The following is a 56,678-nucleotide window of genomic DNA, read 5'->3' as shown; positions in this document are numbered from 1 at the left end:
GAACTGACAATCTGATGTCATCGGAACTTTAATGACTTTAGCCCCCGTTTGCTCTGCCACGATTTGCCAGGGCACGATGTTGGCGTGGTGCTCCATCTCGCTAATCAAGATCTCATCACCTGGTTGTAACGTGCTACGGGCGTAGGTTTGAGCAATTAAGTTCAGTGCTTCGGTTGCGCCCCGTGTCCAAATGATCTCTTTAGAGCTGTTTGCACCAATAAAGCTTGCCACTCGTTCTCGTGCCGCTTCAAATTGGCTGGTGGCATTAGCCGTTAAACTGTGGCTGCCACGGTGAACATTGGCATTTTGCGCACTGTAGTAATGACTGATGACATCAATCACACATTGCGGTTTTTGCGTTGTCGCTGCGCTATCTAGATACACTAAGGGCGTATCGTTGACGGATTGATTTAGAGCGGGAAATTGCTCACGTACAGCATTTACGTCAAACATTATTCTTCACCAAGCTTGTGGTAGTGCAGAGTAGGCAGAGGGATCATTGGTTCAGCAACTGACCATGCGTGTTTTTTACCTGAGAGTTGAATGATTACTTCCATCGCGAACTCTAAAGCTGTACCCGGACCTTGACTAGTGATCAGGTTGTGGTTGATATCAAAGGTCACGCGTTTGCTGCGCCACTTCTCTTCCGGGATATGTGACTGAAAGCTCGGGTGACAGGTCATCAGTGATTGTGGGAAAAGATTATGGTGTTGCAATACCAACGCCGGTGATGCGCAGATAGCAGCAACCAATTTTCCCTCGTAGATGTGCTGCTTAAGGATTTCTATCATCACCGTACTATCACGGAAAATTTCTGCACCACCAACACCACCAGAAAGCGCTATGGCATCAAACTCATCATCAGCGATATCGACCAGCTTACAATCTGCCGTTAATGTGACTCCGCGAGAAGCTTTCATCGTCAATGAGCCATCAAAAGCAGCACTCGCTACTGTAACGTCATAACCCGCGCGAACCATCATGTCGATGACGGTGACGGCTTCCATTTCTTCGGTGCCTGGAGCGATTGGTACTAAGATTTTCTTACTCATTGTTCTGTCCAGCTTTGTTCTATTTGTTTGATGCGTTGGTAAAGTTTTAAATTCTCAGGCGTATTGATGCGATGTTTCTTGGCAGCCTTTAACAAGTATCCGGTTATAAAATCAATTTCCGTTCGACGCTGATGGAATACGTCTTGTCTCATTGAAGAATAGTTCTCAGCTGTGGCGTTCACCACTTGCATTACCGTATCGAAAAGAGAGCGAGACTCGATAGCAATACCTTCTTTACTCATTACTTCAACCAGTTCTTGAGTGATGCTTTCGAGTTGTATCTTAAACTCGGGCTTCGCAAGTTCACCATTCTTACACTGGAGAATCGCAGTCAGTGGGTTAATCGCGCAGTTGATCGCTAACTTAGTCCATAACGCAGATTGGATGTGTGGATTCCAAATGGCCTCTGGAAGGGCATTATGCATAACATCTTTCAGAAAAGTGCACTGCATTCCTTTGTCATTATAACCACCCGCTTGCGTTGTTCCGTGACCGGTATGCAATACGTGTTGGTTATCTGGTTTGTATGCGCCGTGCGTCGTTGTTGCGAGCACTATCGGATTGTTTGGCACAACCTTCTCCAAGGCAGAGGCAGTACCCATACCATTGTGCATCAGCATGATAATCGTGTCTGTATTGATATGAGGGAGCAAAGGCTGAATGGCGTCTTCCACTTGCCAAGCTTTTACCGTGATCAAAATGAGGTCCGCTTGATTTACGGAGGAAATATCTTGATTACTGAATACGATTGCGGGTGTGTCATCCAACTGAAGTGATTGTTGTCTCTCTGAACTTCTTCCCCACAATGAAACATTGTGCCCGGCAAGCTTAAATTTTGTTGCCCAGAGTGAGCCCACCGCACCTGGACCGAGGATAAGGATATTCACCAAACGCTCTCATTAAAAAGGTTTGCTGCAAGGATAATGAGGGAAAAAAGGAAAGCAAATAAAAATGGCGCCGAAAGGCGCCATTTTTGAGCAAACTTAGTGGTTCAATTAGAACTTGTAAGTTACAGCTAGGTAGTGGCTTACACCAGTCGATTCTAGCTCAACACCTGGAGCAACTTGTAGACCGTCTTTTACGCCATATACTTCTTTGTATGCTTTCAGGCCGTAACCAACCGCGAAGCGATCTGAGTGCCAGTAAATGCCGTTGAACATTGCACCACCGTTTGACGCGGTAGTACCAAATTTGTTACCAGCATCATCATCCATACCGAATTGGTAATCAATGTAACCTTGGTAAGAAATGAATGAACCATTGTCGAAGAAGTAGAATGGTTTGAACCAGTTAGTCGAGATTTGGAAACCGTTCCAACCTTTGTTGTTGCCATCGTAAGTGCTGTACAGGTTTAGGCCGATTTTACCTAACCAAGGAACCATTACATCAGAACCTAAACCGATTTTCTGGTTGTTTACACCACCGTTGTTACCGCCCCATTCCATTAGAGATGCAATGTATAGCTCTTGAACTGGACCGAAAGATAGGTCTTTACCAGTTACGGCATCTAGAGACATACGTGGTGCAAATTTCATGAACATCTTGTCAGGAGCGCCGTTCTCAATTGACTTATCTTGGTTATCTTTAGTCGCTAGGTTAAATACGTCTACGTAACCGTATAGGTCGAAAATACCAGAGCGACCGCCAAATTCCATTTCTAGGTAATCGTGAGCGTTGTCGTCAGCGCCTTTAACTCGTGGCATTTCATCAATTGAGTACATGTAGTTGAACTGCATCCACTTGTAATCGTTTTTGTGGATATCGCCGTCAGAGTAATCTGCCGCCATAACTGGAGCTGAAGTAGCCGCTAGAAGGCTAAGAGCTAAAAGTGATTTACGCATAAGGGGACTCTCTATGTTTGTAATGATTCAGAACACGCAATCTATGCTGCGCTTTCCAATTGGCGGGAATAATAGCGATAAAAATCCCAAATGAAAGTGATAAAGGGTGCAAAACTGAACGTTTTTGGTGAGTTGTGTCACGAAATTATCTTTATTTACGGAACTTTTTGTTTGTTGCATTTGATTGCAATAAATGTGTGATTTGGATCGTTTGCGTAAGCGATTTTATGACTTTTTAAGCCAGTCGATTAACCAACATAAATCGTTAGTGATCGGAGTGATAAGGGATTCGTATGTATCCGTGAATCAAAGAGGACGTTTGAATGAAAGAAGTCATGTTATTCCCACTCACTTCAGTTGTACTCCCTGAGGGTAAAATGAATCTGCGCATTTTTGAGCCACGATATAAGCGAATGGTAAAGGAATGCAGCCTACAAAATGTGGGCTTTGGAGTTTGCCTGGTAGGAAGTGAAGGTGACCCTAAAGACGTGGGTAACGTTTCATCTATCGGAACTTTGGTCAGGATCGTTGATTTTGAAACACTCAGTGATGGCCTTCTTGGTATTACAGTTGCTGGTGAGCAACGCTTTGTTGTCAAACGCGTCCGTGCAGATGCGGATGGCTTACGTCATGCAGAGGTTGAATGGTTAGACAATTGGCAACATCTAGACAACTCACCAGATTTCTTCTTTTTAAGCCAGCAGTTATCCCATGTTTATGAAGAGTTTCCTCAACTTGGAAGCCTCTACCAGCATCGTTTTTACGATGACTCTGCTTGGGTTACTCAGCGTTGGCTTGAGTTACTACCCCTAGACTGCAATCTGTTCGAACAGCTAGTCGGCGCAGAGGACTGTATTCCTGCGTTGCAATTTCTGACAGAAGCCATAGAAGCCCCGACTAACAAAGAGGCAAGGATATGAAAGGATTTAATAAAGCTGCGCTAACTATTGTTGCGACATTAGGACTGGCGGCGTGTGGCTCCGACAGTGACACTATCGAGTATTCCAATTTACAAGCAGTGCACGCTTCTTCTGATGCGCCGCTTGCAAATGTGTGGATCAACGATAAACCATCTTTAACGAATGTTGATTATGGTGTGGGATCTGGCTACGTTAAATTGCGAGAGGGGATGAATTCGATTCAGGTCGATGTACAGCTCCCAAGTAATGAAACCGCGACCGTAGTACCTAAAACAGAACTAGATCTTGATTCCGACCTCAATTATAACGTGTTCGTTGTTGGCGATGCCGATGGTTCGCCAAACCCAGTTGAGCCTTTAGTTGTGACTCGCAGCGCCGATTCAATGGCTGATGCCAATAGTCTAGATGTTCAAGTTGTTCATGCAGCTTCAGGCGTTCCTGCTGTTGATCTTTATGTCACTGAGCCAGGTGTTGCTCTTGCTAGCGCGACTCCAATAACTAACCTTGCTTACAAAGCTTCTACCGACGTATTGAACATCCCAGCTGGTGAGTATCAAGTTCGACTTGCCGTAGGAGACAGCGTTGCTTTTGACTCGGGCAAAGTATCTCTTGCGGCTAACTCCAACTTGACGATTGCCGCTATCGGCACAGGAGATTCGAATAGCACGTCACCTGTCAAACTCTTGGTGTTGGACGGTTCGGGCTCTTCTATAATTGAAGATATGGGCAGCCAAGCTGAAGTAAGAGTCGGACACCTTGTCGATGGAGCGCCAGTCGTCGATGTTAACGTTAACGGGGCGGCCTTCGCTCCTCTTGCCGACTTAGCGTTCAAAGAGATTCGTGGTTATTTGGATCTTGCTGCTGGCGCTTACGATATTGACGTTTACGTGGATGGCACAACAACCAATCCGATCATAGATGTTGACGGGTTAATGGTTGCAGGTGGAATGGATTACAGTGTTTATGCAGTCGGTGTTGTTAGCCCAGCGATTGATATCGAAGCTCTGGTTGTTGAAGATATGAGACGCGCTGTGGCGACTAGCGCGACATTGAATGTGACACACGCGGCGGCTAATCCTATAGCGGAAATGGTGGATATTTACCTCACTACGAGTGCAGGAATAGATGGAAGTGATCCAACTATTGCTAATTTTGCGTATAAAAATAGCGTACAAGGATTATATGTCGCTGAAGGTACATATTATGTAACGGTAACAGTGGCTGGTAACCCAAGTATTGTTGCGGTTGACTCAGCACCAGTCAATGTAATGAACGGTGTTGTGTACCAAGTCGTTGCCATTGATGATGGGAACAACGGTGGTTTCAACTTGTTGGTCGATGACGTGACCGATTAGGACGAATGGGAGGAGGAGACTCCTCCCACAAATTAAGGCCGATTATGATGAGTGATAGCCCGAAAAAACTGGGGCGCAGTGATTGGAACGATTACATGGATAAAGTGAAGGATCGAGACAAAGATGCGTTCGCTTTTGTATTCCGTTTTTACGCACCCAAGCTGAAGCAATTCGCTTACAAACATGTTGGTAATGAGCAAGTTGCTATGGAGATGGTGCAAGAGACCATGGCGACAGTTTGGCAGAAAGCGCACCTCTATGATGGTGAAAAGAGCGCGTTATCGACTTGGATATATACCATAATCCGAAACCTTTGTTTTGATCTGCTGAGAAAACAGAAAGGTAAGGAATTACACATTCATTCTGATGACATTTGGCCGTCAGAGTATTATCCACCTGATCTTGTTGATCACTATTCACCAGAACAAGATATGTTGAAAGAACAGGTGGTTAAGTTTTTAGATATATTACCGAAAAACCAGAGAGATGTTTTACAAGCGGTATATCTTGAAGAGTTACCTCATCAACAGGTCGCGGAATTATTTGATATACCCCTCGGTACCGTAAAATCCAGGCTGAGGCTTGCAGTAGAAAAGCTAAGGCATTCAATGCATACGGAGCAACTATGAACAAACACCCAGATAACAGCTTGTTAGAAGCATACGCTTCGGGAAGCATTGATGCAGTTTCTGGTCTTGTGGTCGCAACCCATTTAGAAACATGCACCAAGTGCCGAGCTTATGTGAACCAAGTCGAAGCAAGTCAAGCGAACATCGTAAGTGACATACCTTCTGAGTATGTTTCTGAATTTGACGACATGTTCAATGACATCATCAACGCGGAGCCAGCGACTGATAACATCGTGATCCGCGACTCTGCTGCTGTTAATGTGGCAGGAAAAAGCTTCGCTCTTCCTAAAACCTTAGCGCGTTTCTCTGACCTCGTAGGGTCATGGAGAAGTTACGGAGGCAAGGTTTTCAGTGCTCAGATTGATCTAGGGGAAGACGCTCGTGTCAGCTTAATGTACATCGGGGAAGATGTGCAAATCCCTCAACATACGCACAAAGGCCTGGAGTCTACATTGATCCTACATGGTGGATTTAGTGACGAGGATGGCCAATATGAAGAGGGCGATTTGATGATTAGAGACGCATCAGTGAAGCACAGCCCTTACACTAAGGCCGGAGAAGACTGCTTGTGTTTAACCGTATTGACTGAGCCGATGATCTTTACTCAAGGCGTGGCACGTATATTTAATATGTTTGGTAAAGGGTTATACCCATAGACCTCTTATCTTATATCTCGCAAAACAAAAACCACCGAATTCGGTGGTTTTTTATATGTTTCGTTAATGCTTGTGACGTGCTTTTTCCAATAGAGCATCAAAGTAATGTCGTAGCGAGTACAACATAATCAAGCTTGGCACGACCATGACAGCGGTAAGCACGAAGAATGTGCTCCAATCATTGAGATAATCCACTAGCTCGCCACTGAAAGAAGCAAGAGTCGTCCGTCCGAAGTTTCCTAGAGAGGCAAGTAACGCATACTGAGTTGCCGAAAATGCTTGCCCGGTTAGAATCGTCAAAAATGAAACAAAAGCGACAGTTGAGAAAGCAGTCGTAAAGTTATCGACAATAATCGTGGCTAAGTACAAGTGCTCGTTTGGGCCTACCGAAGCAATCCAAGCAAACATCAAGTTACTGGCAGACATCGCAATACCGCCGATCATTAATCCACGTACAATACCAAACCTAACGTTGAACATGCTTCCGACAAAAGTAAAGAAGATGGTGGCTCCCCAACCGATCAGTTTGGAGTAATAGCCAATTTGTTCATTGCTAAAACCAATATCTTTATAGAACGCGATCGACATCCTGCCCAAAAACGCTTCGCCAATTTTAAATAGGAAAACGAACAGCAACAGAGTAATCGCGACACGGACGCCATTGCGATTAAAGAAATCAAGGAAAGGTTCTACAACAGTCACGGTAAACCAAGCTACGACTTTTGAACCAACCACTTCTTTGTGGCGTTGTTCTGCGGCAGACTGAAGTTGTTCGCGTTGAGTCTTCGGTTCACCGACTAAAATCGTAAAGACCATTAGAATGCCGACTATCACCGCCATCCCGTAGTACACACCATTCCAACCGACACTGTCAGCATTAACAAACGCTAAATAACCCGGTAGTGAATAACCTGTCCACCAGCCAATGACCGCCATTGCAGAAGCTTGAGGCAGTTTAGACTCTTCTGACTTTGGGAAAGTATCAATACGAAAAGCATCAATTGCGATGTCTTGTGTCGCTGAAGCCGTTGCAATGCACAAGGCGAGTAGTGACGCAAACACCAAGTTTTCCGCTGGATTAACGCCGGCAATAAATAGGGTAGCGACGAGTACGATACTTTGGCAAAAGAAAATCCAGCTACGTCTTTGCCCCAGCAGTCTAAAGAGGACTGGCAGCTTCACGCGGTCAACCAGAGGTGCCCACAGAAAGTTGATCGCATAGACCGCAAAAACGCTACCAAAATAGCCAATTGCGGAGAGGGTCAAGCCGGCATCTTTTAGCCAACCTGACATGTTTGAACCGATAAGAACCCACGGAAAGCCGCTAGAGCAGCCCAGCATGAAAACCCACATGAGTCGTTTATCGAGGTAACTTTTTACCGTTTCCAACCAAGTGATGGAAGGTAATGAAGACATAAATCAATCCAATAAAATGAAGCCGTTGAAAGAGAAAGCCCTTCGATTATTCAAAGGGCTTATCGTTTTGGCTATTTAAGTAGTGTAGCTTTGGTGATGACGATTTGCGTCTCTGGTACATCACGCATTCGGCCTACTGTCGTGGTCGGCTGCTGAGCCATTTTCTGGATAACGTCGAACCCCTCAGTAACCTCACCAAATACAGCATAACCTGGTGGTCGAGCGCCATAGTTGAGAAAGTCATTGTCGACTAAGTTGACGAAAAACTGACGAGTTGCAGAGTTTGGTGCATTGGTTCGTGCCATGGCGATGGTAGCACGGTTATTGTTTAGACCATTATTTCCTTCGTTTTTGATTGGCGCGTATGTTTTCACCATCTGCATATCTTGGTTAAAGCCGCCACCTTGTGCCATGAAGCCTGGGATAATACGATGAAAAATAGTACCTTCGTAGCTCCCATCTTCTACATATTTCAGAAAATTAGCGACAGTGATAGGTGCTTTCTCTTCGTTTAACTCAACCGTAAATGAGCCAAGTGTCGTTTCAAACGCTACTTTTGGTCCAGCCCAAACGCTGCAGCTGAGTAATGCTAAAGACAGAATCGCTTTGCGTAACATTAGAAACGCTCCTGCATGTATTGACGAAGCTCAGGGTCATTGGCAATCTCTTTAAGCGTCAATGTCACCACATCATTCAATGTCTCTTCAATATCGGCATCAGAAGCACTCAATGTGCCAGATCGCTTTGCTGTACCTGTATAAGTTTTGACTAGCTTGCCCTCAGGTGTCTCTGCTGTGATTTCCAGCACAACTTTAGCATCCATCTCATTTTCCATCACCGAATGCTTCACGTTGACCAACGCTTCTTGAACGCTCAATTCAATCGCGTTGTTGCTGTTTAGATCCGCATGGAAACCTTGAGATGAGAATTGCTTCTCTAATGCTTCTTCTAACGCAATACGTAAATTCTGTTTAGCATGAAGAGGAAGAATGTTCGAACGGCCGTTATCCACCAACGCCACGTACTGCGCTGCACGTACATCTTTGCTGGTCAAACTGTAAGTCTTGCCTTGAACAATTGGATTGGTGCTCAATGTGCTTTCTGGCATCAGGTTCAGCTGAGGTTGTTGAGGGGCTGAACACGCAGCAAGCAACGCAACCGAAGCCGCAAGTACCAATTTTCTCATTTTATTATTCCTTTTAACTATTTTGCTAAAGCTTATTTTGCGCTTAATTTAGCAGGATTTTTTGTAGCCTGTAAAATCACAAACTTATTGTTGGAAGCGATAAGTTTCACATTTTTATCGCCAAACAGACGTTTGAGTTTTGCGTCGTACCCGAGGTGACGATTTCCGATAACCAGTAAACGGCCATTTTCACTTAATACTTGTTTAGCATCGCAGAACATTTGCCAAGCAATATGATCGGTGATTGCCTGTTGTTGATGAAACGGTGGATTACACATAACCATAGAGCTGCTGCTGTGTTTAAAACCGTCCAAGCAATTGTTCGCTATGCACTGTATGTCTCTATTTTCACCAAGGTTGTCGCGTAGGTTCTGTTTTGCTGATTCAAGCGCCATAAAACTTTCATCAACACATGTTAGCCGAGCATTTGGATTCAACTGACCAAATTTAACAGACAGAACACCATTGCCGCAGCCAAGATCGATGACATTGTCTATCGAAGGGTCTTGAGGCAGGTGCTGCAGCATAAAGCGTGCACCTAAATCTAAACTTTCTCCTGAATAGACATTTGGCATGTTCTTGAGTTCGATATCTTCGCCATCAACGCGCCAAGTCGTGAAAGGCATTACTTCAATCGGAGGCTCAACTGTTGCTTGAGAAAACACCAATCTGTGCTTTTTCCAGGCCAAAGATGTTTTTGTTTCGCCTAAGTATTTTTCAAACAGTTTTAGCGTCGAAGTATGAATGTCTTTCGCTTTATTGACTGCAATGACGGGGCAGGAAGCCGGTAGCGCCTTTCTTAATTGGCTTAGTATCCACACTAGATGGCGGTTACTTTTGGGCAGTTGCAGCAAGACGAGATCAATATTGGCAGGAACGAGGTCCATCGTGGTGGCAAACGCTACTTTATTGCACTGGTTTTGCTCGAGATTTTGCTGTGCACCTTTATGTGAGATGAATGAATCACTCATTAGCGTTACATGGTGCTTTTCCGAAAACCAGCAGGAGAGGGCACCAAAGCTGTCATTAATCACGAGGATGTTTTGATTGTCTGGCAAAGCAAGCTCTTCAACATGATTAATAAGATACTCATCACCGGCATCCCACGCTTGTAGCGTTTCGTTACTACGTTTTGGGAAACGATGAAGTGTTAAGCTTCGCTCGTGAAGGTTCAGTTCGGTTTTCATAGCTAAATGTAAGTTGATTTAGAAATTAAGTGTTATTGTCGCAAATGATGACGTGTCGAGATACAAAAAGCTGTCAAATTTTACGAGTTCAGTGATGGCTGCTCTCTAGGCATGTTCATGGAGTCGAGCGCCTTGAGACAATATGTCTACAAAGTGCGTCAATAATGAGAGTGACGTTTGAGTGATGCATGTCTGCTTTACTTAGGTATATACTTATGGAATTCGCATCAATGAGGAACGAATATGATCCAAGAAATCATAGAGAAGAAACTACACAGTGAGCTGCAACCCAGCTATCTCAAAGTCATTAATGAGAGCTACATGCATAATGTGCCACCAGGCTCAGAGAGTCATTTCAAAGTGATTGTTGTGAGTGATTCGTTCGCGGGACAGCGTTTGATTGGGCGCCATCGTCAAGTTCATCAAATTTTGGCAGATGAACTGGATAACCACATTCATGCATTAGCTATTCATACATACACTGATGAAGAGTGGAAGCGTGAACAAGATGGCGCCCCTGATAGCCCGATGTGTATGGGTGGCGGTCACTAAAAACGCAAGATATAAAGGTGCAGAGAAAGGTGGCTTAAGGCCATCTTTTTTCGTTTTACATTCTTTAGGGACGTTAACGTGGCACAAATTCTGGTTAAAAAATGTGTTAACAGTGTTTCAACAAATGAATGGAAATTGCAGAATATTTCAGGCGATGAATATCACTTTTCCATAAGATATGTATGGAATATGGCATTTGTGCGATGGGTCAAAGTTATGACTATTCTTTGACCTTTTAGACCTGATTCTACCGAAATAACCCCTCTATTCTAATGATTGATCATGGCATCAAGTTCCTAAAAAATGCTAGACTACGGCACCTGATAAATCTCGCGTATTCCTTGTGACGAGATTTTTAATAGGATGTTGCGATTTTGATGTTTAAAACAACATCAAAACCGGACACTGATGTCGTGTCTAAAAGTTACGCAATCAAAAGAATCTTTTTCCCGATAAAAGTAGTGCAAGTGCGTATGATTACAATAAAGAAGGGCTTGGATCTTCCTATCGCAGGAACTCCATCCCAGGTGATTAATGATGGTAAGACCATCAAAAAAGTCGCCTTGCTTGGCGAAGAGTACGTTGGCATGCGACCTACCATGCATGTCCGCGTTGGTGATGAAGTGAAAAAAGCGCAAGTTCTTTTTGAAGATAAAAAGAACCCAGGCGTGAAATTTACTGCACCAGCAGCCGGTAAAGTGATCGAAGTTAACCGTGGCGCTAAACGTGTCCTTCAATCTGTAGTGATTGAAGTGGCAGGTGAAGAGCAGGTGACATTTGATAAGTTCGAAGCCGCTCAACTTTCAGGTCTAGATCGTGAAGTGATCAAGACTCAGTTGGTTGACTCTGGCTTATGGACCGCTTTACGTACTCGTCCGTTTAGCAAGGTTCCTGCAATCGAGTCTTCTACTAAGGCTATTTTCGTAACTGCAATGGATACTAATCCACTAGCAGCTAAGCCTGAGTTGATCATTAATGAGCAACAAGAAGCATTCATTGCTGGTCTAGACATTCTTTCAGCCCTGACAGAAGGCAAGGTTTACGTATGTAAATCTGGCACTAGCTTGCCACGCTCTTCACAGTCTAACGTAGAAGAACACGTCTTCGATGGCCCTCACCCAGCAGGTCTTGCTGGCACCCACATGCATTTCCTATACCCAGTAAATGCAGAGAATGTGGCATGGAGCATCAACTACCAAGACGTTATCGCGTTCGGTAAGCTGTTCCTAACTGGTGAGCTATGCACAGATCGTGTTGTGTCTCTAGCTGGCCCAGTTGTGAATAACCCTCGTCTAGTTCGTACCGTAATGGGTGCAAGCTTAGATGACCTAACAGATAACGAGCTGATGCCTGGCGAAGTTCGTGTGATCTCTGGTTCAGTACTAACAGGTACACATGCAACTGGTCCACACGCATACCTTGGCCGTTACCATCAACAGGTTTCTGTATTACGTGAAGGCCGTGAAAAAGAACTATTTGGCTGGGCAATGCCTGGTAAGAATAAGTTCTCGGTAACTCGCTCTTTCCTTGGTCACGTATTCAAAGGTCAGTTGTTCAATATGACAACGACGACCAATGGTAGTGATCGTTCAATGGTTCCAATTGGCAACTACGAACGCGTAATGCCTCTAGATATGGAGCCTACTTTGCTGCTTCGTGATCTATGTGCCGGCGACACAGACAGTGCTCAAGCACTGGGTGCGCTTGAACTGGATGAAGAAGATCTAGCATTGTGTACCTTTGTATGTCCAGGTAAGTACGAGTACGGTACGTTACTTCGTGAATGCCTAGATACTATCGAGAAGGAAGGGTAATTTTCATGGCTCTTAAAAAGTTTCTTGAAGACATCGAGCATCATTTTGAGCCTGGTGGCAAACACGAAAAATGGTTTGCCCTGTACGAAGCTGTAGCAACAGTTTTTTACACCCCAGGTATCGTAACAAATAAAAGCTCGCACGTTCGTGATAGCGTTGACCTAAAACGTATCATGATCATGGTTTGGTTTGCGGTATTCCCAGCAATGTTCTGGGGTATGTACAACGCAGGTGGCCAAGCTATTGCAGCACTTAACCACATGTACGCTGGTGACCAACTAGCGACAGTTATCGCAGGTAACTGGCACTACTGGCTAACAGAAATGCTTGGCGGCACTATCGGTGCGGAAGCGGGTGTTGGCAGTAAGATGCTACTAGGTGCGACTTACTTCCTGCCAATCTACGCAACAGTATTTATTGTTGGTGGCTTCTGGGAAGTGTTGTTCTGTATGGTGCGTAAACACGAAGTTAACGAAGGTTTCTTTGTAACTTCTATCTTATTCGCACTTATCGTTCCACCAACGCTACCTCTATGGCAAGCGGCACTAGGTATCACATTTGGTGTTGTTGTAGCAAAAGAGATCTTCGGTGGTACAGGTCGTAACTTCCTTAACCCTGCACTTGCAGGTCGTGCATTTCTATTCTTCGCTTACCCAGCACAAATTTCGGGTGACGTAGTATGGACTGCAGCTGACGGCTTCTCTGGTGCAACTGCTCTTAGCCAATGGGCTCAAGGTGGTAACGGTGCTCTAGTTAACACAGTAACTGGCGCTCCTATCACTTGGATGGACGCGTTCATCGGTAACATCCCTGGCTCTATTGGTGAAGTATCGACTCTAGCTCTAATGATCGGTGCAGCGATGATCGTTTACATGCGAATCGCTTCATGGCGCATCATTGCGGGTGTGATGATCGGTATGATCGCAGTATCGACTCTGTTTAACGTGATCGGTTCTGACACTAATCCAATGTTTAATATGCCATGGCACTGGCACCTAGTTCTAGGTGGTTTTGCATTCGGTATGTTCTTCATGGCAACGGACCCAGTATCAGCGTCATTTACTAGCAAAGGTAAATGGTGGTACGGCATCCTGATTGGTGCAATGTGTGTGATGATCCGTGTAGTTAACCCAGCGTACCCAGAAGGTATGATGCTGGCGATTCTATTCGCGAACCTATTCGCACCTCTGTTCGACCATGTAGTGATTGAGAAGAACATCAAGCGGAGACTAGCACGCTATGGCAAGTAATAACGACAGCATTAAAAAGACGCTGGGTGTTGTTATCGGGTTGAGCCTTGTTTGTTCAATCATCGTATCAACAGCAGCAGTAGGTCTGCGTGATAAGCAAAAAGCTAACGCTGTCCTAGATAAGCAATCAAAGATCGTTGAAGTTGCAGGCATTGACGCAAACGGTAAGAAAGTACCAGAGCTATTTGCTGAGTACATCGAACCTCGTCTAGTAGACCTTGAAACAGGTAACTTTACTGAGGGTAATGCATCTACGTACGATCAACGTGAAGCATCAAAAGATGCAGAACGTTCAATCGCATTGACACCAGAAGAAGACGTAGCTGATATCCGTCGTCGCGCGAATACAGCAGTGGTGTACCTTGTAAAAGATCAAGATGAAGTCCAAAAAGTTATCCTGCCTATGCACGGTAAAGGACTATGGTCGATGATGTATGCCTTTGTAGCCGTTGAAACTGATGGTAACACTGTGTCTGCTATTACTTACTACGAGCAAGGTGAAACTCCTGGACTTGGTGGTGAAGTAGAGAACCCTTCATGGCGCGATCAATTCATTGGCAAGAAATTGTACAATGAAGATCACCAGCCAGCGATTAAGGTCGTGAAAGGCGGCGCACCGCAAGGTTCTGAGCACGGTGTTGATGGCCTATCAGGAGCGACGCTCACTAGTAATGGTGTTCAACACACATTTGACTTCTGGTTAGGTGATATGGGCTTTGGTCCTTTCCTAGCAAAAGTTCGTGACGGAGAACTTAACTAATGTCTAGTGCACAAAACGTTAAAAAGAGCATCCTAGCGCCAGTGTTGGATAACAACCCAATCGCGCTACAAGTTCTTGGTGTATGTTCTGCTCTTGCAGTAACAACTAAACTAGAAACAGCTTTTGTAATGACACTAGCGGTAACATTTGTAACTGCGTTGTCTAACTTCTCTGTTTCATTGATCCGTAACCACATTCCTAACAGTGTGCGTATCATCGTTCAGATGGCAATCATCGCATCGTTAGTAATCGTGGTAGACCAAGTGCTAAAAGCTTACCTATACGATATCTCTAAACAGCTATCTGTATTCGTTGGTCTGATTATCACTAACTGTATCGTAATGGGTCGTGCTGAAGCATTCGCAATGAAGTCTGCGCCAGTACCATCTCTTATTGACGGTATTGGTAACGGTCTAGGTTACGGCTTCGTTCTTATCACTGTAGGTTTCTTCCGTGAGCTATTTGGCTCAGGCAAACTATTTGGTCTAGAAGTTCTACCTCTAGTGAGCAACGGTGGTTGGTACCAGCCTAACGGCCTAATGCTACTAGCACCATCAGCATTCTTCCTAATCGGCTTCCTTATCTGGGTAATCCGTATTCTGAAACCAGAACAAGTAGAAGCGAAGGAGTAAGGACGTCATGGAACATTACATTAGTCTGTTAGTTAAATCGATTTTCATCGAAAACATGGCTCTGTCTTTCTTCCTAGGTATGTGTACTTTCCTTGCCGTATCTAAGAAGGTTAAGACCTCTTTCGGCCTAGGTGTTGCAGTTGTGGTAGTTCTGACTATCGCTGTTCCTGTGAACAACCTGGTATACAACCTAGTTCTGAGAGAGAACGCGTTAGTTGAGGGCGTGGACCTTAGCTTCCTAAACTTCATCACCTTTATCGGTGTAATTGCAGCACTTGTACAGATTCTAGAGATGGTCCTAGACCGTTTCTTCCCACCTTTGTACAACGCGCTAGGCATCTTCCTACCGCTGATCACAGTAAACTGTGCAATCTTCGGTGGTGTATCTTTCATGGTACAACGTGACTACAACTTTGCTGAATCGATCGTTTACGGTTTCGGCTCTGGTGTGGGCTGGATGCTAGCAATCGTTGCTCTTGCAGGTATCCGTGAGAAGATGAAGTACTCTGACGTACCTCCAGGTCTACGTGGTCTTGGTATCACATTTATCACTGTAGGTCTTATGGCGTTAGGCTTTATGTCTTTCTCTGGTGTTCAACTGTAAGTCGGGTAAACCGCAACAATTAAGGAATAGTCAATGGACATTATTCTTGGTGTAGTGATGTTTACTCTGATCGTACTAGCACTAGTACTAGTGATTCTTTTCGCTAAGTCTAAGCTTGTACCAACAGGTGACATTACAATTTCTGTGAACGATGACCCTTCTCTGGCGATCGTTACACAACCAGGTGGTAAGCTACTGAGTGCTCTAGCAGGTGCTGGCGTATTCGTATCTTCTGCTTGTGGTGGCGGTGGCTCATGTGGTCAGTGTCGCGTAAAAGTTAAATCAGGTGGTGGCGACATCCTACCAACCGAGCTTGACCATATTACTAAAGGTGAAGCGCGTGAAGGTGAGCGTCTAGCGTGTCAGGTTGCAATGAAAACTGACATGGATATCGAGCTTCCTGAAGAAATCTTCGGCGTTAAGAAGTGGGAATGTACTGTTATCTCTAACGATAACAAAGCGACATTCATCAAAGAGCTTAAGCTACAAATTCCAGATGGCGAATCAGTACCTTTCCGTGCTGGTGGTTACATCCAGATTGAAGCTCCTGCTCACCACGTGAAATACGCAGACTACGATATTCCTGAGGAATACCGTGAAGACTGGGAGAAGTTCAACCTTTTCCGTTACGAGTCTAAAGTTAATGAAGAGACCATTCGTGCATACTCTATGGCTAACTACCCAGAAGAGCACGGTATCATCATGCTTAACGTTCGTATCGCAACTCCGCCGCCGAACAACCCAGACGTACCACCAGGCATCATGTCTTCGTACATCTGGTCTCTAAAAGAAGGCGACAAGTGTACTATTTCTGGTCCATTTGGTGAGTTCTTTGCGAAAGATACAGATGCAGAAATGGTATTCGTTGGTGGTGGTGCTGGTATGGCTCCAATGCGCTCACACATCTTCGACCAACTTAAGCGTCTGCACTCTAAGCGTAAGATGTCTTTCTGGTACGGCGCACGTTCTAAGCGTGAAATGTTCTACGTAGAAGACTTCGATATGCTACAAGCTGAGAATGACAACTTCGTATGGCACTGTGCACTGTCTGATCCACTTCCAGAAGATAACTGGGATGGTTACACTGGCTTTATTCACAACGTTCTTTACGAGAACTACCTACGTGATCACGAAGCGCCAGAAGACTGTGAATACTACATGTGTGGTCCACCTATGATGAACGCTGCTGTAATCGGCATGCTAAAAGATCTAGGTGTAGAGGATGAAAACATCCTACTAGATGACTTCGGTGGTTAATTCCTCCAAGTGATTGAATCTATGGCTAGCTCTCCAAGAGAGCTAGCCATTATTTTTTATAGACATAAAACTGATACTCAACAGTTGATATAGGTAATCGGATTGAAAGGATTGATCCTATTTCCCATATCAATTCAACAACATTGGGAGTTAACAAGTGAAAAAGTGGCTTGTTGCATTTGCTTCTCTATTGATTTTGGCTGGCTGTGAGCAGCCTGCCGATCAAATTCATTTAAGTGGCCCTACCATGGGGACTTCTTACAACATCAAGTATATCGAGCAAGATGGTATTCCAACGCCAAAAGCGATGCAGACAGAAATTGATCGCTTATTGGAAGAGGTTAATGACCAAATGTCGACCTATCGTGACGACTCAGAGTTAAGTCGTTTTAATCAGCATCAAACGAGCGAGCCATTTACAGTTTCGACACAAACTGCAACGGTAGTGAAAGAAGCAATTCGCCTTAACGGTCTTACTTTAGGTGCATTGGATGTGACGGTCGGCCCTCTAGTTAACCTGTGGGGGTTTGGTCCAGAAGCTCGTCCAGATGTAGTTCCAACCGATGAAGAACTCGCTGCTCGCAAAGCAAATACCGGTATTCACCACCTATCTGTTGATGGTAATACACTGTCCAAAGACCTTCCTAACTTGTACGTCGACCTATCGACGATTGCGAAAGGTTGGGGGGTTGACGTGGTTGCTGACTACCTTCAATCTGAAGGGGTACAGAACTTTATGGTCGAAGTTGGCGGTGAAATGCGTCTCAAAGGTGTCAATCGTGAAGGTGTGCCTTGGCGTATCGCAATTGAAAAACCGACCGTTGATGAACGTTCAATTCAAGAAATTATTGAACCAGGCGACATGGCAATTGCAACAAGTGGTGACTATCGTAATTACTTTGAGAGTAATGGTGTGAGATACTCTCATATTATTAATCCACGAACAGGCAAACCAATTCATCATAAAGTGGTGTCTGTAACGGTATTAGATAAATCGTCGATGACTGCTGATGGTCTTGCAACTGGTCTTATGGTGCTAGGTGAAGACAAAGGCATGGCAATTGCGAACGAAAATAATATTCCTGTTTTCATGATTGTGAAAACGGAAGATGGTTTTAAAGAGTTGGCTTCGGAAGCATACAAGCCATTCATGAAGAAATAACAACAGAAGTGAGCATGTTTTTATGAATACATTTCTAATTACCTTTGCTGTGTTTGTCGTGGTAATCACTGCAATGGCTGTCGGATACATTTTCCAAAAGAAAGTCGTGAAAGGTAGCTGTGGTGGCTTAGGGGCAGTTGGCATCGAAAAAGTGTGTAATTGTCCAGAACCCTGCGATGCGCGTAAAAAACGTGAAGCGCGCGAGGCTGCGCGTGCTGAGAAATTGGCGGCGTGGGAAAAAAATAGAATTGCTTAGTATTGGTTAATCGTACTAAGAAAGTGATAAAGCTCAGCGTTCTGCTGAGCTTTATTTTTAGGCAGCTAACCAAAGCTCAGATGTCCGAGAAAGAGCCCAATACCGTGTTTTGTTGTTTCTTTCTCTCATGTTACAGAGCAAGACCACACTGATAGTCATTAGGACGAAGAAATGATTTGGTTACGTCCGTTCTCTTTGGCCATGTAAAGTCGCTCATCCGCCACTTTTATTTGTTGTTCCAGCTCCCCCTCGATGTTGCTTACACCAATACTCGCGGTCACAAGAATGTTTTTGTCCAAATAAGTTATTGGCGTTTTTTCTATGCGCTGTCTCATTTGTTCTAAGCGTGTTAGAAAGCCGTCATAGTCGCCACTGGCTTGAATACAAAACTCCTCGCCACCAAGCCTAGCGACAATATCATTTGGAAAATAGATTTTTAGAATATTCGCTATCATGACTAACACTGCATCGCCGCCCTCATGTCCGTGTGTATCATTTACTTGCTTAAAGAAATCGATATCAAGCATCGCGATGTTTCTTTGAGCGTTTTCTACATGGGGTTGCTCAAACAGAAAGCGGCGGTTCCATAAGCCCGTTAGCGCATCTTGATTTGCCATTTTAAACAGTTCAGATGTTGCGTCTTTGATATCTAACAGTTGGTGAATACGGCAAAAAAATTCTTCTTGATTAAATGGCTTGTATAAAAAGTCATTGGCCCCTGCTTTTAGAAACCTAGCCGTCATGGTCTTAGAGTTACTACCCGACAAGCCGAGAATGGCTAATTGATTTTTATCCCACTTCCGACGTAATTCACGCACCATAGTAATGCCATCTTTAACGGGCATATCATGGTCGGTTAAAACGAGAGTGATATCTGGATTTTGCTCGACAAGCTCTAGGGCTTTTTGCCCATTGTCAGCTTCCAACGTCTGAATATATTGATGCTCCAAAAGTTGGGCAATGTGTCTTCTTACGGTGTGTGAATCATCAACGACTAAACATTTGTGTTGTTGATTGTTGGTTAGTCGCTTGAGGAGTGGTAATAGATAGGAAACGGACGCCATGCTGTCTTTCAAAATATAGTCGAGGACACCTTTTGCGAGCATCTTTTCGCGAGTGTCTTCTTGAAATCGAGCCGTTAAAACAATGACACGATGACCATGTTCCAAAACGAGGTCAATAATCTCGCCATCTTGAGCATCCGGTAAACAATAGTCTAAAACCGCACAGAAGAGGTCCTGTGCTGAAGATAACAAGTTCTTTGCCTCCGCGTAGCTTTCTGCTGCGATGACCTCATAACCAGCTTGGCTTATTGTTTGGCAAAGAAAGTTTTTAAACGCACGACTATCTTCAACAACCAGAATCTTATTACTCAAGCGCAGTCCCCAAAATTAATTGTTTAAAATCAATGATAACTAAAATTAAACTTATCGCCATAAAAAAACACATGTCAACCAAAAGTAGAACAACTACTCAAATGTTTGACACGCATCCGTTAACATCACATCATTATTCCTGTCTTAGTTATATAATTATCTTTAGCTAACGTAGGGAGAAAGTAGTATGGAAATGCATCAACATGGTATGGCTGAGCTATTTCAACAACTGGGCCTCGGTAGCTCTCCTCAAGAAATGAAAGATTTTATTAATCAACATCGACACAAAAGAGATTCTGCGCCTTTACATGAAGCTAGCTTTTGGACGATGTCACAGGCGAACTTTCTAAAACAAGCCATCGAAGAAGATGCAGATTGGGCCGAATTGGTCGATCAACTGGACGTAATGCTTCGAGATTGACGTTCGCTTAAACACGCCCATTCCTCTTCAGGTAGATTTGATTTATACTGTTTTTTTGAACAGTACTTTGATGGCTATGTCAGATCGAATTAGAAAAATTATTCATGTCGATATGGATTGTTTTTATGCTGCCGTAGAGATGAGAGATAACCCCAGTTACCGTGGCATTGCACTCGCTGTTGGCGGACATGAAAAGCAGCGTGGAGTGATTAGCACCTGTAATTATGATGCGCGTAAATATGGTGTTCGCAGTGCAATGTCAACGGCGCGCGCGCTGCAACTCTGCCCTCATTTGTTGGTTGTGCCCGGTAGAATGCATGTATACAAGCAAGTCTCTCAGCAAATTCGTGCTATTTTTGAGCGTTATACGCCTATCATTGAACCTCTCTCATTGGATGAAGCATACCTCGATGTAACTGACTCGACAGCTTGCCGTGGCTCCGCAACGTTGATCGCAGAGTCAATTCGCCGTGATATCTGGAGTGAACTTGGGTTGACGGCATCGGCGGGCATTGCTCCGATTAAGTTTCTTGCTAAGGTCGCGTCAGACATGAACAAGCCCAACGGTCAGTTTGTGATTCCGCCAGAGAAAGTCCAAGAGGTTATCGATAGTCTTCCGTTAGAGAATATTCCTGGCGTGGGAAAAGTGAGTCTTGAGAAGCTCCACCAAGCCGGTTTTTATCGATGTGAGGACATTAAAAACAGTGACTATCGAGAGTTGTTGAGGCAGTTTGGTCGTCAGGGTGCCTCCTTATGGCAGCGAAGCCATGGAATTGATAATCGAGAAGTCGTTGTTGAGCGCGAGAGAAAGTCCGTCGGTGTGGAAAGGACATTCAGCCAGAACATCGCAACCTATGGTGAATGTTGGCAAGTGATTGAGGAGAAACTTTATCCTGAACTCGAGAAACGTTTAGAGCGTGCAAGCCCAGATAAGTCGATTATTAAACAAGGTATTAAAGTCAAATTTGCCGATTTTCAACTGACAACAATTGAGCACATCCATCCGCAATTAGAGCTTGAGGACTTCAAGATCTTGCTAAGAGATATTCTTAAACGCCAAAATGGACGGGAAATTCGCCTTTTAGGCTTGAACGTGATGCTCAAGCCCGAAGACCAAGCGCGTCAATTGAGCTTTTTTTAGGCCCTTACCGTTTCTACCTGCGTTAATACCTGCTCAAAACTTACGTTTGCCATTGCACCATAACCTGCTAGCTTTGAGGCTTTTAGCTGGCTAATCAAAGGAGTGCTGATTCCGCACAAGAAGCGAGCAACGGCATCATTACTGATGGCCGATGGGGAAAGCTGAATAAACTCCTGCGCCCATATCGATACTTGAGATTGTTCAATATCTTCAGGTTCTGGTGCTGTGAATGTGGCGACGTGACCACGACACACGGAGCAGTGACCACATTGCTTTGGTGCATCGTGATCCGCAAAGTAGTTCGCCAATTGTGAGCTCAAACAGTGCTCGGACTGGAACAAGTGCAGCATGGTGTGGATTCTTTCGATATCTTTGCTTTCTTTGGATTGGAACAGTTCAGACAGTTGTTGGATTAAAACATCCGAGCTCTGTTTGGTTGGCATAACTGAGTACACGTCCGTCAGTTGTTTGCTCTCTAGTTCTATCCAGCCGTTCTGGTGAAAATAGTCGAGCGCTGCGACAACTCGGCTGCGTTCCGATTGATAGTTCATCCATAGCGCTTCTAGATCAACTTGGCACCACACTTTGGCTTTTTGTGAGCAGGAAAAAATAGCCTCCACAAATTGACGTCGCTCGCCTTGAAATTGATTCACAATAAATTGCTGATCGTGCAAAAACTTAAACCGATATTCCGCAAAGTAACTGTACTTTGCTTCAATGACGTTATGTAGCTCCAAATAAACCAACAAGGTTTTGAGTGGCAATTGGCGGATATTACTTTCACGCGACAAACGCAGTGGCACTACCTCCCATTGTGGAGCATGTTCTTTCGCTTGCTCGACCACATAGTTAATTGACGTAAATTCTGGTGTGTCACCATAGACAAAATTCTCCAACACCGTTAAGCCGGACGTATTGCCTAGCAGAATGCACTCAGAGCGTTGCCCGTCCCTGCCTGCACGTCCAATCTCTTGTGCGTAGTTCTCGATTGATTTGGGTAAGTCGAAGTGAATGACGCGTCGAATATCAGATTTATCGACCCCCATACCAAATGCAATCGTTGCAACAATACAGTCAATTTGGCCATCCATGAACTGCTGTTGGATTTGTTCACGAACGTCGCTTTTCATGCCAGCGTGGTATGCGTGAGCGTTAATGCCAATATGGATTAATGACTTTGCTACTCGTTCTGCTGTTTGCTGCTGCGTCACGTATACGATGGTCGGAAGCTTAGGTGAAGAGGCGATGATCTCACTGAGCTGTTCTTGTTTCTTTGTTTCCTCACACGGGATCACCGAGATATCCAGATTAGAGCGGTAGAAGCCTGTAACGGTAATATGTTCACTGGCAATATCGAACTTTTTTTGCATGTCTTCAATAACTGCAGGCGTTGCCGTTGCGGTGAGAAGTAAAGACTGTGGGATGTTCAGTTCACGTTGATATTGCGGTAGTTTGAGATAATCTGGACGAAAGTTATGCCCCCATTCGGAAATACAGTGCGCTTCATCAATGACCATCAAAGAAATCGGTACTTGGCGAATGAATTCACGAAAACGCTCATTTTTTAGTCGCTCAACAGAAATCATCAAGATTTTGATTTGTCCATTCTTCACGCCAGCCATGACCTGTTGTGCTTCTTCTCTACTTTGACTGCTATCGATAGAAGCGGCCGCGATTCCTTTACTTTGTAAAAAGCTCAGTTGATCCTTCATTAACGCCAACAACGGAGAGATCACCAACGTAAGGTTGGGTAATATGGTTGCAGGTAGTTGATAACAGAGTGACTTCCCCGAGCCTGTAGGAAAGATTGCCGCAGCAGAGTAACCATTCATAACGGCTTCAATAACGGGTTGCTGACCTTGGCGTAATGAGTCAAAACCAAATACAGATTGAAGTGTTTGATGCAGCGAGTCACTTTGCATAATAGGGAAACCTTTCTTTGATGGTAAACTTGGCTACATTAACACACCCCGAATACTAAACGCGCGTCCTAAAAGTATGAACAAAGCTGACTTAGTCCAAATTATCATCCAACATCTGGAAGAAAAACTTCAAGTTGCCCATTCATCGGCTCAGCGAGCTATCGATGCCGCCACAGATGAAGAAACTGTTCCCGAGCACAAGTACGATACATTGGCACTTGAAGCCGCGTATCTTGCTCATGGACAAGCCATGCGAATTCAAGATAGTGAAGAGGAGTTGCGTCAATATCGTTCTTTAGTGACTCGTAACTTTAAGAATGCGCCTGTTGGTGTTGGTGCTTACGTTGTTCTCGCAGATGAGAATTTGATCGAAAAGCACTTCTTTGTAGGCCCTTGCTCTGGTGGTTTGACTGTTCAATATCAGACTCTGGAAGTCTTTGTCTTAACAGCCAAATCTCCTCTGGGTCGAGCGTTGTTCGGGAAAGAAGAGGGTGATGAGGTTGACGTGAAAATAGGAGATAAAACAACTTGTTACGAAGTCGTGACGATTTGCTGACATCTCATGTATCACTCAGTGTTATGTTTAACACGAGTAATGTTAAATAAAAGAGAATGACATGAAAAAGCTTTTTACACTCTCATTGCTGATGGTCAGTGCTACTGGTTATGCAGCGCAGTGTCGTGTGGACATCAATAATGAAGTCCGTATGGATGGGCAAAGCTTGGAAATTCGCCAAACGACAGGTGATAAAGCTGTCGTGGATGAGGATAACAACCTCTTCATCAAAGGTGAGCTAATTGAACTCAATGCCGACCAAAAAGCGGCAATTGAAGACTATCGCGAAAAAATGAACGCGTATATTCCACAAGCAAAGCAATTGGCGAGTGATGGTTTAGCGCTTGCGAATGATATTATTGATGATGTTGCGGAAAGCCTCGATGCACCTGGTGCGTTTGATAATGTAAAAGTCGCAGTAAAGGACTTTTTCGCTGATGTTGAATCACGTTACTACAAAGATGGTGATTTCATCCTGCCTGCGGAGAGTTTTGAGTCTATGACACAAGGGTGGACTGAAGACTTTGCAAAAGCACAAGAGATCTTCAATAAAGAGTTTTTAGCCAGTTCGTTGGATGCTTTATCGAAAAAAATGAAGGAAGAGGGAGGGATAAACCTCACTGCATTATCAGAGAGTATGGCTGAACTCAGCGCGAAAGTAGAAGAGCGTTTAGCCGAGCATTCGAAAGAGGTAGAACAACAAGCAGAAGACTTGTGCGATTCGCTGGATGACATGGCAGGGCAAGAAAACGATCTGTTGAAGAAAATCCCTGAGCTAAAAGATTACCGAGTATTTACGATTTAATTACTCATTAAAAAGCAAAAACTCGATGAGATAAAGAAAGAGAGCACTATTGTGCTCTCTTTGCGTTTTACTCGCTTATTCTTTGATAGCTTATTGCGCATTCATCTCGGTGAGTTTATCGCCGACAGGTTTTGAGAAGTTAAAGCCATCATGCTGATCCCAGTTGATAGACCATGTCATTACTCCTGCATAATTCGGGTAATGGTACGCTGGTTTAACGGTGCCACATGAAGTGCCTTTGGTTAAACAATCTAGTGCGTTGATAATATTCTGTGTTGGAGCCTGCCCTGAATTTGCCGAGCTAGGACCTGAAGGTAAACCGATTGCGACTTGATCATCGCGCAATGGTGCAAATTGAGTGCCGTCGGCCAACTCAAAACCTTCGATAAGCATTTTAGATTGCGCTACCATCATATCCACAGAGCCTTCTGGTGCACTGCCTGGCAGGTATGGGTTTGGCAAACCGCCGTTGTTATATAACTGGACGTGAAGCAAGTCGAGCGTGCTGCGTGTCTCGTTTATCACAGGAATGTAAGCTCCCCAAATACCGCTGTAAGCTACATAGCCGCCTTGAACATAAGGGTGCTCAGGCGCCATGGTTAGGTACATATCGCCACCCATGTTTTGCTCTATTTGAAGCAAAGCACGACCAAGGCGAGCTTGAATTTGCGAGCCATGAACTAAGTTAGAACCACTCTCTAAATCCACATCTAGACCATCAAAGCCCCAATCAGCGATAAGACCTGTTAGGCTAGAGACAAAGTTTGCTTCATCTTGGTCGGTATTCAGCGTAATCGTGCCTTCTGCGCCGCCAAGAGAGAGAACAAACTTCTTACCTTTAGCTTGAAGCGCTGCCATGTCCTGCTTGAATTGTGTTGGATCGAGTGCTGGACAATCGCTGTAAATATCGCCTGAATATAGATTAAAGTGCACAGTGCCATCACTGTTGCGATCATTTTCAGCAAAGGCAATATCAATCACATCCCAAGCATCTGCCATATCTGCTAGACGAATTGGACAGCCCGCACCATTTACAAAATTGTGCCAGTAACCGATGAGTTTATGGCGTTTCTCTACTTGCTCAACCACCGTTATTGCTGCGGCGTCAGACAATGCATTGCTTCCTGACAAATCCACAGCTTGGGCGCTAACTGTAAAGTTACCAAGTGCAGTTGGTGTCCAGTTGGCTGTGTAAGGTGCCGTGGTATCGGTTGCAACAATAGAGCCGTTGATCATGAAATCAACGTGTTTAATGCCTGAAGTTAAAGACGTTGCATCGGCGCTTAATGCGAGGCTTTTGCCTAATCCGGTGGTCTGACCGCTGCTTGGTGAAGTCAGAGAGACGACCAAATCTTTATCGCTGACTTCCACACCAACCAGGGACTCTGACGTGTTGTTATCATTATCGGTTGCGACGGCTTTAAGCTGGTTAGCGCCAATAAGTGTGGCGTTCCAAGTAACGGAATATGGCGCTTGAGTGGTGACCCCTAAGCTGGTGTTGTTCGCAAAAAACTCAACTTGCGTGACTGTGCCATCAGCATCGCTTGCGTTTGCCGTGATTTCGTTATTGCTGCCAGCGAGCACGACTTGTCCATCCGTTGGTGCCGCAATGGTAACTTGCGGTGGTGTCGAACAAGCACCTAGGCCACTCCAAGCATCTTGCCAGTATAGCCCTTCACCAGGCTCGTAAGCCCATGTCGCATCCGAGGAGCACCAACCAGCAACATCACAACGATATTTTTGGTTGAAGTGAGAAACCAGGTCGCCAGCTTGATAACTTGTGCCTGCCACATAAGGTACTGCATCTGGACATCCGCCCGTTCCGGTTTCTGAATTACTAATAACCAGCGCTACTTCTTGGCTCATCGTTGCGAGGTTTGTATCATCAGTCGCTTGTGCTTTGAACGAGTATGTACCTGGACTAGCGGTCCATTGATATTCGTAAGGTGCGCTAGTATCAATGGCGACAGATTGATTGTTTACGAAGAACTCAACTTGTGTGACCACACCATCAATATCGTCAGCTTGAGCGGCTACGGTTAGGTTATCGCCTACATTAAGCACTTCTGTGCCTACTGGGCTTGTCAATGAAATGCTTGGTGGCGGTAATTCGACTTGTGGTTGAACTTGGATAGAAATCGTCGTGGTGCTAACAGCTCCCTCATTATCTGTCGCAATTGCGGTCAATTGCGAGATCCCTTCAATAGCTGTCCAAGAAGCTTCGAATGGTGCTTGAGTTACCACAGCAACGGTTTGGTTGCCTGCAACAAACTCAATTTGTGTGATTTGGCCATCTTCGTCAGCTGCGTTGGCTAACAAAGTGATCGCACTGCCTTCGGGAATTTGTGCGTTGTTTATTGGAGAGGAGAACGACACCGTTGGTGATAAATTGTTGCTTCCACCATCACATTGCCCTAACGCTTTCCATGCTTCCCAAGATCCTGAGTTGGTCACGGGATCATTGCCTTGCGTCCAATATGCAGCCTCATAAGCGGCTCCTTGCGTTTTTACTAAAGCGCCCGATGTATAAGTCGCAGTGCTGTCCCAGTCGGGTAGACTTTGACAGTTATAGGCTTGAGCTTGGTAGCTGGCGCTGAGTGCTACAACCATCGCTCCGTGAAGTAGGGTGACCTTCATTTTCCTCTCCTTGAATCATGGGTATAAATGAGAACAGAGTAATAACTAGCTGATAAATAGACATTAGGGGGAAAAAGCGAAGCACAATATTCTGCTTTTCGACACAGTATCACGAGGAACAGTTCGTCCCTTACACCAGAGCTCATTATTTTTCGGCTCACTTCACGGCAGAAGGATTGGTAAAATTCAGCCACGTAAAACGAACAACAGTCGCGAGGCTTTTGAGCGATGAATATGAGATGTACGTTAAAATTTACAAGCTGAATGACTACAAATTGTTTCAACTGTCGAGGATTTAACCGAGGTGCTCTTGTTGAATAGTGAATATTGCTATAGTGTACTAGTTAGCTAGTTCAATGATATTTTTGTGTGAGTAGTATGACACAGCAAACCTCTTCTCAGCCTCGCGAGCATTTTGGCTCTCGTCTCGGGTTCATCTTAGCTGCCGCAGGTGCCGCAGTTGGCCTTGGCAATATTTGGGGCTTCCCAACTCAAGCAGCCAGTAATGGTGGCGGTGCTTTCCTATTAGTTTATTTGGTGATGATTCTTATCGTCGCATTTCCGATGCTGGTGGTTGAAATGGCGATTGGTCGCCATGGTCAAGCCAACCCTGTAGACAGTATGCGTGCAATCACAGATAACCCTACCAGTAAAAAGCTCGGCGGCATTGTGGGTTGGATTGGTTTAAGCGTACCAAGCGCTGTCTTAGCGTTTTATTCAATTGTTGGTGGTTGGTTGATCTGCTTTTTACTGGGTGCAATCACAGATCTAATGGGGTTAGAAGCTGCAACTCATTGGCTAAAGGGCTTTAGTGTTGAACGTAACTTGTTCGGAACCATTACTTTTTATGTACTGACGATTCTCATCGTACAAGGTGGCGTAAAACAAGGTATTGAGAAGTGGTCCACACGTTTGATGCCAGCATTGTTTGTTCTGTTTGCTCTGCTATTTGCTTACATCATGACGCAAAACGGTGCGATGGAAGGTCTGAAACATTACCTAGTGCCGGATTTTGAAAAGGTATGGGACCGCAAGTTGATTCTTGCTGCAATGGGACAGGGCTTCTTCTCGCTTACGATCGGTGGCTGTTCAATGCTGATTTACGGATCTTACTTGAGTAAGAAAGAAAACCTACCAAAGATGGCGATGAACGTGACCATGGTAGATACTGCCGTTGCTTTCATTGCAGGGTTAGTGGTGATGCCAGCGATGTTTGTAGCAATGCAAAAGGGCGTTCAAATCTATGCAGAAGATGGCTCTCTCTTAAGCTCAGATACGTTAGTGTTTACGGTATTGCCACTAATGTTTGATAGTTTAGGTTTGCTTGGTCAATTATTCTCTATTGTGTTCTTCTTATTGTTGACGATTGCGGCGCTAACGTCTTCCATTTCAATGTTAGAGTGTCCAGTGGCTTTAGTGAGTGAGCGCTTCAATACTAAGCGCAGCGCAACGAGCTGGGTTTTAGGTGGTCTCATTGCTTTGTTCAGTGTGGTGATTGTTTATAATTTTGGTGCTCTATTTGGTATGGTCGCGACGGTTGCTACTCAGTATCTACAACCAACCGCTGCGCTCTTATTCTGCTTATTTGGTGGTTGGGTATGGAATCGCAACTCAAAAATCAAAGAGCTTGAGCAAGGTTGCCCGGAGTTTACGCAAGGTTGGTTTGGTAAGTTATGGCCTGCGTATGTGAAGTTTGTATGTCCAATTCTTGTGGCGACAGTCATCTGGGCTTCATTTGGCTAACCGAGACGTCTATCGAATAAAAGAAAAGGGCTTGATGGTAACTCATCAAGCCCTTTTTCATATTGGTTATTCTCGTTTCGGTTATCCGCCAAGCATGGTGTGGATTAACGGAATTGTCCTGCTTCTGGAAGAAAGTCAAAACCAGCAGAAGCCAGTTTTGTCTCCAGTGCTGTGCGCTCGATATCGAAGAAAGCCACCAGTTTGTCCAGATCACCTCCGAAGTCATCGCGTAGCTTCATATTCACAATGCTCATCAGCATGACAGGGTCCATGGATTCAAAGTTCGCTAGATTCATTACTTATCCTCAAAATCTGAAATCAGTAGGTTTGCCGCAGCAAATGCCGCTTTTTCACGCACTTCTTTAGGCAGGGACTCATCCGCTGCAACATCGTTCAGTGCTTTAACTGCACATGAAATTGCTTGGGGAATATAAGCTTGATCGCCACTACCAATCTGAGCATAAAGCTCACGAACCAGTTCACAACAGCCGTATACTTGCATGTTTTCTTTCCACTAAATGATAACTTATCTCAATATACACACAGCGGATTTGAAACTCAAAGTACAGAGTTGTTTTGGCTCAAGTTGAAGGTTTGCTTGAGCGAGATTTAATCACTGCATTTGTGCTTCTAACTGCTGAGTGACTTCTGGTGAAAGTTGAAGTTGTTTTGCTAGTTCTTGCAGATACGCTTTTTCCATAAAGTTTTGTTCATCAGCGACGATCAAAGACGCCAGGTAAATTTCTGACGCTTGTTGAGGAGAGGTCGCCTGATTAGCAATTTCAGCAGGATCAAGCGGTTTGTTTAACTCTTGCTGAACGAGGTGACGAACGTGCTCATCTGCGCCCATATCCGCGAGAGCTTGTTCAATGCGAGCCATTTCCTCTTCATCAACGTGACCATCAGCTTTTGCAGCTCCAATCATTGCTTTTAAAATTAAGACACTGTGTTTACTGTCATCGGGGTCAAAGGTTTCTTGAACACCTTGACCGGATTGCTTGGCTTGCCAGTCGTTATACACTTTGTAGGCCAAGGCTCCAAGCGCAGCTGCGCCACCGACTTTTAATGCGCTTGACCCTATTTTTTTAGTCATTTTTTTACTTTTCTTTGAGCCCATCAGCATACCGATGAGGCCTCCGCCTACAGCACCTGCTCCTAGCGTTTTTAGGCTACTTGAATTTGATGAGGATTTGATGTTGTTGGTTTGTTTGCCCAATGCATCTGCACCTTGCTTAAGTAAGTCTGATTTGAGTGCTTGGTTTAGAAGACTTTTTAAATCCATAACTGACCTCCTTTAGATGATGAAATCAGTTTAATAGCAAGAAGCTGAACCAAAGATTAACAAAGTGAATAGTTCGAAAAAGGTGGAGGGAGGATGTTGAACTGTAATAAAAAGGGCTGACCGAAGCCAACCCTTTTTAACTATTTGAAACTACTTCAAATGCGAACTCGTCTAGTGCTTACTTTAGTTGAGCTTTTACGTGCTCAACAATGTCAGTCATTGCGACTGCTGTTTTCTCACCAGTAGCACGGTTCTTGTATTCGAAGTTGCCTTCTTTCATTGAGCGGTCACCGATAATAATGGTATGCGGTACACCAATAAGCTCCATGTCAGAGAACATTACGCCTGGGCGTTCTTTACGGTCGTCAAATAGCACTTCGATGCCCATTGCTGTTAGCTCAGCGTACAATTTCTCAGCGGCTTCTTTCACTTCTTCTGACTTGTGCATGTTCATTGGAACGATCGCTACCTGGAATGGTGCGATTGCATCTGGCCAGATGATGCCGTATTTGTCGTGGTTTTGTTCAATAGCAGCCGCTACTACGCGAGTGATACCGATACCGTAACAACCCATTTCTAGGATGACGTTCTTACCATCAGGACCCAGTACACCACAGTTCATCGCTGCGGAGTAAGCGCTACCTAGTTGGAAGATATGGCCAACTTCGATACCACGCTTAAGCTGGATAATGCCCTTGCCACATGGGCTTGGGTCACCTTCCACAACGTTACGTAGGTCTTCAACTTGACCAAGCTCTACATCACGACCCCAGTTAATACCGAAGTAGTGTTTGCCATCGATGTTCGCGCCCGCACCGAAGTCGCTCATTACCGCAACGCTGCGGTCAACAATGAACGGCAGTTTAAGGCCAACAGGGCCTAGTGAACCAGGGCCTGCACCGATAAGCGCACGAATTTCTTCTTCAGATGCCATTTCCAGCGGAGCTGCAACCTGAGGAAGGTTTTCTGCTTTCACTTCGTTCAGTTCATGATCACCACGAATAATAAGCGCGATGATTGGCGCATCAACTTCGTCAGATGCTTTCACAAACAGTGTTTTCACTGTTTTTTCAATTGGTAGTTCGAACTGCTCAACCAATTCAGCGATTGTTTTCGCGTTTGGCGTATCAACCAACGTCATTTCTTGTGTTGGTGCCGCAGCCTCAGAGGCTGGAGCTAGTGCTTCTGCTTTTTCAATGTTTGCCGCGTAATCTGACTCGCTAGAAAATGCGATGATATCTTCGCCGCTTTCAGCCAGTACGTGGAACTCTTGAGAGCCGCTACCACCGATAGCACCGCTATCTGCAAGTACAGGACGGTAATCCAGACCCATGCGATCGAATGCTTTACAGTAAGCATCATGCATTGCGTCGTATGACTTTTGTAGTCCGTCTTTATCAATGTCAAAGCTGTACGCATCCATCATTGAGAATTCACGTGAACGCATTACGCCAAAACGTGGGCGTCGTTCGTCACGGAATTTAGTTTGGATTTGGTACAGGTTTAGCGGAAGCTGTTTGTAAGAGCTCACTTCATTGCGAACAAGGCTAGTGATCACTTCTTCAGCGGTTGGGCTAAGTACAAACGGACGAACATGACGGTCAGTAAAGCGAAGTAGCTCAGGACCCATCTTTTCGCTGCGGCCTGTCTCTTCCCATAGTTCAAACGGCTGAACAACGGGCATCAAAGTTTCGACTGCGCCTGCATTGTCGATTTCTTGACGAACGATGTTTTCGACTTTACGCAGTACACGTAGACCAGTAGGTAGCCAGGTGTATAAACCTGAAGCCAGCTTACGGATCATACCTGCACGTAGCATGAGCTGGTGGCTCACTACTTCTGCGTCGTTTGGAGTCTCCTTCAGAGTAGAAAGAAGATAATTACTGGTACGCATTAAATTTATCCGTTTATTTAAGTTAGATACTCAAGCTTGAATAAGCAGGAGTATGGGAGTTCCCTAAAGGGAAATTTGTTAGCCGTCTATAATATCAGCCAATTGCGTTTGTCAAAAGCTTTCAATAGCGGTAACCGTTATTAAGTTGCTTGTTGCTGTGAACTTTACGTTCAAGTCGAACAAATTTACCGCATATTCTTTGTCGTCCGGCTTGTTTTTCTTATATGCAGGGCGAGGATCTTGTGCCAGAACTTGTTCAATGACTGATCTTACATAGTCAGTATCGGATCGATTTTCTATCGTTGCTAATGCTTGAGCAGAAAAGGTGACTTGTGACTTTTCTGGTTCTTGGTCTGCGTATCCGCCTTGTGCTTCCGAAATAGAATCCGAATAGGGAATATAAGGCTTAATATCCACAATCGGTGTCCCATCCACGAGATCTACACTGCCTAAATCAAGATAGATTTGATCGCCTTGCTTAGTGACTCCTTTCACTTCAACGGCTGACATTCCGATTCCGTTTGGACGGAAAGTCGAGCGCGAGGCAAAGACACCAATTCGTTCATTGCCGCCTAATCGTGGCGGACGTACAGTTGGTTTCCAACCAGCTTCCAGATTCTGATCAAATAGAAACAACAACCAAACGTGAGAGAACTGTTCTAGCCCACGCACTGCTTCAGGGCTATTTGCTGCACCTAACAGTTTTACGCGTGCTTTAGCCTCTGGTACTAAGCGTGGTTGGCGCGGAACTGCAAACTTTTCTTTGTACGGTGTCTCAATGACGCCGATGGGTTCGATGGAATACATGATGGACATCTTTAAGAATTCATTGAGATGAAAAGTATCACAAATTTCTCTTGCTTTTCTTGTTGATAATGATTATTAATTAAAATGTTATAACATAACAATTTAATTGAAAGGAAAAGTATTATGAAACCAGGAATCCACCCTGAATATCGTCCTGTGGTGTTCCACGACACCAGTGTAGATAAGTACTTTGTCGTTGGTTCTACGTTGAAAACGGAGAGAACCATCGAATGGAAAGATGGCAAAACTTACCCTTACTTTACGTTAGATGTGTCGTCAGCTTCTCACCCGTACTACACCGGTAAACAGCGCGTTGTACAAACCGAAGGTCGCATTGCGAACTTCAACCGTCGTTTTGGTCAATTTAAGAGCGAAAAGGAATAAATCATGAAGGTAGTAAAATCATTAAAAAGTGCAAAAAGTCGTCATCCGGATTGTCAGATTGTAAAACGGAGAGGGCGTCTTTATGTCATTTGTAAAACGAACCCGAGATTCAAAGCTGTGCAAAAGTAATCAACCTGCATATATCTAACTTATGGTTTTGTTTGATTGATAATGTTGAGTTAATTATTTTACATGGATGAAATATCTACATTTTTATTCAATGTTGGTTATAAATGCCTCTGTTCGTCACAGTTTGTAACATTTAGGGCTTTTATTTGACCTTCTACTCAAGTACCCTTCGCACGCTTTTTGACATTTTTGTCACATTTGCATAGGAATAAAAACAAGGAGGGAACAGATGAGTTCATCTGATTCAATTAAACAAAACTCGCCTAAGAAGCCGCTGTTTACGCGCTTTTTGGATACTGTCGAATATTTGGGGAACTTATTACCCCACCCGATCACACTATTTGCCATTTTCTGTTTAGCCATTCTGGTGATGTCGGGTATTGCAGGATACTTCGAAGTTTCCGTAGTTGATCCTCGTCCTGAGGGTGCAAAAGGTCGTGCCGCGGATGGCATGATTCATGTCGTTAGCTTGCTTAACGCTGATGGCCTTGAACTAATCGTTACCAATCTAGTGAAAAACTTTGTCGGCTTTGCACCTTTGGGTACGGTATTGGTTGCGATGTTGGGTGTTGCTATTGCTGAATACTCAGGCTTGCTATCTGCAGCAATGCGTGGCTTAGTAATGGGTGCATCTCAACGCATGGTAACAGTGACGGTCGTTTTCGCGGGTATCATTTCAAATACGGCATCAGAGCTTGGCTATGTGGTACTTATTCCACTGGCTGCAATGCTGTTCCATTCTTTAGGTCGTCATCCACTTGCCGGTCTTGCTGCGGCGTTCGCTGGTGTATCTGGTGGTTACTCAGCAAACCTACTTATTGGTACGGTTGACCCGCTGTTGTCAGGCATTACTGAAACGGCGGCGCAAATGATTGACCCAACTTACACTGTTGGTCCAGAAGTTAACTGGTACTTCATGTTTGTGTCGACATTCTTCATTGCAATCACAGGTGCGTTTGTTACTGAAAAAATTGTTGAGCCAAAGCTTGGCAAATACAGTGAAGAAGAAGCCTCAGAAGATTTGTCGAACGACAAAATGGGTGGCTTAACAGACATTGAGAAGAAAGGCCTAAAACTAGCAGGTGTTGCTGTACTGGTTGTTTCAGCGCTGCTTGCTTGGACGGTTGTTCCAGAAGACGGCATTCTACGTTCTGATGCAGGTACAATTGCAGGTTCACCATTCCTGAAAAGTATCGTGGCATTCATCTTTGTGTTCTTTGCTATTCCAGGCTTTGTGTTTGGTAAAGTTGTTGGCACGATGAAGACGGATCGCGATGTAATTGATGCAATGGCGAAATCTATGTCTTCTATGGGCATGTACATTGTATTAGTTTTCTTTGCGGCTCAGTTCGTTGCTTTCTTTAAATGGACTAACTTCGGTCAGGTATTCGCGGTTGCTGGCGCTAGCTTCCTGCAAGAAATTGGCTTAACTGGTCCAATGTTGTTCTTTGCCTTCATCCTGATGTGTGGCTTTATCAACCTAATGATTGGTTCGGCATCGGCACAGTGGGCAGTAACGGCTCCGATTTTTGTTCCTATGTTGATGCTTGTTGGTTATGCACCGGAAACGATTCAGGCTGCTTACCGAATTGGTGACTCGACGACAAACATCATTACTCCAATGATGAGCTACTTTGGTTTGATTCTTGCCGTAGCGACTCGTTACATGAAGAACTTAGGTATCGGTACGCTGATCGCGACCATGCTACCTTACTCAATCTGCTTCATTGTAGGTTGGAGTGTGCTGTTCTACCTATGGGTATTCGTATTTGGTTTACCAGTAGGCCCTGGCGCAGCAACATACTACACACCGTAGAAAACGGTTACCTCACACAGCTCCATTATAAAAAGCCTGCGAACGTCGCAGGCTTTTTTATCGATTGAGACTGTGTACGCAGGCTTACCTGATTATAGATGTCGGTTTATAGCTGAAAACGCATCAACAAAGGGCGATAAAAGTGCTGAGTGAGCCAGCACAAGCTTTTCCAAATTATGCGTTTGTACCAAGGTAAGTGCGCAATATAAACATAGCTAAATTCAATTTCTGGCCGGGCTTTTCTGTTGCGTTTAAAAGCCGGAGCGCCTGAGCTCATATTAAAGCGACGCTGGTATATCATTGCATGGCGGATGGTATAGGCCGATATTCGACGATACAATGCGAGGCGTTGTGGCTTATTGGTATCGTAGCCAAAAATTGGGCAAGTCATATCATTATCAATTTCTACAATGCCTAACGTAGCCAGCATCTCTTCTTGATAAAACAGTCCCACTAAATGTACTAATTTGTTCTGGCTCGCCTGTTTTAAATATTGGCTTGAAAACTGGATGTTATTGAGACTGTATTTATCAAGGTAAAGCATGTCATATAACTCTTTGGCACGCTGAAACTCTTCATCAGTGGTCAGTGGCCTAAACTGCCAATCTTTATCATTAAGCAGTTTGAAGTCTTTCGTTAAATCTCGGTTGAAGCTGAACGCTTGCCAATCATCAAGTAAATACACTTGTCGTGTTACCAAGCTTTGCCATTTTGGCTGCTTCAATCGCTGAATTAAGTGTGAATGCTGACGCTGGTTGAGGGATCGAAGCACCAAGGGAAAGGTGGGGTATTGATCGAGTGCGACGCGACGCAGTTCATCGAGATTTAAGGCTGCCCATTGTTCGCTATACATATTGGTGGACAAGCACTGATTGTTGAGCGTTTGGACTTGATCCAATCTAGCCAATGATAAGATTGGTTTAGTCATATTAATAAGTAACTTACATACCCATCGAACAGCCACATTTTTGACTTTGTGAAGCTCTTCTTCGGCGTAGCCACTAAGTAGTGTCATAGGGGAGACTGCATAACAGTTGTTTGGTATTTTTGGTGTTACGGAGTAGGGAATGGCAACATCATCGATATAGTAGCAACCAAAGCTTGCTGTGCATTCATCAATGGGATTCGACTGCATAAGAGTGATAAAGGTTTGATGCCATTCTTGAGAGGAAAGTGTCATGAGTTCAATGCCTCTCCATTCCACTCAATATCAACGGTAGAAGCGTCGCTCCACTTCGTCTTGTTCTGCCTAGCTAACCGGAGTAATTCAAACATACTCCGGATTTGGCTCCCGACCGGTAAGTTATGCTGTTGCATCACATTCACTCCAGACCACCAATCTTGCCAAGTTCGAGCCTTGAACAGGGATAACCCACCTTCAGCGATGAGTGTTATTGGCCCTAAATGATGCAGTCGCAGTTTGGAAGGGGCAGTAAATGCCATATTAGGGAGCAGTTGACTGCATCTAGACGAGAGTAGGTGCAAACCACTGGTGGCTCTTGGGTTACATTCAATCACGTAGAGTTCATCTTGTGATTTGATGAAGTCAAACGACACTTGCCCATGATAAGTATGACGTTTACCAAAAGCGGCGATAAATGTATCTAGTCGTTCGCACGAGATCGGCTGAAAAGCACTGGCGGCCGAGCCGTTTACACAGTATTTCGGCACATAAGCTTGGTGTGCTTTAAGGTCACCATGTTCAAAAATGGCATAGTTACACACCGGAGTCCCATGGATTTTTTGTTGCTGAACCCAAGGGTAAAGGGGCGATATCGTGGCGGCAGAAATAGACTGAGTTGTCACATCTCTTATTACTTGCCCGCCAAACCGAGAGTAAACGGGCTTTAGAACGGTTCTCTTATTAATTTCAATCTCACTTTTATCAGCGACCAAACGAGTTTTTGGAAGTGTGATTTCTGGCAAACTTTGAAGCTGTTCAAAGACGGTCAACTTGTTGTGCAGGGCATTGAGTAGTCCCACATTGGGCAGAAAAAAATCTACTTCTGGGCATTGTTTGGCAACATGAGCCAAGTAATACACTTCTTCACAAGTGGGTATCACCATATCAATACGCATCTGAGTAATGATTTTTAGGATCTGCTGTTGATAGGTGGGAAACGCAAATCGAGGCGAAGCGGTGGGGATATAAGACTCGATGCCTCGCAAAAACGATCCTAGAGGTTTTTTTAGCGAATCGGTGAGAGTTACGTCATGTCCATGATGCATACACATGGTTGCCCACTCTAGTGCAACTGGTGATCGGGCTCCGGTGATTAAGACCCGCATATGTTCACCACACGTCGTTGTTTATTCATTGGCGTCCAAATAGGCGCAGGGCGGTAACTAAATCTGACAGGATCAAGCCGCAATTGGTCAAACAACTTTATCAAGGCTTGATGTATAACCCGATGGTGGTGAACATCCGCTTCAATTTGAATGGCTTGTGACCCTGTTTGGGTGATTCGGTAATCCACGCGACCTTTGGCAAATAGTGTTATAGCGCGGTAGATGAGATCTGGTAACACCGTCACTGGGACGTGGTTTGCGTTTAGCGTGAGGCGATCACCACATCGTCCGGCAATCGCGCCAAGAGGTTCAAATACGCCATTATCCTGTTTATTCTCAATAATATCGTCGAGCTGATAACGAATAATGGGCTGAGTTTTACGACGAAAATCGGTGATAATTGGGCTGTAATGAGTACGTTCGGTATTCAGCCAATGTTTTTCGATGTAAACAACATCTTGATTCCAGCGCATTTGTCCATGCTGATCAGTACATGCAAGAAAACCTTCGGTACATTGATAGACTTCATGGAGTTCGCTGTCGAACCGTTGAGAAATAAAGTGACGGTCACTCTCAGTTAGGACTTCTGCACCAGAAATGATCCGCTGTGGTTGAATTGCGGGTTGACCAAATTGACCGCTGAACTGGGCGCAGAGCTGAAGAGCTTGCGCACTACCAACCAAAAGCGTGGGTTGGAACTCATCCAACTCTTTTATCCATTCTTGGTAAGGTTTAGTTAAATCCGCATAAAAGAATGTGACAGGGCCTTTCGCGACGGATTTATACAGTGGGCTGTTGGCGCGCAAGGCTAGCGCAATTCGGTGCTTTTGCCATAGGTTGGGCAACAGGCGAGCCAATATATTGCCAGCCCATAGTTGCGTTTCCTGTTTGTCAGCAAGAAACAACCCGCGCATGCCTGATGTGCCCGAAGAAAGCCCAACAGTAACATCGCCAACTTTCGAAGCGGCGAAGTTGCGTGACTGTTCTGCTTCGACTGCTTGTTGCATTAGCTGTTCAGCATCTAAGCCTTTCGTATTCAACTCCGAGAGGTTCTCCATCATGGTTTGCTTATTCATGATAGGGAAATCACTAAGTGCTGCACCTTGAAGTGAGCGGTAATACGGTGAATGACAGCATACCCAATCTAGGTGTTGCGTTAAATGTTGTTGCTGCCACGCTTCGACTTGTTCCCTTGAACCGAAAGGGCGGTAGCGGGTTCGCCAGAATTCTGAGATAAGCGTTATCACTTCATCCACCTTTCTTTGATTAGCTGCTGGATAGTTTCCTGACAATGTGAAGGCACGAAGCGAACAAAGTGGTGGGTTTGTTGGTAGCAACTTCTCAACTCGGAGAGGGTGTTTTTATAGGCCTTTGTGTCATCGCAAAGCATGTTAGCCAGCCAATGCTGATCGATATTTTCACTCAAGCTCTCAATTAACCAACATGCATCGGCGAGTAAGAACATCCAATCTCGTTCTCTTTTAACTAATAGGCCCACTTGACCCGCAGCATGGCCTGGCAAGCTAACCATATAAATGAATCCGTCGTCGAACATGTCTTTACAGAGCAAATTAACACCTTGGCACTGAGGAAGAATTTGGCTGATTGGTACAGAAAAGTCATCATGAATGAATAAGTTAGATTCAAGTTGTGGAGGAAGTAGAGCTTTTAGGTATCCTTTTCTTACGCCTCCAATTCGACCACTTTTAGTAATTGCATTCACCCCTTTTTGTTGGCAATGCAATTGAGAGTGGGGAAACTCAGACACGGCAGCAATGTGATCAGCATGGAAGTGGGAGAGCACCAAGTGTTCAATATCATGAGGTTTGAGACTTTCTTTTGCTAACTGCGCAACAATTCCGTGTTCTTTTTTATAGCGACAAGGTGTTGTCCAAGCATAAAAACGTTCAGGGAAGGGACGAGTCGCGCTAAAAAAGTGCTCGTGATATCCCGTGTCAAACAGGATGTTGCCTTGTGTTGGGTGCTGAATTAACGCAACGGCTGCCGGAAATGCTCTAGGCTTGATACCAGAGCCTGGTTTGACAACAAAGCCTGGGTGTACGCAGTGTCCAGCCTCAAAGATTTTTATTTTTAGACCAGTTTGCATACTGCTGTATTCCTTCTTGAATTGAAAAAAGCGGTTGGTAATTCAGTGCTTGTTTCGCCTTGTTGATATCCAGAGTTTGATGGTAGTTAAACAATCCTGCGCTGTATGAGGTGAGCCTTGGTTCTGGCTGATGTGGTAAGTGCCTTCGTATTTGCTCACTGAGCTTTAATAATGGTGATACAACGCCGTATGGTAATGATTGTAACGTTACTTTTAGGTTTAACCCCTCACATAAAGCTTGCAGAACAGTCTCAATTGGCATTGGTTCGTTGTTGGAAATGTTGAACACATCACCATGCTGAAGTCGGTCTGCCTGAGTGCAAGCGAGCATCGCTGCATGGGCAACGTTGTCGACATAGGTCAGATCAACCACAGGATTTCTACCCGATGGCAGAAGCAGAGTGTTGTTTTTTATCGCCTTAAGCACTCTTGGGATAATCGCGCGATCATTGGGTCCAAAAATGCCACGCGGTCTTAAAATGATCGCTTTGCTTTGGCCTTTTACGGCTTCAATTTCCGATAGGTATTTTGTGTGTGCGTAATCATTACACCAGTATGAAGCTATGGCGTCGGTTTCTCGAATATTCCAACGGTCTTGATGGTCAAAGTAGACGCTGGTGGAGGAAATATGGATAAAACGCGAGATTTGATAGGTATTAGCCGCATTGACGAGGTTTTTGGTGGCATCTACATTGGCTTGATAAAACGCCTGCCACTTTCCCCATGGGCTTGAGAGAGCGGCACAATGGATGATTGCATCCATACCTTGGCATACCGCATGAACTGCTGAGTGGTCTCTTAAATCGACTATATGTGGGATAACATCGAATTGCTCGGCGAGTTGTTTAGCGATGACTGTGTTTCGTGCTGTAAAGTGCAGTTCATGCTGCTGGTGAAACATTCTCAGAATTGCGCTACCCAACATCCCGCTGCCACCAGTGACCAATATCTTCATAGTTTTAGCACTCCCATCCCTAGTGACAACCCTGCGGCGGTGCCAGCTAATAACACATGTTTTCCTGCGGCTTCTGGCTGATTACGCAGCCAGTGTAAGTTAATTGGGAGTGAGGCGGCAACTTGGTTTCCCAAAGTCGAAAAGTGATTAACGGTTTTCTCTGTTGGTAGCCCGGTGAGTGAAGGCAGTTTTTTTAATCCATGCGCGCTGGCTTGATGAGGAAGAAAATAATCAATATCGCTGAATGTTACCGGAGAGGCGTCAAACCCTTTTTTTAGAAACGCTGGTAAGGCTTTACGCACATGTTTAAAGAGTGCTTTGCCCTCCATCTCAAACTGGCAACTTTTTAAATAGGCTTGATGCTCAGAGGTATGCGGATTGATATGACTACCTCCGCCCTTAATTTGACAAAATGAATACCCGGTATGATGCGTTTCAAAGTGACTGGTGAGCAATCCATCATCGTTGCGTTCTTCGAGCAAAAATGCGGCGGCACCGTCTGCGAATAGCGTTGCAACTTCTGGTTTGAGCGTAAAATTTCGATTCAGTGTGATGCCAGTGGCGAGTTCGCTGGTGACAATAAGAATCCGACGGTATCGTTTTGCTAAGAATAGACTCTGGGCAAGATCAAGCGCAGAGAGAAAGGATAAACAGGTGCTGTTCAAATCAAAGCTTTCTAGCCATGTTGGAGCGTCTAACGCGGCGAGAACCGCTGAGGCGTCGTAGGGTAGAGACTGGTGGTGTGTGCCGCTAGCGTAGATAAGAAGATCAACGGAGCTTAAGGTATGTGTGTTTCCTAAACACTGCTCTATTGCCTGCACCGCCATGTAAATAGCGGTCTCTTTTGTATTGGCTACATGACGATATTCAACGTCGAATTTATTTCGGCAGGTCCCTGGCGCTAATTTTAGGAAGCGATCCATCTCTCGATCAGACCATTGATTCGTTGGCAGGTAGCTTCCACTGGAAACGATGTTAAAGCCCATTATTCTCTATACACTTATTAAAAACGTCGTTCAAAATAAACCACGTTGCATATTGAAGCTATGGCGAGCGAGATGAAAAATAAACAGAACAAAACAAATGTGAGTAAGAGCACGCTTTGGGTGCAATGCTGAGAATGAATTTTCAGGAATGAGCCAGGCTTTGATTTGCTGGCTCAATATTAATAGAGTGAGGGTTACTTCTTGAATTTCGCCAAAATACGATCCAAATGGTTTGCAAATTCGCGTCGATCGGTTTGAGAAAGCGCGGCGGGCCCACCTGTCTGAATTCCGCTTGAACGCATGGTTTCCATAAAGTCGCGGATATTTAGGCGAGCTTTGATGGTGTCTTTTGTATAGAGCTCGCCACGAGAACTGAGGGCTTGAGCGCCTTTAGAGATGACCTCATCTGCAAGCGGAATATCTGACGTGATCACCAAATCGTTGGCTTCTACACGCTTGACGATTTCGTTGTCTGCGATGTCAAATCCCGCAGGGACTTGCAGCGAGTGGATGTTGTCTCTTTTCGGCACAGGGACAACGTGGTTAGCGACAAACGTACATTCAATCCCCGTACGCTCGGCGGCACGCACAATGGTTTCGCGAATAACTTTCGGACACGCGTCTGCATCTACCCATAACTTCATGATGATTTCTCACTGAGTTTCGCTTCTAACTCTTCAATACGAATGGCTAGCATTTTTACGGTGCGCTCTAGGGCTTCAAGACGATCATTATCGGTGTGGTGTTGTGCTGCGATTTCAACCTTGGGTACGCGTTGAGCACTCTTCCAACTTTTTATTGCGGTGATTAATGCTGGCATTGGAACTGGCGTTTTCAAGCGTGCTTTCACTAACGCTACGGTTGGCTCTTTTCCTTGTTGTTGCAACTGTTCCATTGCCGCTTCTAATTCTTTAGTAACGTCTTGAGTTAACATTTTTAATCCTTAACAACGATATATCTATCATCATACGTTGAGTGCGCTAATTTGGCGAATGGCATTTTGGAGAGTGTAGTGTGAGAGATCTCTTACATAGGTTGTGAGAGAAAACGATTTCGTAAGCGGAAAAAGAGAAGATAAAGAGCTTAAGTTTATGATAAATAATAATTTAACAACTTGTTAACCAATGTGAGAGCCAAATATTTATCTTAGATAGATTGTCTATTTTTGGAAAAGGCGTAAATTGAGAGTTGTCAGCAGGAAGCAGACATGGAACAGGAAAGCACCAAGGATTTGGTTATCGTCAGGAAGACGATTTGGTTGGTCAGGATGATTAATCAAGCATGGAGCGTAGGACATTGTAAGGATACGATCATCAATAGGATGTTGATGACTAAGGATAGACAATGGACCCCTCTAGGATTGAGGCTATGGACAGCATCAGGAAGATGCAAGGGACACCGCTCAAGGAACAAGTGACGTGTGCTAACGAGGAATGTTAGCAGTCAGGATGATAAGGACACCGCTAGGACGGCGACGTAAGGAATAAGCTGACGGAATCAGCCACTATTATGGATGATGCATGGAGCACTTTTAGTAGCCGGACTGCTGCGAGTAAGACCATGACCCCGATACTTATGTGTCGGGGTCTTTCTTATATAAAAACGATATCCAGTGTTCTCATTGAATTAAGCATCTCGATGTTACTTGGGGATATCAATATCACAAAATATATAAATTCCTAATAACACTTAATAAAAAACAATTCAGATCAATATCCTTTCCAACCAGTTGGTTTAACTTTCGGCTTCTCTACAAGGTGTTATGCCCGCAATCATTGAGCATGTTCAGCTCATCGAGTTTGTGATCTGCGGATAGATTAAGTTTGTTGTAATCAAGGAACAGATGTGGCCATAGTAACCAGAAGAATGCTTCTTCTACCCTACAATGAGTCGTTGCAACTAGAATTCGTCATGCTGAATTGCTGTGCGAAAAACCGTGCTGAATTGAATGGTCCGTATACAGTTGCGTCTGCCAAACAGATGTTTGAGAAAATACTGGATGATGAGAACATTTATAGTATGGCAGTGCTAGAGAGCACCAGTCGTGACTATATGGGGCACGTGTTTATTGCTAATCTCGATTCCGAACCTGAATTAGGGTTTATTTTTGATAAATCATATTGGGGTAAAGGGTTAGCAACAGAAGCACTAAAAGCATTTTTCCCCAAAGCGTGCCGTGAGTTGGGCTTGAATAAGGTGAAAGCTAACGTGAATAGCAATCATCAGGCTTCTATGGCGGTACTGAAAAAGCTGGGATTTGTTAAAACAAAAGAAAGTAAGGATGTATATGGTCCTTACTTTGAAATGGAATTTACAAGCGATGCGGTGGTAGGTGAAAGTTCTGCGGCCTGAAACCGACCATGGTTAACTCTCCTTGGTAGCAATCGTCACCAAGAGATGAAAACTCAAATTGATACACCGTATGCCAACGCCAGACTCCGTCTGGCGTTTTTAGTTTATGGGCACCAAAGGCGATGCTGATTAATTGGAGATCCAATTGCTCACATTTACGCGTGATGGCCGCTTTTGCGAGTTCGGCTTGGCGACGCTGTTGCCAAAACAGGTAACAGAAAAAGCAGAGCCCTAAAATTGCTAAAAGATCACCAATCATTCCTGAACCTTTCTTAGCTTTTTGTTGCTTGTTGTAAGCTTACTAGCGCATTTGCTAGTTCCTCTGATGGGTTTGAATGCAGCAAAGGCAATAACACCATTCTTAACTCTGGCAGCATCACTAAATCGGCAAATAACTGATTAAATAGGGCTTGATTACCGGTTTGAGCTAAACGCAGCAAAAACTGTTCTGCTACCTTTTCATTGGCGAGTAAGTGCCAAGCGCGACCCGCCACACCAATCAATACCTCCTGATGGCTTAAACGAGGGCTATGCAATATCGCATCTAATACTGGAGAGGCGACTTCTGTTGGTGCACCAGCAAGGGCTCGGATAAGTGCTGAAAGTAGGAAGAGATCAGGTTCGCTACTTGCGATTTCTTGCTGTGCCTTTTCCGCGATACGTTCTGCTAAACGCTCTTGAAGCTCTACATGCTCAAGCGCACCTAATAGGGCATAAAGTGGCTCATTTGGTAGGTGGTTCAACGCTTTGCGTATCATTACCCCGTTTTGCTCTTTGTCCAAACGAGCGGCCATGTCGGTGATCCCTTGCAGACCTACGGTTTGCCAATTATCCCAGCCTAAACCACCTGAAAAGTAATGCTGAGTGTGCTCATAATATTGGCTGGTAGGAAGATCGAGGTTCGCGCGGACCTGGCTATGAAACACGGCCATTTTGTCTTCGGAAGGTTTGAACGTATATGGGTTATTAGACAGCTTTTGCTGTTGCTCTTCAGAGATATCACCATTGAGGCGTGTTCCCATGGCTTCCACTACGTATTTAATGAAATTGCCGATATCTGATTGCTTTAACAAACCGCGCTCGTCCAATTCAAACTTTAGAAACCAAATCCAAGGTTGCTTTTGTTCATTCCAATAAGCGATGGCAAGGTGTGCTTTACGCTGCATTGGGAATGGGTACGGTGCTTGACCTTTTTCTACATCGGCAAACTCTTTCTTAGCGATGGTTTTGATACGACGACCAAGATCGAAGATTTGATAATCACAGCGGCTGTTGTTCAACAGTTGAGTGAGGGTTTGAATGTTTTCCATTAAATACGACGTCCTAACGTTCTTTTCACAAGAAATGGTATCATTCTCGGCTAATTCAAGGTTCGAGATAGAATTAATGGTAACAAATACTCAATTGGTCGACTTACTTCACCAACTTGAAACGCAGCTTAAAGAACATAAGTTGTGGCAACACACTAGGCCTTCAGAGCAAGCCTTACAAAGCGTGGAGCCATTTGCGATTGATACATTGCATCCTCATGAGTGGTTGCAGTGGATCTTTATAGACAGAATGCACGTGCTAGTGGAAAACAACCAACCATTGCCAAGAGGGTTTTCTCTCGAGCCCTATTTTTCAGAAGCGTGGAAGCAGGAACCGCAGTTCGTAGAGCTGCTTGTTACAATCCGAACCATTGACGAACTGTGTAAGTAAACGAATGCTAGAACAAGAAATAGCGCGATCTTCAGAACCAGTTGAGCTGGAGATCGTTTATCAGGATGAATATTTTGTAGCGGTCAACAAGCCTGCAGGCATGTTAGTGCATCGCAGTTGGTTAGATAAACACGAAACTCAGTTTGTCATGCAAACTTTGCGCGACCAAATTGGTCAGCATGTGTTCCCATTGCATCGTCTGGATCGTCCAACATCTGGTGTGCTCGTGTTTGCGTTGTCGAGTGAAGTCGCATCACAAGTCATGCCGATGTTTGCTGAACATAAAATGGAAAAGACATACCACGCAGTAGTACGCGGTTGGATTGAGGAAGAGGGCATCTTGGATTACGCACTCAAAGTGGAGTTAGACAAGATTGCGGATAAGTTCGCTTCACAAGAAAAAGAAGCGCAAGAAGCGGTGACGGAATATAAGCCGTTGGCTAAAGTGGAGGTTCCCTATTCGACGGGTAAATTTCCTACAACGCGTTATTGCTTAGTTGAGATGAAACCTAAAACGGGGCGTAAGCACCAACTTCGTCGTCATATGGCACATCTACGCCATCCGATCGTGGGTGATACAACGCACGGGGATGGAAAGCACAACAAGCTGTATCGCACAGAGTTTGATTCTCATCGTTTGCTACTGCATGCTTCAGAGTTACGGTTTGTCCATCCATTTACCGATCAAGAGATTGTCATGACGGCCAATCTTGATGAAACTTGGCAGCAATTGTTTACTCGATTTGAGTGGGATGAATCGATGATTAACCGATAATCGGTGCAGTTAGATCTCGATAATGATTGGGTATGACCCGTCCTGATATGGGTTGACACTTTTTAACTAAAACGCTCGATGTACTTCATCGGGCGTTTTGTATTTTAAAGCCGTATGAGGCCTCATTTGATTATAGATATCTACGGACTCTGCTACCATCGTCCTTGCTTCTTTCAGATCTTTCGGTTTCTTCAGCAAGAGCTCCATTTTGAGTATCCCATTTACACGCTCAGCTAAAGCATTCTGATAACAGTCATACCCGTCAGTCATTGAGCAAGTCACTCTATGTTTCTTATGGATATCTTGATATTCCTTCGAACAGTATTGTGAGCCTCTATCTGAGTGGTGTATTAGCTTTTCTTCACTCTGCGGTTGCCTGAGAGCTGAGATAAATGCCCGCTTAACTGATTGAGTTTTCATGTTGTCATCCACATAAAAACCAACAATCTTCCTTGAATAAGCGTCTGTAACCAAGCTGAGATAACTCTCTCCATTTTGAGTTGGCAAGTAAGTAATATCAGCAACCCACAGTTGTTCTGGCTTCGTTGGTGTCAGCCCATCTTTCACTTTGTTTGGGTGACAGAAAAATCGATGACGGCTGTCAGTCGTTCGGTGATAGGCTCGTCTTGCTCTCACTAACAGCCGATGCTTTCTGAGAAGTTCAAAGAGCTTATCGCGACCTATTTGAATGCCCTTTGTTGCTGCTAAGAACTTCAGTTTACGCGTGCCAATGCGTGGCTGCTTCAGCCTGACTTCACGGACAAAGCCAATGACAGCATGCTCATGATGTTCACAACGAGATTGAGTTTGGCATTGCTTATAATAAGCTTGGCGAGAGATTTGTACTAACTGACAAAACTTCGTAACGCTCAAACCTACTATGGTTTTCTCTTGGACAACGCTTCTTTGTGCTTTTTTGTCACTCTAACACCATAGTCACGTTCCATAACGTTCACGACAGCTTCAAAGAAGTCGGCTTTGAGTTGAGCATCTTCGAGCTGCTTCTCAAGCTCTTTAATACGTTGCTCTGGTGTAGGAGGTGAATTGAACTCGGTCATAGAGTCTCCTTTGGACATAAAGTTAGGTGTCCCTTTAGACCAATCTAGTCGACCATGCTTACGAAGCCAAACCAAAACCGTAGAGCAACCTTGGATGCCATACTTCTCTTGGGCTTGTTTGTAAGTGAGGCTTCCTTTTTCAACCTCATCAACTACAGTGAGTTTAAAAGCGAGGGAGTAATCGCGCTGAGTTCTTTTAGTTGTTGATTTCATAACACTCTCCAATTTTGGGGGTGGAAAGTGTCAACCTTATTTAGGACGGCACAGTACAAATAAAAAGGGTTAGCATCAATGCTAACCCTTTTTTAATATTTAAGACTTAACGTTTTACTTTAGTTTTTCGAGATCCGCTTCGATCTCTGCGATCTTGCTCGAAACGACTTTTTCTAAATGACGAAGGTCTGAAAGAATTTTCTCTTTTACATCAACCTCAGGTTGTTTCGTTGGCTTAGTAATTTTATTCAGTTCATCAATGACTAATGTGAGGTTACGGTTGATTTCCGTTACTTCTTTATATTTGTGACTGCCACTATCAACAAGAACATTTTTGATTTGGCGTGGGTATTTGAATTTAACGCTTTTAGCGAATAGTTCGCCTTTTTGCTTGTGGAAATAGATCTTGAGTACGTCTTTGTGTGCTTCTTGGCGTAGGGAATAACGTTCAATCTGCTTAGGGTCGTGAATACCCAAACCAGTGAGGTGGGGATACATAGGCTACCTCTATTACATCGAATTGATATTGATATAACTGTAGCAGCCTATGTATGAGCTAGATAGCTGATATTTAGCCAAAATGCTTAACTTGTGGGCAAGATCGCTCTCGCCCTGAACCGAAAAGATTGGCAGGTTTTATCTAAGCTGCGACCTCATCAGATAACTTTTCGATCAATCTCTCTCTTAGCTCATCTTGCTGTTCTTCACTTAATCTTCCTCCTGCATCACTGGTTAAAATAAACAAGTCTTCTGCTCGCTCACCAATGGTGGTGATTTTGGCACCGTGAAGGTTGATATTTAAATCAGCAAACGTACGGCCTACTTTGGCCAACAGCCCTGGTGTGTCTAGCGCGACAAACTCCATTAAAGTGTGTTTTTTACCTTTGGTTGGTAAGAAGTCGACTTTGGTTTTCACATTAAAGTGCTGAAGTTTGTTCGGAGTACGGCGCGTTTTAATCTTGGTTGGTCGGCCCGCCTCCAGTACATGGGTGAGGTGTTTAATCACCGCCGCGTGACGAGACTCATCGATCGCTTCGCCATGTTGATCGAGTACCATAAAGGTATCAATCACGTGCCCATCTTTGCTGGTCATGATTTGCGCGTCGTGTACATTAAAATTACGCCTATCTAACTCTGCCACGACCGTCGCAAATAAAGCAGGCTGGTCTTTCGTATATACAAACACCTCAGTGCCGCCACGAGTGGCTTTTTTACTGATCAATACCAAAGGCTTAGTCGGATCTTCCATGCGAAGTAAGTGTTCGCAGTGCCACGCGATTTGCGTATGGGTATGACGAAGGAAGTAGTCAGCTTTGAAGCGTTGCCACAATACTTCAATTTCGCGCGCGGCAAACCCCTCTTTGCGCAGCATTGCGGAGGCCATTTGTTGATTGTGGCGAATTCGCTCACGCACATCGACAGGGTTCTCTAGGCCTCTACGTAAAGCACGTTGTGTGGAGTAATACAGCTCCGCAAGTAAAGTTCGTTTCCAAGCATTCCAAAGTTCTGGGTTGGTTGCACAAATATCTGCAACTGTCAGGCATACAAGATAATCGAGAGATTCTTCGTCTCTGACTTTTTTGGCAAATTCGGTAATGACATCAGGATCATAAATGTCTCGGCGCTGTGCGGTGACAGACATTAATAGATGATGTCTTACCAACCAAGCGACAAGTTTGGCTTCGGGCTTCGATAAGCCATGCTCAATGCAGAAGTCGTATGCTTCTCCTTCACCGATAATTGAGTGATCGCCGCCACGACCTTTCCCGATATCGTGGAAAATAGCGGCAATAATCAGCAGCTCTTTCTTTTGCATTCGAGGGTAGACGTCACAGCAAATTGGGTGCTTCGCATGATTTTCTGGGTCACTAAAAGTGTTGATGTGTTTAAGTAAGCGAATACTGTGTTCATCAACTGTGTAGGCATGGAATAAGTCAAACTGCATTTGACCAACAATCTGACTCCATTGCGGTAAATAGGCCGCCATAACCCCTAATCGGTGCATGAGACTGAATGCTTTGTGCAGAGCATTAGGGTGACGACATAACGCCATGAACTTTTCACGCGCAGCAGGAATGGTGTGCAAAAACTTGTTGAGCCGACGGCGAGCGGTGCGCAGTTGACGCAGCGTTGGTGGGCTCACCCCTTCAATAGTTGAGTCGTTAGCAATATGTAAGAACATATCCAGAATAGTTTCTGGGCGAGCTTGGAACAATGCGGGTTTCCGCGCTTCAATTAAAGAACCGCGACGTTGAAAGTCCGTATCGAGAATCTCGGCACTTTCTGTCGCCCCACCATTAATGATCGCTTGGTCAAAGAGTTTGAGTAGCATTTTATTGAGCTCTGCCACACGACGAAGCGTGCGGTAGAACTCTTTCATCATCATTTCTACGCCTCGATTGCCTTCTCCGACGTAGCCTAGATTTTCCGCAACTTGTGCTTGATGGGCAAAGGTCAAGCGGTTGTCATAGCGGCGAAGCTCCATGTGCAGAGCGAAACGTACTCGCCAAAGGAAGTCCTGACATTCAACCAATTCTCGGTATTCTGCGTCAGTTAAAAATCCGTATCGGCTCATTTCTAACAATGAAGTCGCACCAAAGTGACGTCGAGCGACCCAGCTTAATGTATGAATATCGCGCAGCCCGCCAGGGGTTGATTTAATGTCCGGTTCTAAGTTGTAGGTCGTGTCGTGGTAACGTGCATGGCGTTCGCGCTGCTCTTGAATTTTAGCGCGGTAAAACGTCTCACTTGGCCAGAAGGAGTCTGATAACACGACTTTCTTCAGTGCCTGAAAGGTGTCCTCGCTTCCACACAGCAATCGCGCTTCTTGCAGGTTTGTCGCGACCGTTAGATCGGCTTTACCAATTTCAGCACATTCAGTAACGGTGCGAACAGCGTGTCCGACCTCGAGTTTTAAATCCCACAACAGCGTAATGAATTCGCTGATTTTTGCTTCTAACGCGGTTGGCAGTTTATTGTTCGACAGAATCAAAATATCGATATCGGAGAGCGGATGCAGCTCGCCTCGTCCGTAGCCACCAACGGCAACTAGGGAAATGTTGTAAATATCCTTGAAACCAAAATGTTGCCACAAACGATTGAGAAGCAGATCCATATATTCAGCTCTGGCTAAAACCAAGCTTGTTACCGGATGATGATTGAGAAACTCTTGGTTTTGATTAGAGCTAAACTTCTCTAATTCTTGTTTGAGTTCACCGATATTGATTTGTTCATCGGAAAAGGTAAGAGGGGACTGAAGTGTCATATTTGCCATCCGTGCAAGCTAATCTAATAACAATCTAACAAATTTGCGGCAGATAAAAAATATCCCCGCCGAAGCAGGGATATAGTAAACAACGAGTGGTTGTCAGCTTTACACGTTTTTCATTAGGCGAGGAATCGTATCGTCGCTACGAAGCGTCAGTACTTCACAACCTTCTTTTGTTACTACAATGGTATGTTCCCATTGCGCAGAGTTCTTGCCGTCGCCCGTGTAAACAGTCCAGTCATCTTGTGCATCAACAGAGCAACCAAATTTACCTGCGTTAATCATCGGCTCAATAGTAAAGCACATGCCTTCTTTTAATACGCGGCGGTCTTTGTTCTTGTAATGAACCACTTGTGGTTCTTCATGGAACTCATCGCCGATACCGTGACCACAGAAGTCTTTCACAATAGAAAACTTGTTGCGAGGATTGTTCTTGTTGTTCTCTTTGATGTACTTCTCGATAGCTGTACCGATGTCGCCAACTGTTGAACCTGGCTTAACGGTACGCATACCAACGTACAGTGCTTCTTGAGCTACCATGCACAGACGTTTGTTTGCAGGCGAAACATCACCGACTAGGAACATCTTAGAAGTGTCACCATGGTAACCCTGAGGACGCACGCTCAGATCGGCATTCTCATCATTTGGAACGATTACGGTAATATCAACGTTTAAGATGTCACCATCTTTTAGTACCGCCGGCTTCATTTGGCCGTTGCTACCGATTTCGTCTTTTTCCGCTGGAATACCGTGGCATACGATATGGTTGATTGAAGTACAGATCGACTTAGGGAAACCATGGTAATCAAGCGGAGCAGAGTATGCACCTTTTTCTAGAGCGTACTCATGACAGATTTTGTTTAACTCTTCTGTCGTCACACCAACTTTGATGTGTGGTTCGATCATTTCTAGAATCTCTGCGGCTAGCTTGCCCGCAATGCGCATGCGTTCTATTTCTTCAGCAGTTTTAATCTTGATTGACATTGGCTTTCTCTACTTATTCCTAAGCACGTAAACGTGCGAATGGCCGCATTCTATCAGACATCGGGGCGTTAACCCAAGTTAGATAGGAATATGCATCATTCTTAATTCGATCATATGTTTAAAGTTTTGCTTATAAATAGGAGAAAGTGGCTCGGTGAAGAAATAATTTTTACTAGCCACAGTGAGCTAAAATATGGTATAAAGCGCGCCGGAATAGAGGACTGTTCTCTTCGTTTAGCAAAGTTAAGCGGCGAAGCAAGCTTCATCCGAATAACCTTTTATCTTTAAATCACACACATTCCGTCACATATTCCGGGGTGCTGAGCAGAAGCTTGGTCGGAGTTATGGGGAATGTGGAGGCCTAACCCCATAGAGGATTTTAAAATGGCAACTGTATCAATGCGCGATATGCTAAAAGCTGGTGTTCACTTCGGTCACCAGACTCGTTACTGGAACCCAAAAATGAAGCCATTCATCTTTGGCGCTCGTAACAAAGTTCATATCATCAACCTAGAAAAAACTGTACCAATGTTCAACGACGCTCTAGCTGAACTAGCTAAAGTTGGCGAGAAGAAAGGTAAGGTTCTATTCGTAGGTACTAAGCGCGCTGCATCTGAAGCTGTTAAAGAAGCTGCAATCGCAAGCAACCAGTTTTACGTAAACAACCGCTGGTTAGGCGGTATGCTTACAAACTACAAAACAGTTCGTCAGTCTATCAAGCGTCTAAAAGAACTAGAGACTCAATCTCAAGACGGTACTTTTGACAAACTAACTAAGAAAGAAGCTCTAATGCGTACTCGCGAAATGGAGAAGCTAGAGAAATCTCTTGGTGGTATCAAAGACATGGGCGGCCTACCAGACGCTCTATTCGTAATCGACGCTGATCACGAACACATTGCAATTAAAGAAGCTAACAACCTAGGTATTCCAGTATACGCTGTGGTAGATACTAACTCTAACCCAGACGGCGTTGACTACGTAATCCCAGGTAACGACGACGCGATCCGCGCTGTACAGCTATACCTGAACGCTGCTGCTTCAGCAGTATCTGAAGGTCGTAACAAAGACGTAGCTGCAGTTGCTGAAAAAGACGGTTTCGTAGAAGCTGAATAATAGCGGCTCTGTGTCACACTTGGTCTATGTGAAACCTTTGTGTAGCATAAACTAAGTTATAGTTAGCAATGGGGGCCGACAATGTTAGGCCCCTGTTTTTTACCTTATTTCGAATCAAACGAGGAAGACAGAATGGCAACTGTAACTGCTGCTCTAGTTAAAGAACTTCGCGAGCGTACTGGCGCTGGCATGATGGAATGTAAGAAAGCGCTTGTAGAAGCAAACGCTGACATCGAACTAGCAATTGAAAACATGCGTAAATCTGGCGCAGCGAAAGCAGCTAAGAAAGCTGGTAACGTTGCAGCTGAAGGCGCAATCATCATCAAAGAAGAAAACGGCGTTGCTGTTCTTCTTGAAGTTAACTGCCAAACTGACTTCGTTGCTAAAGACGGTAACTTCACTGCATTCGCAGAAGAAGTTGCAGCTGCAGCTCTAGCTTCAAAAGCTTCTGTTGAAGAACTACAAGCACAATTCGAAGACGCACGTGTAGCTCTAGTAGCTAAAATCGGTGAAAACATCACTATCCGTCGCGTAGAATACGTTCAAGGCACTGCAATCGCTTCTTACCGTCACGGTGAGAAAATCGGTGTTGTTGTTGCTGGTGAAGGCGACGCAGAAACTCTTAAGCACGTTGCAATGCACGTTGCTGCTTCTAAGCCAGAGTTCGTTAACCCAGAAGACGTACCAGCTGACGTAGTAGAAAAAGAGAAAGCGGTTCAAGTTGAAATCGCAATGAACGAAGGCAAGCCTGCTGAAATCGCTGAGAAGATGGTTGTTGGCCGCATGAAGAAATTCACTGGCGAGATCTCTCTAACAGGTCAAGCTTTCATCATGGAGCCTAAGAAAACTGTAGGCGAAATGCTGAAAGAAAAAGGCGCTTCAGTTTCTACGTTCGTTCGCCTAGAAGTAGGTGAAGGTATCGAGAAGAAAGAAGAAATGAGCTTCGCTGAAGAAGTTGCAGCAGCTCAAAAAGGTTAATCCTTAGAGACTGTATAAAGATTAGACCGTAGCCAAGGCTGCGGTCTTTTTATGAGCAGGGAACGATTAGCCGTGATGAATAGCCATAACTGAAGTTGTGTCTATTCATGACTGTTAATCAACAACTCTCTTTGGAAGGTAAACTCCATGACTACGAACCCTAAACCAGCGTATCAACGTATTCTATTAAAACTGAGTGGTGAAGCTCTTCAAGGTGAAGACGGTTTTGGTATTGATCCTGCGGTCCTTGATCGTATGGCACAAGAAGTTAAAGAACTGGTTGAACTGGGTGTTCAGGTTGGTGTAGTTATCGGTGGCGGTAACTTGTTCCGTGGTGCAGGCCTAGCTGAAGCTGGTATGAACCGCGTAGTTGGTGACCACATGGGTATGCTTGCTACAGTAATGAATGGCCTAGCGATGCGTGATGCTCTTCACCGTGCATACGTAAATGCGCGCGTTATGTCTGCAATCCCTCTAAAAGGCGTATGTGACGACTATAATTGGGCTGATGCGATCCGTGAGCTTCGCCAAGGCCGAGTTGTCATCTTCTCTGCTGGTACTGGTAACCCGTTCTTTACAACGGATTCTGCTGCTTGTTTACGTGGTATCGAAATTGAAGCGGATGTCGTACTAAAAGCGACGAAAGTTGATGGTGTATTTACTGCTGACCCTGTAGCAAACCCAGACGCAGAGCTGTATGATAAGCTATCTTATGCAGAAGTTCTGGATAAAGAGCTGAAAGTTATGGACTTGGCGGCGTTTACGCTAGCTCGTGACCACAAAATGCCAATCCGCGTATTTAATATGAACAAGCCAGGCGCACTACGTCGCGTGGTAATGGGCGAAGCAGAAGGCACGCTCATCAACGAATAAGCTTGGCTTAAGGTGCCACTCCAACGCGTTAGGGTGGTGCTTGCTTTGCTCAACCGTTTTAGGCTTTCTTCAGGAAAGATGACATTTTTAAGGTGAAACTGTGATTAACGAAATCAAAAAAGACGCGCAAGAGCGCATGGATAAAAGCGTTGAAGCGCTTAAGAACAACCTTTCTAAAATTCGTACAGGTCGTGCACACCCAAGCCTACTATCTGGTATTTCTGTAGAATACTACGGTGCAGCAACACCTCTAAACCAAGTAGCAAACGTTATTGCTGAAGATGCACGTACACTTGCAATCACGGTTTTTGATAAAGAGCTGACGCCGAAAGTAGAAAAAGCGATCATGACGTCTGACCTTGGTCTAAACCCTATGTCAGCTGGCACTATCATCCGCGTTCCACTTCCACCGCTAACGGAAGAGCGTCGTAAAGACCTAGTTAAGATCGTTCGTGGTGAAGCTGAAGGTGGTCGTGTTGCTGTTCGTAACATCCGTCGTGACGCAAACAACGATCTTAAAGCGCTTCTAAAAGATAAAGAAATCTCTGAAGATGAAGACCGTAAAGCACAAGACGAAATTCAAAAGCTAACTGACGTTGCAGTTAAGAAGATCGATGAAGTTCTTGCTGCAAAAGAAAAAGAGTTGATGGAAGTTTAATACTCCCACACACATCACTGTTGGAAAACGCTGTGCTCACAGCTCAGCGTTTTTTTATGTTAGTCTATCCAACTGATGGAACTCAATTAACTCCCTATGCAAAATTCTCAAGCCTTCTCTGATTCCCTTCCTAAGCATATTGCCATCATTATGGACGGTAATGGCCGTTGGGCTAAGTCCAAAGGAAAACCTCGCGTATTTGGTCATAAAAAAGGCGTTAGTGCCGTTCGTAAGACCGTGGCTGCTGCTTCAAAACTAGGCATTAGAGCCATGACGCTGTTTGCTTTTAGTAGTGAAAACTGGCGTCGTCCGGAGGAAGAAGTGGGTCTTTTGATGGAACTGTTTATCACGGTCCTGTCTAGTGAAGTAAAAAAACTACACAAAAATAATTTACGGTTGCGCGTGATCGGTGATACCAGTCGATTTAGTGAGCGTCTACAAAAGAAAATTGTAGAAGCAGAAAACCTAACGGCAGATAACACGGGTATGGTGATCAACATTGCAGCCAACTATGGCGGTAAATGGGACATCACAGAAGCTGCTAAAACGTTAGCGCTAAAAGCACGTAACGGTGAAATTCGTGTAGAGGATATCAATGAGCAGCTAATCACTGAGCATTTGACCATGGCAGACCTACCGGAAGTGGATCTTTTAATTCGCACCAGTGGAGAGTGCCGCATCAGCAACTTTATGTTGTGGCAAATGGCTTATGCAGAAATGTACTTTACACCAGAGTACTGGCCAGAATTCGATGAAGACAGTTTGGTAGAAGCTGTGACTTGGTTTATCAACCGAGAACGTCGTTTTGGCTGTACAGGTGAACAAATAAAGGCATTGATGGCAGCTCAATAAGGACTAGTTAGTTTGAAACAGAGAATAATAACAGCACTAATTTTAGCTCCCCTGGTTATTTTAGGCATTTTTAA

The 56,678-nt window shown here is 44.6% G+C and carries 59 protein-coding genes (1 of these 59 running past the window's edge); 29 read left to right on the top strand and 30 right to left on the bottom strand.

Annotation, left to right across the window (positions count from 1 at the left end; translation table 11 throughout):
• The 4 genes from csdA to R7190_RS15805 form a co-directional block, all read right to left on the bottom strand.
• A protein-coding gene (gene csdA, locus R7190_RS15820) for a cysteine desulfurase CsdA (protein WP_186584707.1) crosses the window boundary here: on the bottom strand, positions 1-453 show its 5' end (the start). The gene continues 759 nt to the left of window position 1, outside the view; the window shows 453 of its 1,212 coding nt (coding positions 1-453); the start codon lies at positions 451-453; the stop codon falls past the left edge of the window.
• Positions 453-1,052, bottom strand: a complete 600-nt coding sequence (locus R7190_RS15815; RefSeq protein WP_053304083.1) for a DJ-1 family glyoxalase III — start codon at positions 1,050-1,052, stop codon at positions 453-455. The genes csdA and R7190_RS15815 overlap by 1 nt, the downstream gene beginning before the upstream one ends.
• Positions 1,049-1,939, bottom strand: a complete 891-nt coding sequence (gene panE, locus R7190_RS15810) for a 2-dehydropantoate 2-reductase (protein WP_186584708.1) — start codon at positions 1,937-1,939, stop codon at positions 1,049-1,051. Before panE ends, R7190_RS15815 begins: the two co-directional genes overlap by 4 nt.
• Before the next feature lie 108 nt (positions 1,940-2,047).
• Positions 2,048-2,893, bottom strand: a complete 846-nt coding sequence (locus R7190_RS15805) for an outer membrane protein OmpK (protein WP_005391741.1) — start codon at positions 2,891-2,893, stop codon at positions 2,048-2,050.
• 323 nt (positions 2,894-3,216) lie between these two features.
• Here R7190_RS15805 and R7190_RS15800 point away from each other — a divergent pair, with 323 nt between their 5' ends.
• From R7190_RS15800 to R7190_RS15785, 4 genes are read left to right on the top strand one after another with little or no spacing between them, the layout of a single operon-like run.
• On the top strand, positions 3,217-3,813 hold the full coding sequence (locus tag R7190_RS15800; protein ID WP_017636020.1) for an LON peptidase substrate-binding domain-containing protein: 597 nt from the start codon (positions 3,217-3,219) through the stop codon (positions 3,811-3,813).
• Positions 3,810-5,168, top strand: coding sequence for a DUF4397 domain-containing protein (locus R7190_RS15795; RefSeq protein WP_186584709.1), 1,359 nt, complete (start codon positions 3,810-3,812; stop codon positions 5,166-5,168). Before R7190_RS15800 ends, R7190_RS15795 begins: the two co-directional genes overlap by 4 nt.
• Positions 5,169-5,212: 44 nt before the next feature.
• A complete protein-coding gene (locus R7190_RS15790; RefSeq protein ID WP_017636022.1) occupies positions 5,213-5,797 on the top strand; it encodes an RNA polymerase sigma factor in 585 nt (194 codons plus the stop codon).
• Entirely contained in the window at positions 5,794-6,453 is a 660-nt protein-coding gene (locus R7190_RS15785; protein ID WP_005380256.1) for a ChrR family anti-sigma-E factor, read from the top strand. The genes R7190_RS15790 and R7190_RS15785 overlap by 4 nt, the downstream gene beginning before the upstream one ends.
• Positions 6,454-6,516: 63 nt before the next feature.
• Here the strand turns inward: R7190_RS15785 and R7190_RS15780 are convergent, their stop codons facing one another.
• From R7190_RS15780 to R7190_RS15765, 4 genes are all read right to left on the bottom strand, one after another.
• Positions 6,517-7,869 carry an AmpG family muropeptide MFS transporter gene (locus R7190_RS15780; protein ID WP_005380257.1) on the bottom strand — a complete coding sequence of 451 codons (1,353 nt, stop codon included), beginning with the start codon at positions 7,867-7,869 and terminating at the stop codon, positions 6,517-6,519.
• 71 nt (positions 7,870-7,940) lie between these two features.
• A complete protein-coding gene (locus R7190_RS15775) occupies positions 7,941-8,486 on the bottom strand; it encodes a peptidylprolyl isomerase (RefSeq protein WP_186584710.1) in 546 nt (181 codons plus the stop codon).
• A complete protein-coding gene (locus tag R7190_RS15770; protein WP_005380259.1) occupies positions 8,486-9,055 on the bottom strand; it encodes a YajG family lipoprotein in 570 nt (189 codons plus the stop codon). The genes R7190_RS15775 and R7190_RS15770 overlap by 1 nt, the downstream gene beginning before the upstream one ends.
• 32 nt (positions 9,056-9,087) lie before the next feature.
• Positions 9,088-10,242, bottom strand: a complete 1,155-nt coding sequence (locus R7190_RS15765) for a methyltransferase (protein WP_005385302.1) — start codon at positions 10,240-10,242, stop codon at positions 9,088-9,090.
• Positions 10,243-10,485: 243 nt separating this feature from the next.
• On the opposite strand from R7190_RS15765, the gene bolA reads away from it, so the two are divergent.
• From bolA to nqrM, 9 genes are all read left to right on the top strand, one after another.
• Positions 10,486-10,794 carry a transcriptional regulator BolA gene (gene bolA / locus R7190_RS15760; RefSeq protein WP_005380262.1) on the top strand — a complete coding sequence of 103 codons (309 nt, stop codon included), beginning with the start codon at positions 10,486-10,488 and terminating at the stop codon, positions 10,792-10,794.
• Positions 10,795-11,267: 473 nt separating this feature from the next.
• A complete protein-coding gene (locus tag R7190_RS15755; protein WP_005380264.1) occupies positions 11,268-12,608 on the top strand; it encodes a Na(+)-translocating NADH-quinone reductase subunit A in 1,341 nt (446 codons plus the stop codon).
• 5 nt (positions 12,609-12,613) lie between these two features.
• Entirely contained in the window at positions 12,614-13,858 is a 1,245-nt protein-coding gene (locus R7190_RS15750) for an NADH:ubiquinone reductase (Na(+)-transporting) subunit B (protein WP_005380265.1), read from the top strand.
• Positions 13,848-14,618 (top strand): Na(+)-translocating NADH-quinone reductase subunit C, encoded by a 771-nt coding sequence (locus tag R7190_RS15745; protein WP_005380267.1) that lies wholly within the window; start codon positions 13,848-13,850, stop codon positions 14,616-14,618. The genes R7190_RS15750 and R7190_RS15745 overlap by 11 nt, the downstream gene beginning before the upstream one ends.
• Entirely contained in the window at positions 14,618-15,250 is a 633-nt protein-coding gene (locus R7190_RS15740; protein ID WP_005380269.1) for an NADH:ubiquinone reductase (Na(+)-transporting) subunit D, read from the top strand. The genes R7190_RS15745 and R7190_RS15740 overlap by 1 nt, the downstream gene beginning before the upstream one ends.
• A 7-nt stretch (positions 15,251-15,257) precedes the next feature.
• The gene (nqrE, locus tag R7190_RS15735; protein WP_005380270.1) at positions 15,258-15,854 is read left to right on the top strand and encodes an NADH:ubiquinone reductase (Na(+)-transporting) subunit E; all 597 of its coding nucleotides are present in this window, start codon (positions 15,258-15,260) and stop codon (positions 15,852-15,854) included.
• A gap of 33 nt (positions 15,855-15,887) precedes the next feature.
• Entirely contained in the window at positions 15,888-17,111 is a 1,224-nt protein-coding gene (nqrF, locus tag R7190_RS15730) for an NADH:ubiquinone reductase (Na(+)-transporting) subunit F (RefSeq protein ID WP_005380271.1), read from the top strand.
• A 157-nt stretch (positions 17,112-17,268) separates the two neighbouring features.
• On the top strand, positions 17,269-18,273 hold the full coding sequence (locus tag R7190_RS15725; protein ID WP_005380272.1) for an FAD:protein FMN transferase: 1,005 nt from the start codon (positions 17,269-17,271) through the stop codon (positions 18,271-18,273).
• Between the two features lie 22 nt (positions 18,274-18,295).
• Positions 18,296-18,529 carry a (Na+)-NQR maturation NqrM gene (nqrM, locus tag R7190_RS15720; RefSeq protein ID WP_186584711.1) on the top strand — a complete coding sequence of 78 codons (234 nt, stop codon included), beginning with the start codon at positions 18,296-18,298 and terminating at the stop codon, positions 18,527-18,529.
• Positions 18,530-18,687: 158 nt separating this feature from the next.
• Here nqrM and R7190_RS15715 read toward each other — a convergent pair whose 3' ends face one another.
• On the bottom strand, positions 18,688-19,905 hold the full coding sequence (locus tag R7190_RS15715; protein WP_005380276.1) for a response regulator: 1,218 nt from the start codon (positions 19,903-19,905) through the stop codon (positions 18,688-18,690).
• A 187-nt stretch (positions 19,906-20,092) separates the two neighbouring features.
• On the opposite strand from R7190_RS15715, the gene R7190_RS15710 reads away from it, so the two are divergent.
• A complete protein-coding gene (locus R7190_RS15710; protein ID WP_005380277.1) occupies positions 20,093-20,326 on the top strand; it encodes a DUF2789 domain-containing protein in 234 nt (77 codons plus the stop codon).
• A gap of 76 nt (positions 20,327-20,402) precedes the next feature.
• Positions 20,403-21,467 carry a DNA polymerase IV gene (dinB, locus tag R7190_RS15705; protein WP_025998728.1) on the top strand — a complete coding sequence of 355 codons (1,065 nt, stop codon included), beginning with the start codon at positions 20,403-20,405 and terminating at the stop codon, positions 21,465-21,467.
• Here the strand turns inward: dinB and R7190_RS15700 are convergent.
• The gene (locus R7190_RS15700; RefSeq protein ID WP_182038629.1) at positions 21,464-23,389 is read right to left on the bottom strand and encodes an ATP-dependent DNA helicase RecQ; all 1,926 of its coding nucleotides are present in this window, start codon (positions 23,387-23,389) and stop codon (positions 21,464-21,466) included. The genes dinB and R7190_RS15700 overlap by 4 nt on opposite strands.
• Before the next feature lie 76 nt (positions 23,390-23,465).
• Between R7190_RS15700 and R7190_RS15695 the strand changes: the two genes are divergently transcribed.
• Together R7190_RS15695 and R7190_RS15690 are read left to right on the top strand one after the other, a co-directional pair.
• Complete coding sequence (locus R7190_RS15695; RefSeq protein WP_005380280.1) at positions 23,466-23,945, top strand: GreA/GreB family elongation factor; 480 nt, start codon at positions 23,466-23,468, stop codon at positions 23,943-23,945.
• Positions 23,946-24,006: 61 nt separating this feature from the next.
• Complete coding sequence (locus R7190_RS15690; RefSeq protein WP_005380283.1) at positions 24,007-24,750, top strand: YggN family protein; 744 nt, start codon at positions 24,007-24,009, stop codon at positions 24,748-24,750.
• 90 nt (positions 24,751-24,840) lie between these two features.
• On the opposite strand, the gene R7190_RS15685 is transcribed toward R7190_RS15690, so the two are convergent.
• The gene (locus tag R7190_RS15685) at positions 24,841-27,387 is read right to left on the bottom strand and encodes an Ig-like domain-containing protein (RefSeq protein WP_186584712.1); all 2,547 of its coding nucleotides are present in this window, start codon (positions 27,385-27,387) and stop codon (positions 24,841-24,843) included.
• Between the two features lie 378 nt (positions 27,388-27,765).
• Here R7190_RS15685 and R7190_RS15680 point away from each other — a divergent pair, with 378 nt between their 5' ends.
• Entirely contained in the window at positions 27,766-29,130 is a 1,365-nt protein-coding gene (locus R7190_RS15680; RefSeq protein WP_171346133.1) for a sodium-dependent transporter, read from the top strand.
• A 104-nt stretch (positions 29,131-29,234) separates the two neighbouring features.
• Here the strand turns inward: R7190_RS15680 and R7190_RS15675 are convergent, their stop codons facing one another.
• The 5 genes from R7190_RS15675 to tsaA all read right to left on the bottom strand — a co-directional run bounded on the left by R7190_RS15675 (position 29,235) and on the right by tsaA (position 33,113).
• On the bottom strand, positions 29,235-29,426 hold the full coding sequence (locus tag R7190_RS15675; protein WP_005380289.1) for a DUF4250 domain-containing protein: 192 nt from the start codon (positions 29,424-29,426) through the stop codon (positions 29,235-29,237).
• Positions 29,426-29,632 carry a YaeP family protein gene (locus R7190_RS15670; protein WP_005391765.1) on the bottom strand — a complete coding sequence of 69 codons (207 nt, stop codon included), beginning with the start codon at positions 29,630-29,632 and terminating at the stop codon, positions 29,426-29,428. Before R7190_RS15670 ends, R7190_RS15675 begins: the two co-directional genes overlap by 1 nt.
• Before the next feature lie 111 nt (positions 29,633-29,743).
• The gene (locus R7190_RS15665) at positions 29,744-30,412 is read right to left on the bottom strand and encodes a tellurite resistance TerB family protein (RefSeq protein ID WP_005380291.1); all 669 of its coding nucleotides are present in this window, start codon (positions 30,410-30,412) and stop codon (positions 29,744-29,746) included.
• A 178-nt stretch (positions 30,413-30,590) separates the two neighbouring features.
• The gene (locus tag R7190_RS15660; RefSeq protein ID WP_186584714.1) at positions 30,591-32,306 is read right to left on the bottom strand and encodes a proline--tRNA ligase; all 1,716 of its coding nucleotides are present in this window, start codon (positions 32,304-32,306) and stop codon (positions 30,591-30,593) included.
• Positions 32,307-32,417: 111 nt separating this feature from the next.
• Complete coding sequence (tsaA, locus tag R7190_RS15655) at positions 32,418-33,113, bottom strand: tRNA (N6-threonylcarbamoyladenosine(37)-N6)-methyltransferase TrmO (RefSeq protein WP_005380294.1); 696 nt, start codon at positions 33,111-33,113, stop codon at positions 32,418-32,420.
• 123 nt (positions 33,114-33,236) lie between these two features.
• Between tsaA and R7190_RS15650 the strand changes: the two genes are divergently transcribed.
• The 3 genes from R7190_RS15650 (at position 33,237) to R7190_RS15640 (ending at position 35,442) form a co-directional block, all read left to right on the top strand.
• Entirely contained in the window at positions 33,237-33,497 is a 261-nt protein-coding gene (locus R7190_RS15650) for a type B 50S ribosomal protein L31 (protein WP_005380295.1), read from the top strand.
• 3 nt (positions 33,498-33,500) lie between these two features.
• Positions 33,501-33,626 carry a type B 50S ribosomal protein L36 gene (gene ykgO, locus R7190_RS15645; protein ID WP_005380299.1) on the top strand — a complete coding sequence of 42 codons (126 nt, stop codon included), beginning with the start codon at positions 33,501-33,503 and terminating at the stop codon, positions 33,624-33,626.
• 229 nt (positions 33,627-33,855) lie between these two features.
• Positions 33,856-35,442 carry an AbgT family transporter gene (locus tag R7190_RS15640; protein WP_005380301.1) on the top strand — a complete coding sequence of 529 codons (1,587 nt, stop codon included), beginning with the start codon at positions 33,856-33,858 and terminating at the stop codon, positions 35,440-35,442.
• Positions 35,443-35,548: 106 nt separating this feature from the next.
• On the opposite strand, the gene R7190_RS15635 is transcribed toward R7190_RS15640, so the two are convergent.
• The 8 genes from R7190_RS15635 to R7190_RS15600 all read right to left on the bottom strand — a co-directional run bounded on the left by R7190_RS15635 (position 35,549) and on the right by R7190_RS15600 (position 42,713).
• Positions 35,549-36,622, bottom strand: a complete 1,074-nt coding sequence (locus tag R7190_RS15635; protein ID WP_186584716.1) for a hypothetical protein — start codon at positions 36,620-36,622, stop codon at positions 35,549-35,551.
• Positions 36,619-37,731: an ATP-grasp domain-containing protein gene (locus tag R7190_RS15630; protein ID WP_186584718.1), complete on the bottom strand. Its 1,113-nt coding sequence runs from the start codon at positions 37,729-37,731 to the stop codon at positions 36,619-36,621. The genes R7190_RS15635 and R7190_RS15630 overlap by 4 nt, the downstream gene beginning before the upstream one ends.
• Positions 37,719-38,987: a F390 synthetase-related protein gene (locus R7190_RS15625; RefSeq protein WP_390904731.1), complete on the bottom strand. Its 1,269-nt coding sequence runs from the start codon at positions 38,985-38,987 to the stop codon at positions 37,719-37,721. The genes R7190_RS15630 and R7190_RS15625 overlap by 13 nt, the downstream gene beginning before the upstream one ends.
• Complete coding sequence (locus R7190_RS15620) at positions 38,975-39,838, bottom strand: MBL fold metallo-hydrolase (RefSeq protein WP_186584721.1); 864 nt, start codon at positions 39,836-39,838, stop codon at positions 38,975-38,977. The genes R7190_RS15625 and R7190_RS15620 overlap by 13 nt, the downstream gene beginning before the upstream one ends.
• Complete coding sequence (locus tag R7190_RS15615) at positions 39,807-40,793, bottom strand: NAD-dependent epimerase/dehydratase family protein (protein WP_186584722.1); 987 nt, start codon at positions 40,791-40,793, stop codon at positions 39,807-39,809. The genes R7190_RS15620 and R7190_RS15615 overlap by 32 nt, the downstream gene beginning before the upstream one ends.
• Positions 40,790-41,779, bottom strand: a complete 990-nt coding sequence (locus R7190_RS15610; protein ID WP_186584723.1) for a ketoacyl-ACP synthase III — start codon at positions 41,777-41,779, stop codon at positions 40,790-40,792. Before R7190_RS15610 ends, R7190_RS15615 begins: the two co-directional genes overlap by 4 nt.
• A 194-nt stretch (positions 41,780-41,973) precedes the next feature.
• On the bottom strand, positions 41,974-42,423 hold the full coding sequence (locus tag R7190_RS15605) for a YaiI/YqxD family protein (protein WP_005380310.1): 450 nt from the start codon (positions 42,421-42,423) through the stop codon (positions 41,974-41,976).
• Entirely contained in the window at positions 42,420-42,713 is a 294-nt protein-coding gene (locus R7190_RS15600; protein ID WP_005391777.1) for a hypothetical protein, read from the bottom strand. The genes R7190_RS15605 and R7190_RS15600 overlap by 4 nt, the downstream gene beginning before the upstream one ends.
• Before the next feature lie 932 nt (positions 42,714-43,645).
• Between R7190_RS15600 and R7190_RS15595 the strand changes: the two genes are divergently transcribed.
• Positions 43,646-44,131, top strand: a complete 486-nt coding sequence (locus R7190_RS15595; protein WP_025768243.1) for a GNAT family N-acetyltransferase — start codon at positions 43,646-43,648, stop codon at positions 44,129-44,131.
• Here the strand turns inward: R7190_RS15595 and R7190_RS15590 are convergent.
• Positions 44,091-44,390 (bottom strand): DUF3301 domain-containing protein, encoded by a 300-nt coding sequence (locus tag R7190_RS15590; RefSeq protein WP_005380315.1) that lies wholly within the window; start codon positions 44,388-44,390, stop codon positions 44,091-44,093. The genes R7190_RS15595 and R7190_RS15590 overlap by 41 nt on opposite strands.
• 13 nt (positions 44,391-44,403) lie before the next feature.
• Complete coding sequence (locus R7190_RS15585) at positions 44,404-45,441, bottom strand: DUF3549 family protein (RefSeq protein ID WP_017636035.1); 1,038 nt, start codon at positions 45,439-45,441, stop codon at positions 44,404-44,406.
• A 76-nt stretch (positions 45,442-45,517) separates the two neighbouring features.
• On the opposite strand from R7190_RS15585, the gene R7190_RS15580 reads away from it, so the two are divergent.
• Both R7190_RS15580 and truC read left to right on the top strand, forming a co-directional pair.
• Positions 45,518-45,832 carry a YqcC family protein gene (locus R7190_RS15580; protein ID WP_186584724.1) on the top strand — a complete coding sequence of 105 codons (315 nt, stop codon included), beginning with the start codon at positions 45,518-45,520 and terminating at the stop codon, positions 45,830-45,832.
• A gap of 4 nt (positions 45,833-45,836) precedes the next feature.
• Positions 45,837-46,607, top strand: coding sequence for a tRNA pseudouridine(65) synthase TruC (truC, locus tag R7190_RS15575; RefSeq protein WP_186584725.1), 771 nt, complete (start codon positions 45,837-45,839; stop codon positions 46,605-46,607).
• A gap of 66 nt (positions 46,608-46,673) precedes the next feature.
• Here truC and R7190_RS15570 read toward each other — a convergent pair.
• The 4 genes from R7190_RS15570 to map all read right to left on the bottom strand — a co-directional run bounded on the left by R7190_RS15570 (position 46,674) and on the right by map (position 52,130).
• Positions 46,674-47,878, bottom strand: a protein-coding gene (locus R7190_RS15570) for an IS3 family transposase (RefSeq protein ID WP_186584726.1) whose coding sequence is annotated in 2 segments (ribosomal slippage) — positions 46,674-47,527 and positions 47,527-47,878 — 1,206 coding nt in all. Because the reading frame shifts where the segments join, the coding sequence is not laid out codon by codon here.
• 114 nt (positions 47,879-47,992) lie between these two features.
• Positions 47,993-48,376: a DUF3461 family protein gene (locus tag R7190_RS15565; protein WP_005380322.1), complete on the bottom strand. Its 384-nt coding sequence runs from the start codon at positions 48,374-48,376 to the stop codon at positions 47,993-47,995.
• A 142-nt stretch (positions 48,377-48,518) separates the two neighbouring features.
• Positions 48,519-51,143, bottom strand: coding sequence for a bifunctional uridylyltransferase/uridylyl-removing protein GlnD (gene glnD, locus R7190_RS15560; RefSeq protein WP_017636037.1), 2,625 nt, complete (start codon positions 51,141-51,143; stop codon positions 48,519-48,521).
• 108 nt (positions 51,144-51,251) lie between these two features.
• A complete protein-coding gene (gene map, locus R7190_RS15555; protein WP_104975539.1) occupies positions 51,252-52,130 on the bottom strand; it encodes a type I methionyl aminopeptidase in 879 nt (292 codons plus the stop codon).
• Positions 52,131-52,514: 384 nt separating this feature from the next.
• Between map and rpsB the strand changes: the two genes are divergently transcribed.
• The 5 genes from rpsB to R7190_RS15530 all read left to right on the top strand — a co-directional run bounded on the left by rpsB (position 52,515) and on the right by R7190_RS15530 (position 56,604).
• Positions 52,515-53,243, top strand: coding sequence for a 30S ribosomal protein S2 (rpsB, locus tag R7190_RS15550; RefSeq protein ID WP_005380327.1), 729 nt, complete (start codon positions 52,515-52,517; stop codon positions 53,241-53,243).
• 132 nt (positions 53,244-53,375) lie between these two features.
• The gene (tsf, locus tag R7190_RS15545; RefSeq protein ID WP_005380328.1) at positions 53,376-54,221 is read left to right on the top strand and encodes a translation elongation factor Ts; all 846 of its coding nucleotides are present in this window, start codon (positions 53,376-53,378) and stop codon (positions 54,219-54,221) included.
• Positions 54,222-54,368: 147 nt separating this feature from the next.
• Positions 54,369-55,094: a UMP kinase gene (pyrH, locus tag R7190_RS15540; protein WP_005380329.1), complete on the top strand. Its 726-nt coding sequence runs from the start codon at positions 54,369-54,371 to the stop codon at positions 55,092-55,094.
• 100 nt (positions 55,095-55,194) lie between these two features.
• Positions 55,195-55,752, top strand: coding sequence for a ribosome recycling factor (gene frr, locus R7190_RS15535; protein ID WP_005380330.1), 558 nt, complete (start codon positions 55,195-55,197; stop codon positions 55,750-55,752).
• Between the two features lie 96 nt (positions 55,753-55,848).
• Positions 55,849-56,604: an isoprenyl transferase gene (locus R7190_RS15530; protein WP_005380331.1), complete on the top strand. Its 756-nt coding sequence runs from the start codon at positions 55,849-55,851 to the stop codon at positions 56,602-56,604.
• Positions 56,605-56,678 lie beyond the last annotated feature (74 nt).

This window comes from Vibrio sp. 1078-1 (assembly GCF_033340475.1).
Note: the sequence above shows the minus strand (reverse complement) of the source record. Positions and strands in the feature narration are given on the sequence as shown.

Excerpts from the sequence above, each read along its gene's own strand:
- R7190_RS15685 (WP_186584712.1), bottom strand. The coding sequence starts at position 27,387 with ATGAAGGTCACCCTACTTCACGGAGCGATGGTTGTAGCACTCAGCGCC.
- R7190_RS15775 (WP_186584710.1), bottom strand. The coding sequence starts at position 8,486 with ATGTTACGCAAAGCGATTCTGTCTTTAGCATTACTCAGCTGCAGCGTT.
- rpsB (WP_005380327.1), top strand. The coding sequence starts at position 52,515 with ATGGCAACTGTATCAATGCGCGATATGCTAAAAGCTGGTGTTCACTTC.
- R7190_RS15695 (WP_005380280.1), top strand. The coding sequence starts at position 23,466 with ATGAACAAAGCTGACTTAGTCCAAATTATCATCCAACATCTGGAAGAA.
- R7190_RS15590 (WP_005380315.1), bottom strand. The coding sequence starts at position 44,390 with ATGATTGGTGATCTTTTAGCAATTTTAGGGCTCTGCTTTTTCTGTTAC.
- R7190_RS15740 (WP_005380269.1), top strand. The coding sequence starts at position 14,618 with ATGTCTAGTGCACAAAACGTTAAAAAGAGCATCCTAGCGCCAGTGTTG.
- R7190_RS15790 (WP_017636022.1), top strand. The coding sequence starts at position 5,213 with ATGATGAGTGATAGCCCGAAAAAACTGGGGCGCAGTGATTGGAACGAT.
- R7190_RS15745 (WP_005380267.1), top strand. The coding sequence starts at position 13,848 with ATGGCAAGTAATAACGACAGCATTAAAAAGACGCTGGGTGTTGTTATC.
- R7190_RS15805 (WP_005391741.1), bottom strand. The coding sequence starts at position 2,893 with ATGCGTAAATCACTTTTAGCTCTTAGCCTTCTAGCGGCTACTTCAGCT.
- R7190_RS15605 (WP_005380310.1), bottom strand. The coding sequence starts at position 42,423 with ATGAAGTTATGGGTAGATGCAGACGCGTGTCCGAAAGTTATTCGCGAA.
- map (WP_104975539.1), bottom strand. The coding sequence starts at position 52,130 with ATGTCAATCAAGATTAAAACTGCTGAAGAAATAGAACGCATGCGCATT.
- R7190_RS15700 (WP_182038629.1), bottom strand. The coding sequence starts at position 23,389 with ATGCAAAGTGACTCGCTGCATCAAACACTTCAATCTGTATTTGGTTTT.
- R7190_RS15640 (WP_005380301.1), top strand. The coding sequence starts at position 33,856 with ATGAGTTCATCTGATTCAATTAAACAAAACTCGCCTAAGAAGCCGCTG.
- R7190_RS15675 (WP_005380289.1), bottom strand. The coding sequence starts at position 29,426 with ATGAATCTAGCGAACTTTGAATCCATGGACCCTGTCATGCTGATGAGC.
- R7190_RS15680 (WP_171346133.1), top strand. The coding sequence starts at position 27,766 with ATGACACAGCAAACCTCTTCTCAGCCTCGCGAGCATTTTGGCTCTCGT.
- pyrH (WP_005380329.1), top strand. The coding sequence starts at position 54,369 with ATGACTACGAACCCTAAACCAGCGTATCAACGTATTCTATTAAAACTG.
- R7190_RS15690 (WP_005380283.1), top strand. The coding sequence starts at position 24,007 with ATGAAAAAGCTTTTTACACTCTCATTGCTGATGGTCAGTGCTACTGGT.
- truC (WP_186584725.1), top strand. The coding sequence starts at position 45,837 with ATGCTAGAACAAGAAATAGCGCGATCTTCAGAACCAGTTGAGCTGGAG.
- R7190_RS15765 (WP_005385302.1), bottom strand. The coding sequence starts at position 10,242 with ATGAAAACCGAACTGAACCTTCACGAGCGAAGCTTAACACTTCATCGT.
- nqrF (WP_005380271.1), top strand. The coding sequence starts at position 15,888 with ATGGACATTATTCTTGGTGTAGTGATGTTTACTCTGATCGTACTAGCA.
- R7190_RS15770 (WP_005380259.1), bottom strand. The coding sequence starts at position 9,055 with ATGAGAAAATTGGTACTTGCGGCTTCGGTTGCGTTGCTTGCTGCGTGT.
- R7190_RS15650 (WP_005380295.1), top strand. The coding sequence starts at position 33,237 with ATGAAACCAGGAATCCACCCTGAATATCGTCCTGTGGTGTTCCACGAC.
- R7190_RS15630 (WP_186584718.1), bottom strand. The coding sequence starts at position 37,731 with ATGCGGGTCTTAATCACCGGAGCCCGATCACCAGTTGCACTAGAGTGG.
- R7190_RS15670 (WP_005391765.1), bottom strand. The coding sequence starts at position 29,632 with ATGCAAGTATACGGCTGTTGTGAACTGGTTCGTGAGCTTTATGCTCAG.
- R7190_RS15615 (WP_186584722.1), bottom strand. The coding sequence starts at position 40,793 with ATGAAGATATTGGTCACTGGTGGCAGCGGGATGTTGGGTAGCGCAATT.
- R7190_RS15600 (WP_005391777.1), bottom strand. The coding sequence starts at position 42,713 with ATGTTAACTCAAGACGTTACTAAAGAATTAGAAGCGGCAATGGAACAG.
- R7190_RS15785 (WP_005380256.1), top strand. The coding sequence starts at position 5,794 with ATGAACAAACACCCAGATAACAGCTTGTTAGAAGCATACGCTTCGGGA.
- R7190_RS15565 (WP_005380322.1), bottom strand. The coding sequence starts at position 48,376 with ATGTATCCCCACCTCACTGGTTTGGGTATTCACGACCCTAAGCAGATT.
- R7190_RS15620 (WP_186584721.1), bottom strand. The coding sequence starts at position 39,838 with ATGCAAACTGGTCTAAAAATAAAAATCTTTGAGGCTGGACACTGCGTA.
- R7190_RS15635 (WP_186584716.1), bottom strand. The coding sequence starts at position 36,622 with ATGACACTTTCCTCTCAAGAATGGCATCAAACCTTTATCACTCTTATG.
- nqrE (WP_005380270.1), top strand. The coding sequence starts at position 15,258 with ATGGAACATTACATTAGTCTGTTAGTTAAATCGATTTTCATCGAAAAC.
- R7190_RS15815 (WP_053304083.1), bottom strand. The coding sequence starts at position 1,052 with ATGAGTAAGAAAATCTTAGTACCAATCGCTCCAGGCACCGAAGAAATG.
- R7190_RS15750 (WP_005380265.1), top strand. The coding sequence starts at position 12,614 with ATGGCTCTTAAAAAGTTTCTTGAAGACATCGAGCATCATTTTGAGCCT.
- R7190_RS15585 (WP_017636035.1), bottom strand. The coding sequence starts at position 45,441 with ATGGAAAACATTCAAACCCTCACTCAACTGTTGAACAACAGCCGCTGT.
- tsf (WP_005380328.1), top strand. The coding sequence starts at position 53,376 with ATGGCAACTGTAACTGCTGCTCTAGTTAAAGAACTTCGCGAGCGTACT.
- R7190_RS15665 (WP_005380291.1), bottom strand. The coding sequence starts at position 30,412 with ATGGATTTAAAAAGTCTTCTAAACCAAGCACTCAAATCAGACTTACTT.
- R7190_RS15780 (WP_005380257.1), bottom strand. The coding sequence starts at position 7,869 with ATGTCTTCATTACCTTCCATCACTTGGTTGGAAACGGTAAAAAGTTAC.
- tsaA (WP_005380294.1), bottom strand. The coding sequence starts at position 33,113 with ATGTATTCCATCGAACCCATCGGCGTCATTGAGACACCGTACAAAGAA.
- R7190_RS15755 (WP_005380264.1), top strand. The coding sequence starts at position 11,268 with ATGATTACAATAAAGAAGGGCTTGGATCTTCCTATCGCAGGAACTCCA.
- R7190_RS15795 (WP_186584709.1), top strand. The coding sequence starts at position 3,810 with ATGAAAGGATTTAATAAAGCTGCGCTAACTATTGTTGCGACATTAGGA.
- nqrM (WP_186584711.1), top strand. The coding sequence starts at position 18,296 with ATGAATACATTTCTAATTACCTTTGCTGTGTTTGTCGTGGTAATCACT.
- R7190_RS15530 (WP_005380331.1), top strand. The coding sequence starts at position 55,849 with ATGCAAAATTCTCAAGCCTTCTCTGATTCCCTTCCTAAGCATATTGCC.
- R7190_RS15580 (WP_186584724.1), top strand. The coding sequence starts at position 45,518 with ATGGTAACAAATACTCAATTGGTCGACTTACTTCACCAACTTGAAACG.
- R7190_RS15660 (WP_186584714.1), bottom strand. The coding sequence starts at position 32,306 with ATGCGTACCAGTAATTATCTTCTTTCTACTCTGAAGGAGACTCCAAAC.
- glnD (WP_017636037.1), bottom strand. The coding sequence starts at position 51,143 with ATGACACTTCAGTCCCCTCTTACCTTTTCCGATGAACAAATCAATATC.
- ykgO (WP_005380299.1), top strand. The coding sequence starts at position 33,501 with ATGAAGGTAGTAAAATCATTAAAAAGTGCAAAAAGTCGTCATCCGGAT.
- R7190_RS15710 (WP_005380277.1), top strand. The coding sequence starts at position 20,093 with ATGGAAATGCATCAACATGGTATGGCTGAGCTATTTCAACAACTGGGC.
- bolA (WP_005380262.1), top strand. The coding sequence starts at position 10,486 with ATGATCCAAGAAATCATAGAGAAGAAACTACACAGTGAGCTGCAACCC.
- dinB (WP_025998728.1), top strand. The coding sequence starts at position 20,403 with ATGTCAGATCGAATTAGAAAAATTATTCATGTCGATATGGATTGTTTT.
- R7190_RS15610 (WP_186584723.1), bottom strand. The coding sequence starts at position 41,779 with ATGGGCTTTAACATCGTTTCCAGTGGAAGCTACCTGCCAACGAATCAA.
- R7190_RS15595 (WP_025768243.1), top strand. The coding sequence starts at position 43,646 with ATGCTTCTTCTACCCTACAATGAGTCGTTGCAACTAGAATTCGTCATG.
- R7190_RS15800 (WP_017636020.1), top strand. The coding sequence starts at position 3,217 with ATGAAAGAAGTCATGTTATTCCCACTCACTTCAGTTGTACTCCCTGAG.